Here is a 57671-nt window from a genome sequence, read left to right as displayed (position 1 = left end):
ATAGGCCACTTCGGAGTCGACAAAGCGAATATCCAGTGCCACTTCCGGGTGGCTGCGGGTGAATTCGCGCAGCACCGGCGGCAGGCGGTGTAGGCCGATGTGGTGGCTGGTCGCTAGGCTCAGACGGCCGCTGACGCTGCCACTTAAATTGGCCAGCGCGCGGCGGCTGTCGGCCAGCTCGGCGAGAATCCGGTAGGCGCGCGGCAGTAGCGCGCGGCCGGCTTCGGTGAGGCTGACTTCGCGGCCAATGCGGTCGAACAAGCGCGCGTTAAGCTGTTGTTCGAGGTTCGCCAAGCGCTTGCTGATAGCTGGCTGGGTGACGAACAGCTGCTCGGCGGCCAAAGAAAAACTGCCGGTTTCGGCAATCGCGACAAAAGCGTTGAGGTTGGCTAAGTCCATAGCGGGTTCCGGCGTTGGCGCAGGGTACGAGGGGCAAGTGTGCGCTGTTAGTGTATTCCTGTTTGGAATCGCCAAGATAAAAAATATGAATTTGTTTTATTGCAGGCCCGGCCGTAGCATTTCACCTGCGCCACAAGCGCCACGATAAAAGTACTGATGAGGAAAACACCCCATGGCCGGCAAAACCCTCTACGACAAGCTCTGGGATATGCACGAGGTCAAGCGTCGCGACGACGGCTCGTCCTTGATTTATATCGATCGCCAGATCCTCCACGAAGTGACCTCGCCACAAGCCTTTGAAGGTCTGCGTCTGGCTGGGCGTAAGCCGTGGCGCATCGACGCCAACATCGCTACCCCCGATCACAACGTGCCGACGACCAAGGCCGAGCGTCAGGGCGGCCTAGAGGCCATCGTTGACGAAGTGTCGCGTCTACAAGTGAAAACCTTGGACGAAAACTGCGACGACTTCGGCATCCTCGAATTCAAAATGAACGATACCCGGCAGGGCATCGTGCATGTGGTGGGCCCCGAGCAGGGCGCCACCTTGCCGGGCATGACCGTCGTGTGCGGCGACTCGCACACCTCCACCCACGGCGCCTTTGGCGCGCTGGCGCACGGTATCGGCACTTCCGAAGTCGAGCATGTGCTAGCCACCCAGTGCTTGGTGGCAAAAAAGATGAAAAACCTCAAGGTGGCCGTTGAAGGCACCTTGGGCAAAGGCGTGACGGCTAAAGACATCGTGCTGGCGATTATCGGCAAGATCGGCACCGCTGGCGGTAACGGCCATGCGCTGGAGTTCGCCGGTAGCGCGATCCGCGACTTGTCGATGGAAGGCCGCATGACCCTGTGCAACATGGCCATCGAAGCCGGTGCGCGTGTCGGCGTGGTGGCGGTAGACGAGAAAACCATCGCTTACGTGCAAGGTCGTCCGTTCGCACCGCAAGGCGCCGATTGGGACAAGGCCGTGGCGCAGTGGCAGGGCTTAGTGTCTGACGACGACGCTCACTTCGACAAAGTGGTCGAGCTGAAAGCCGAAGATATCAAGCCGCAAGTCAGCTGGGGCACCTCGCCGGAGATGGTGCTGGCCGTGGATCAAAACGTGCCAGACCCAGCCGCGGAGAAAGACGCGGTTAAGCGTGGCTCTATTGAGCGTGCCCTGAAGTACATGGGCTTGGCTGCCAACCAGCCGATCACCTCGATTAAGCTGGATCGCGTGTTTATCGGCTCGTGCACCAACTCGCGGATCGAAGACTTACGCGCCGCCGCCGAAGTGGCCAAAGGCCGCAAGGTAGCCGCCACGGTTAAGCAAGCGCTGGTGGTGCCGGGTTCGGGCTTGGTGAAAGCGCAAGCCGAGCAAGAAGGGCTGGACAAAATCTTTACCGAAGCTGGCTTCGAATGGCGCGAGCCAGGTTGCTCGATGTGCTTGGCGATGAACCCAGATCGCTTGGAAAACGGCGAGCACTGCGCGTCGACCTCCAACCGTAACTTCGAAGGCCGGCAAGGCGCCGGTGGGCGTACCCACTTGGTGAGCCCAGCGATGGCGGCAGCCGCTGCGGTGGCAGGTCACTTCGTTGATGTGCGTGAAATGCTGAACTAAGGAGCCGAGCATGAAACCTTTTGTTAGTCATACCGGCTTGGTTTGCCCGTTGGATCGCGCCAATGTCGATACCGACCAGATCATTCCTAAGCAGTTTTTGAAGTCCATCAAACGCACCGGCTTTGGCCCTAACTTGTTTGATGAGTGGCGTTATTTGGATATCGGTCAGCCCAATCAAGACTGCGCCGGTCGTCCGGTGAATCACGACTTCGTGCTCAACTTTCCGCGCTACAGCGGTGCCAGCGTGCTGTTGGCGCGGGAGAACTTCGGCTGCGGTTCATCCCGCGAGCACGCGCCATGGGCGTTGGATGAATACGGCTTCCGTGCTGTGATCGCGCCGAGCTTTGCCGACATCTTCTTCAATAACAGCTTTAAGAACGGCTTGCTGCCGATCGTGCTGAAGGATGAAGAGATGGACGTACTGTTTGCCCAGTGCGAAGCCAGCGAAGGCTATCAGCTGACCGTTGATTTGCAGGCGCAAACCGTCACCTGTCCAGACGGCACCCAGTTCAGCTTCGAGGTGGACGCCTTCCGTAAGCACTGCCTGCTCAACGGTTTGGACGACATCGGCTTGACCTTGCAAGACGCCGAAGCGATTAAGGCGTTTGAGGCTAAGCACCAAGTCGCCAGCCCATGGCTGTTCGGCGCGATTAAATAATTTTGCCAAGGCGGCGCGGCCGCCTTGTGGTTAACGAGGAATACCATGAGCAAACAAATTCTGATTCTGCCCGGTGACGGCATCGGCCCAGAAATCATGGCTGAAGCGGTCAAGGTGCTGAACTTGGCCAATGATAAGTTCCAGCTGGGTTTTGAGCTGGTTGAAGACGTGATCGGCGGCGCTGCTATCGATAAGCACGGCGTACCGCTGGCTGACGAAACTTTAGAGCGCGCTAAGGCCGCCGATGCTGTGTTGCTCGGTGCAGTAGGTGGCCCGAAGTGGGACAAGATCGAGCGTGATATTCGCCCTGAGCGTGGCCTGCTGAAAATTCGTGCCCAGCTGGGTCTGTTCGGCAACCTGCGTCCAGCGATTCTCTACCCGCAATTGGCCGAGGCTTCGAGCCTCAAGCCAGAAGTGGTCGCTGGGTTGGATATTCTGATCGTGCGCGAATTGACCGGCGGCATTTACTTCGGTCAGCCGCGCGAGCAACGTGTGCTGGAAAACGGCGAGCGTCAGGCCTATGACACCCTGCCGTACAGCGAAAGCGAAATCCGCCGTATCGCCCGTGTCGGTTTCGACATGGCCATGGTGCGTAACAAAAAGCTCTGCTCGGTGGATAAAGCCAACGTGTTGGCCTCCAGCCAGCTGTGGCGCGAAGTGGTTGAGGAAGTGGCTAAGGATTACCCCGAGGTCGAGCTGAGCCACATGTACGTGGATAACGCCGCCATGCAGCTGGTGCGCGCACCGAAGCAGTTCGACGTGATGGTCACCGACAACATGTTTGGCGACATTCTGTCGGATGAAGCGTCGATGCTCACTGGCTCCATCGGCATGCTGCCGTCGGCCTCGTTGGATGCCAACAACAAAGGCATGTACGAGCCCTGCCACGGCAGCGCGCCGGATATCGCCGGCCAAGGTATCGCCAATCCGCTGGCGACCATCCTGTCGGTGTCCATGATGCTGCGTTACACGTTTAACCAAAGCGCCGCCGCCGATGCGATTGAACAAGCGGTGAGCAAAGTGCTCGACCAAGGCCTGCGCACCGGCGATATTTTCTCGCCCGGTTGCACTAAGGTAGGCACCGCCGCCATGGGTGATGCAGTAGTCGCCGCGTTGGCAAGTCTGTAGTCTTAGGGGTTTCCCGGCCGGTGTATGCCGGCCTTTTATGCAAGGTGTAGTGACATGAAGCGAGTAGGTCTAATCGGTTGGCGTGGCATGGTCGGTTCCGTGCTGATGCAACGCATGCTCGAAGAAAAAGACTTCGATCTGATCGAGCCGGTGTTTTTCTCCACATCCAACGCAGGCGGCGAAGCCCCGGCGATTGGCAAAAGCGTTGCACCGCTGAAAGACGCCTACAGCATTGATGAACTCAAAGCCATGGAGGTGATTCTCACCTGCCAGGGCGGCGACTACACCAACGAGATCTACCCCAAGCTGCGCGAAGCTGGCTGGGACGGCTACTGGATCGACGCCGCCTCGGCGCTGCGTATGCAAGACAATGCCGTGATCGTGCTGGATCCGGTTAACCGCAAGGTGATCGACCAAGCGCTGGTGGATGGCGTGAAGGACTACATCGGTGGTAACTGCACCGTAAGCCTGATGCTGATGGCCTTGGGCGGCTTGTTCGAGGCCGGCATGGTCGAGTGGATGAGTGCCATGACTTATCAGGCCGCTTCCGGCGCTGGCGCACAAAACATGCGCGAGCTGATCAAGCAAATGGGCACCGTGCATGGCGCAGTGGCCGATGACTTGGCCAATCCGGCCAGCGCGATTTTGGATATCGACCGCAAAGTCGCCGAGACCATCCGTGGCGACAGCTTCCCGGTGGATAACTTCGGCGTGCCGCTGGCCGGCAGCCTAATCCCGTGGATCGACAAAGAACTGCCCAACGGCCAAAGCCGTGAAGAATGGAAAGGCCAAGCCGAGACCAACAAGATTCTCGGTCTGCGCAAGCAGCCGATCTTGATCGACGGTCTGTGCGTGCGCATCGGTGCCATGCGCTGCCACAGCCAAGCACTGACCATCAAGCTGAACAAAGACGTGCCGATGGCCGATATCGAAGGTCTGATCAGTCAGCACAACCCATGGGCTAAGCTAGTACCCAACAGCCGTGAAGCGAGCATGCGCGAGCTGACCCCGGCCGCCGTGACCGGCAAGCTGGAAGTGCCGGTGGGTCGCTTGCGTAAGCTCAACATGGGTTCGCAATACTTGGGCGCCTTCACTGTGGGTGACCAGCTGTTGTGGGGCGCAGCCGAACCGCTGCGCCGCATGCTGCGAATCTTGCTGGAGCGTTAATCAGCGCTTGAGTCCACAACAGAGGCTGGGTAGATTCCCGGCCTTTGTTTTTTTAGGAGTCGTCATGGCACATAGCGTAGCTTTGGTGGGTGCAACCAGTCTGGTTGGCGAGGCTGTACTGGATATGCTGTTAAGCGCCGAGGTGCCGTTTGAGCACTTGGTAGCGCTGGATGACGGCGTGGATGAAGCCGCTGTCGCCAGTTATGGCGAGCGCAACCTGCGTGTGCAAGAGATCAGTGCTGAGCGAATAGCCGGTGCGGAGATCGTCCTGCTTGCCGCCGATCAGCCCTTGGCGCCAGCGTTGTGCGCGATTTTGTCGGCGGCGCAGGTGCGTGTGCTGGACTTAACCGGTTGCTGGAGTGCTGAGTACAGCGCGACTGGCGTGGTGGATTGTGCTGTGCGTGGCCCCGGTATTTATCGGCAAAGCCAAAGCGTGACGAACCTGCTACGCCCGGTGCTACAGCCGCTGCTGGCTGACTACGGTATCGAGCAGGTGCATGTCACTGCGCTGTTAGCGGTTTCCGAGGCTGGGCAGGGCGGTGTGCGTGAGCTGGCGGCGCAAACCACTAGTCTGCTGAATGCTCGGGGTGCCGGCCCCAAGCGCTTTGGTAGTAAGCAATTGGCGTTTAACGTGCTGCCGGGTTACGCCGGGCTACAAAATAATCAGCCGCTACACTTGGAGCAGCAGAGCCAAGCTGAGTTGCAGGGCTTTGCTGGGCTGGAGCAGGCGGTGGTCAGCGTTCGTGCTTTGCTCGCGCCGGTGTTTTTTGGTCACGGCTTGCAGGTGGTTTTACAAACGGCAAGACCAGTCACGGCCGAGGCTGCACAAGCGTTGTGGGCGGGGCAGGCTGGGGTGGAATTGTTGGATGAACAAGAAGAGGGTTGGCCCACGGCAGTCACCGAATCGGCAGGGCAGGATGACCTGTTCGTCGGCCGTGTCAGCGGTGTGTCGGGAAGTGATCGACACCTCAATTTTTGGATTGTTTCCGATAATGTTCGCCGCGGTGTGGCCTATGACGCTGTGCAACAGACTTTGACTTTGATAAAACACCTTCTATAAAAGATACTTACTTCGTAATGTGAAGAAGTATTCTAGGTTTGGAGTCGCTCCAGCCTTAGGGGGCGGTCGGTTTTTGCGCATTTGACCCTGCTGCATGAGCCGCGTGGAAGTAAGCATTACACGCCAAGAAAAGTAGAAAAAATAAGGGATCACGTTATGGTTCGGCTTCGTAAACTGGCACTGGCAGTCGCAGCGGCAACCGCTTTGTCTTCAGGCACAGCACATGCCTTGGGCTTAGGGGAGATCACTCTCAAGTCTGGGCTTAATCAGCCGCTGAATGCAGAAATTGAGCTGGTCGAAGTTAAAGACCTCAATCAGAGCGAGGTCATTCCGAGCCTGGGCTCACCGGAAGATTTCAGCAAGGCAGGCGTTGATCGCGCTTACTTCCTGACCGGTCTTAAATTCACCCCGGTGGTGAATGCCAACGGTAAGAGCGTGATCCGTGTGACCTCGTCACAGCCGGTGCGTGAGCCGTACTTGAACTTCCTGATGGAAGTGCTGTGGCCCAACGGTCGCCTGCTGCGTGAATACACTGTGCTGCTTGATCCGCCACTGTATGCACCAACTCCGACCATCACCGCGACTGCGCCTGTTGCTGCTGCGCCTGCGGTAGTGCGTCCGGCGCCACAACCGATTGCGCGTGCTCCGCAAGCACCCGTCAGCGCTGCGCCGGTAGCGCGTCCTGCGCCAGTTCAGGCCGCTGCGCCTGCTGCGGCAACTGCACCGGTTGCTTCGGCGGGTAAGCTGGATGGCCAATATACCTCCAGCAAAAATGACACCCTGTGGGAAATCGCCCTGCGCGCTCGTCCCGCCGGTGCCAGCGTGCATCAAACCATGTTGGCGATTTACGACCTCAATACCAGTGCCTTCATTGACGGCAATATCAACCGTCTGAAGAGCGGCCAAGTGCTGCGTCTGCCCTCGGCTGAACAGGCTAAGAGCCGCACCAGCGATGAAGCTATTGCTGTGGTGGCAGAGCACAACAAAGCGTGGAAAGAAGGCCGCTCGGTGGCTGCCAGCAGTGCCCGTCAGTTGGATGCAACACGTCGCGATACCGCAGGCGCTGCACCAGCTACCAGCGACAAGAAAGATCGTCTGAGCTTAGTGTCTGGCCAAGAAGGTAAAGCACAAGGTTCTGACAAGGCTGCCGCTGCCGGTAATGCGGCACTGCAAAACAAGCTGGCGGTGACTCAGGAAACCTTAGATTCCAGCCGCCGCGAAAACACCGAGCTGAAAGATCGTCTTAAAGATTTGGATTCGCAGCTGGAAAAACTGCAGCGCCTGATCAAGCTCAAAGATGCTCAGTTGGCGAAAATGCAGGCTGAGCTGGCAGAGCAAGGCAAGGCCGCGCCGGTAGAAGCGACTCCCGAAGTAACCAAACCGGCTGAACCAGCGCCTGCAGCGAGTGCTCCGACCGAGCCGGCAGCGGCTGACCCTGCTGCCAAACCGGCTGAAACGGTGGACTATAACTACACCGAAGAGCCAGCCCCCGATAAACCTGTAGAGCAGGCGGCCACTCCGCCTGCTCCCGCAGCGCCGGTAGAGCCGGCGCCAGCGCCTGTCGTCGAAGCACCCAAGCCGGCCCCTCAGCCGGCTAAGCCCGTTCAACAGCCTGCTGCACCGCAGCCGGTAGCTCCGCAAGAAACCAGCTTTATCGATGACCTGCTGGCTGACCCGATGATGTTGGGTGTGGTTGGCGGTTCCGGTGTGCTGGTGCTGCTGCTGGGCTTGATGGCTATTTCACGCCGCAACGCGATGAAAGAAGCCAACCTGCAAGAGCAAGAGTTGGCCGCAGGCGACGATAGCCTGGACTTGGGTGGTGATTTAGACCTAGGTCAGGACGATGACTTCGCCAGCGATGAAGCCATGCCGCAAGCGGCTGACGGCAAAGGCGATGTACTGCACGAAGTGGACATGCTGATGGCTTATGGCCGCTTCAGTCAGGCCGCTGAGCAATTGAACAACGCAATTGATCAAGAGCCAGAGCGCGCTGATCTGCGCTTGAAGCTGATGGAAGTCTACGGCGAGATGGGTGATGCCGATGGCTTTGCTCGCCAAGAAAATGAGCTGGCCGATATCGGTGGTTCGCAAGCCCAAGTTGATCAGCTGAAAGCCAAATACGCCGCGCTGGCGGGTGGTCTGGCTGCTTCTGCCGCAGCACTGGCTGACGATAATTTCAGCTTGGACGACATGTCGCTGGACGATATCGCCGAGCCGGCTGCTGAAGTGGCTGAAAGCGCGGACGACAGCTTCGACCTGAGCTTGGATGACCTAGAAACTCAGCTGGAAAGTGATCTGGCTGATGCCGGTGATAGCTTGGACGAGCTGTCGCTGGACGAAGACTTCAGCCTTGATGCACTAGATAACCCTGCACCTGCTGCTGAAGCAGAGGCAGCCGATGATGATTTCGACCTGAGCCTGGATGATCTGTCTGCTGACTTGGGTTCTAGCGAAACGGCGGAAGCCGATGATTTAGACGCTGCGTTTGACCTGTCTCTGGATGACGAAGTGGCCGATGCACCGGCTGCCGCGCCTGCTGCTGAAGCGGCCTTGGAAGATGACTTCAGCTTCTCGTTGGACGACGAACCTGCCACTACTGAAGCCAGTGATGAGCTGTCGTTAGATGGCGATTTCGATTTGTCGCTGGATGAGACACCTGCGACTGCCGAAGCGGCTGATGGTGAGCTGGCTGACTTTGCACTGAGCTTGGAAGACGAAGCTCCGGTACAAACAGAAACTGCGGCTGCTGAGCTGTCGCTGGATGATCTGGAACTGCCTGCCGAGACCAGTGCTGAGCTGGAAGATGAGCTAAGTGCAGACTTGGGTGCCGACTTTGATCTGTCACTGGATGACGAAGCGCCGGCACTGAATCTGGATGAAGCGGGCGATGATTTCGCCGCGCAGCTGGATGAAGTCAGCAAAGACTTGGATGACCTGTCTGGTGATCTGGATTCCTTGGCAGATGACTTTACCGCGGATGTTGCTGAAGAGCCTGTGGCTGCCTTGGACGCTGCACCAGAAGCGCCTGAAGAAACTACTTTGGTGGATGAAGTGGCCAGCGCTGCGGCCACCGCCGATGATGATGACTTTGACTTCCTCGCCGGCACCGATGAAACCGCCACTAAGTTGGACTTGGCACGCGCTTACATCGATATGGGTGATAGTGAAGGCGCTCGCGATATCCTCAGCGAAGTGATGAATGAGGGTAACGATGGCCAGCAGCAGGAAGCTAAAGAGCTCATGGAAAAGCTTGGCTAAGCGCCGGTCGTAGTAAAACAAAGGCAGCCTCGGCTGCCTTTGTGCTTTTTAGATGCGCTAGCCCTGTATGATGCGCGGCGAACTGAGTTGAGGGTGATGGTTTGAGCGAGTTTTCCCCCGCGCCAGATGAAGTGGCTGCCGAAGGCGTAACGCGGATTGCCTTGGGTGTTGAGTACAAAGGCAGTCGCTATCACGGTTGGCAACGCCAAGAGAGCGGTGTGCTCTCGGTGCAAGAGTCCCTAGAGGAAGCATTGTCACAAGTGGCCGCCGAGCCTGTCGCTGTGATGTGCGCCGGGCGTACTGATGCTGGCGTGCATGCCAGTGCGCAAGTGGCGCACTTTGATACGCGTGTCGAGCGCCCCTTGAAGGCTTGGGTCATGGGCGGCAACGCCAACTTGCCGAAAGACATCAGCATTAGCTGGGCCAAAGTGATGCCGGCGGATTTTCATGCGCGCTTTTCGGCGGTGGCGCGGCGCTATCGTTATGTGATCTACAGCGATCCGATTCGCCCAGCGCATATGGGCGAAGAGTTAACGTGGAATTACCGCCCGCTGGATGTCGCGCGGATGCAGCAGGCCGGCCAAGCGTTTGTCGGTACCCACGATTTCAGCTCGTTCCGTGCCGTGCAGTGCCAAGCCAAGTCGCCGATCAAAACGCTGCATCACCTGCAGGTGGTGCAAGCCGGTAGCTTCATTGTGATCGACGTGTGCGCCAATGCGTTTTTACACCACATGGTGCGCAATATCGCCGGTGTGCTGATGGCCATTGGCGCGGGAGAGCGCCCGGTAGGCTGGGTCAATGAAGTGTTGGCCGCGCGTGATCGCCGTCAGGGCGGGGTGACGGCGCATCCGTACGGTTTGTACTTAGTCGATGTCACTTATCCCGCGCATTTTGCTTTGCCCGAGCGTTATCTTGGCCCACATTTTTTAACCGGGCTTAACGAGCAGTTACCGCCGCGCTTTAACGCGTGAGCCTGCTGCTTAATAAACTGATTTGCTAGACTTTGCGCTGTTTGGCGAGGAAATGAGCACGATCGTGAAGAGAACACGCGTCAAAATGTGTGGCATCACCCGTCTTGAGGATGCCTTGGCGGCCATCGAAGCAGGTGCCGATGCGTTGGGCTTTGTGTTTTACAAACCCAGCCCGCGTTATATCGAGCCCGTGAAGGCCCGCGACATCATTCGCCAGCTGCCGCCTTTTGTCGCGCGGGTGGGCTTGTTTGTCGATGCGCCGCGCTGCGAAGTGCTGGAAATCACCGAGCTACTGTCCTTGGACTTGCTGCAGTTCCACGGCGACGAAACGCCGGCTTACTGTCAGGGCTTCCATCAGCCCTACATGAAAGCTCTGCGGGTACGCACAGCTGATGAGGCGGCAGAGCAGGCGGCCTTGCACGCTAATGCTAGCGCCATCTTGCTGGATGCCTATGTGGAGGGTGTGCCCGGGGGTACAGGGCAGGCGTTTGATTGGCAGCAAATCCCCACGCTTAAACAGCCTCTGGTGCTGGCCGGTGGGCTGTCGGCCGCCAATGTGCAGCAGGCGATTCGCCAAGTACGGCCCTTCGCGGTGGACGTCAGTGGTGGCATCGAGGCCAGCAAAGGGATTAAAGACACCGGCAAAATGCAGGCCTTTATGCAGCAAGTGTTAGGCGCCTAAGCGTTAGGGTGTGACGGCGTGCTTGTGTTAGTCGTCAGTTAGCGAGTTGTGTGTTGGCTGCGTAGTGTTAGCCGGCACTTTAAGGATAAAGCGCGAAGCCATGCTTCGTTACCGATTCAAGTGTTATGGCGGCGCTGCCCCATAAGCTGGCCCGAAGAGAGGAAAACCATGAGCAACTGGCTGGTCGATAAACTGATTCCTTCGATTATGCGTTCGGAAACGCAGAAGAGTTCGGTGCCAGAAGGCCTGTGGCATAAGTGCCCGTCTTGCGATGCTGTGCTCTATCGTCCAGAGCTTGAAGCCAATTTGGATGTTTGTCCTAAGTGCTCGCACCACATGCGTATCGGTGCTCGTCAGCGTTTGGCAATTTTCTTGGACGAGGGCACCGGGGAAGAAATTGGCGCGGCGCTCGAGCCGGTCGATCGGCTTAAATTCCGTGACACGAAAAAGTACAAAGATCGTTTGGCCGCCGCGCAGAAAGGCACCGGCGAAAAAGACGCCTTGGTGGCGATGGAAGGCGCGCTCAAAGGTATGCCGATTTCGGCTTGTGCTTTTGAGTTTAATTTTTTGGGTGGCTCGATGGGCGCCATCGTCGGCGAGCGCTTTGTACAGGCGGCTAACGTAGCGCTGGAAAAGCGTATTCCGTTTATTTGCTTCTCCGCCTCCGGTGGCGCGCGCATGCAAGAAGCGCTGATTTCGCTGATGCAAATGGCCAAGACCTCTGCCGTGTTGGCGCGCTTGCGCGAAGAAGGCATTCCCTACATTTCGGTATTAACTGACCCGGTTTACGGCGGTGTATCGGCCAGCTTGGCCATGCTCGGCGATGTGATTGTTGCTGAGCCGCGCACTTTAGTGGGCTTTGCCGGCCCGCGCGTTATCGAGCAAACCGTGCGTGAAAAGCTGCCGGAAGGCTTTCAGCGCAGTGAGTTTTTGCTGGAGCACGGGCAGATCGACATGATTATTCCGCGTGGCGAGTTGCGCGACCGCTTGGCCAGCTTGCTGGCAATCATGACTCAGCAAAAAGCACCGGCAGCTTGATGGCTCAACTTGATGCACACAGCAGCCTTGCGCAGTGGCTGAGTTATCTGGAGCAGTTGCATCCTTCTAGTATCGACATGGGTTTGGCGCGTTTGCAGCAGGTGGCAGAGCGCCTCCAGCTGTCGCGTCCGGCCAAGCACGTCCTCACTGTTACCGGCACTAACGGTAAAGGTTCTACCTGTGCCTTTCTTAATGGGTTGTTGAGCGCTCAAGGCTTGCGTGCTGGGGTTTATACCTCGCCGCATCTGGAGCGTTACAACGAGCGCGTGCGCATTGCTGGGCAGTTGGCCAGTGATGCGCAATTGGTGGCGGCGTTCAGCCAGATTGAAGCGGCGCGTGGCGAGATTTCGCTGACCTATTTTGAGTTCGGCACGCTGGCAGCGTTCATGTTGTTTGCTGAGGCACAGCTGGATGTGGCTGTGCTGGAGGTCGGGTTAGGCGGCCGACTGGATGCCGTAAACCTCGTCGATGCCGATGTGGCGGTGATCACCAGTATTGGCTTGGATCATGCTGAGTATCTGGGTAATAGCCGCGAATCCGTAGCGTTCGAGAAGGCCGGCATCATGCGCGCCGGTAAGCCTGCGGTGTGCGGCGATCGTCTGCCGCCAGAGCCGTTGCTGAGCAAAGCAGCGGAGCTGGGCGCGCCGTTGCTGGTGCGCGATCAAGCGTTTTATCTGGCGTGGGCGGGGCAGGGCGAAACGCTCTGTTGGCACTGGCAAGGTCGCTCGGCGTCGGGTGAGTTACTCGAACTGCATGATTTGCCGCTATTAAGCTTGCCAGAAGATAACGCGGCGGTAGCGTTACAGGCCTACGCACTGTTGGGTTATCCGCTTGAGCGTGATGCGGTAATCCAGGCGCTTAGCGCCAGTCATGTGATGGGGCGTATGCAGCGTATTGAGCTGGCGGGGGCTTATGCCGGTCGCAGCTTGATTTTGGATGTTGGCCACAATCCGCATGCCATGCAGTTTGTGGCTGAGCGTTTGCAACGCTTGCCGTGTGCTGGGCGGCGTCTGGCCGTGTTTGGTTTGTTAGCCGATAAAGACTTAGTCGGAGTTGTCGAGGCGCTTAAGCCGCTGGTGGATAGCTGGGTGGTGGCCGATCTACCCACGCCAAGAGCACGGCCAAGTCGCGAGATAGTCCAGTGCCTTGCGGCTCAGTCGTTGCCTGCGCAGGCTTATCCGTGTGTTGCCGACGCGCTGCAGGCGCAGTTGCAGGCTTCACAGGCTGGCGATCAGATTCTTTTGCTGGGTTCCTTTTATACCGTGACAGAGGCGATACTCTGGCTGCGTCAGCAAGGTATCGCAGTGGAGTAAGGCATGGCATTGGAACAAGGGTTAAAGCAGCGCATCGTTGGCGCCGTGGTGTTGTTGGGGCTGGCGGTGATTTTTCTACCCATGCTGCTGTCCCGCCAAGACGACGTGCGTGAGGTGCGTGTCGAAGTGCCGCCAATGCCCAAACCAGCGGTATTGCCTGATATGACCCCAGAGCCAGTGCAAGAGCTACCCCCGGCGGAAGGCTCGCAAGCTGAATACGCGGATCAGCCCGTGCTGGACGAAGTGCCAGAGCCGATGCCGGTTGCTGAGCCTGTTAGCCCCCCAGAACCCATCGCAGAGGTTAAGCCTGCGGAACCACCAAAAGCCCCTGCCGCGCCTTTGGATAACAATGGCTTAAGTGATGGTTGGTCGGTGCAATTGGCGAGCCTGTCGAATAAAGCTAGTGCCGATGCGCTGGTCACCGACCTGCGTAGCAAGGGCTACAACGGTTACTCACGCACTCACGGGCAGATGCAGCGGGTGTTTGTGGGCCCCGTGATTGATAAAGCCGAAGCCGCCAAACTGCGCGATCAACTGCAAAAGCAGCGTGGTTTAAACGGTTTTGTGGTGCGTTTTGCCCCGTAATTGTCTGCATCTAAGTGCTGTGCGGCGGTTCAGCCGCCGCGCAAGCTTTGCTAGAATTCGCCGCCTGTAAAACCCTGTGGGTAGTCACGTGACCTTTACCTGGGTCGATTGGGCCATTGTTGCCATCATCATTGTCTCCAGCTTGATCAGCTTGAAGCGCGGCTTTGTCAAAGAAGCGCTGTCGTTGCTCACCTGGATTCTTGCCGGCGTGGTCGCTTGGATGTTCGGCGGCGCCTTGGCGCATTATTTCGCTCCCTATATTGATACGCCGTCAGCGCAGGTGATCGCCGCCTGCGTTACGCTGTTTGTGGTGACTTTGTTGCTCGGCGGTTTAGTGAATTTTTTGATCGGTGAGCTGATTCGCGTCACCGGTTTGTCGGGCACCGACAGAGTGCTGGGTATGGTTTTCGGTGCCGCACGCGGCGCTTTGCTAGTGGTGGTGCTGGTGGGCTTAGTCAGCCTTGCACCGGTGCAGCAAGACAGCTGGTGGCAAGAATCAAATTTGGTCCCGCATTTTTTACGCGTGGCCGATCAGTGGAAGGGTTGGGTGTTGCAGCTAGCGTCACAATGGTTGGCGCAGGCTAATGTTCCATCGCCCTTGCCGTAATGAAGAGCGCTTAGCGCCAAGCAAGAATTCCTGACGCGCGAGCGTCTTTTGCGTGATTTCGCCAAGTTAAGAGGTATAGGCAATGTGTGGCATCGCCGGCATCGTGGGCAAGAGCAACGTCAATCAGGCGTTGTACGACGCGCTTACCGTACTGCAACACCGTGGCCAGGACGCCGCCGGTATCGTGACCAGCCATGAAGGGCGTTTGTTCCTGCGTAAGGACAACGGCCTGGTGCGCGACGTCTTCCAGCAGCGCCACATGCAGCGCTTGGCCGGTCGCATGGGCATCGGCCATGTGCGTTACCCCACCGCGGGTAGCTCCAGCTCTGCCGAGGCGCAGCCGTTCTACGTTAACTCGCCGTACGGCATCACCTTGGCGCACAACGGTAACCTGACCAACGTCGAGCAGCTGTCGCGGGAGATTTACGAATCTGACCTGCGCCACGTCAACACCACTTCGGACTCCGAAGTGCTGCTCAACGTATTCGCTCACGAGCTGGCCAGTCGCGGCAAGTTGCGCCCGACTGAAGAAGACGTGTTTGCCGCCGTCAGCGGCGTGCATCAGCGCTGCATCGGCGGTTACGCCGTGGTGGCGATGATCACCGGCTACGGCATTGTCGGCTTCCGTGACCCGCATGGCATTCGCCCGATCGTGTTCGGTCAGCGTCACACCGATGAAGGCGGCGTGGAGTACATGATCGCCTCTGAATCAGTCGCTCTGGACGTGCTGGGCTTCACCTTGATTCGCGATCTGGAACCCGGCGAAGCAGTGTTTATCACCGAAGATGGCCGCCTGTTCACCCGCCAGTGCGCCGAGAACCCCAGCTACGCACCGTGCATTTTCGAGCACGTGTATCTGGCGCGTCCGGACTCCATCATGGATGGCGTGTCGGTGTACAAGGCGCGCATGCGCATGGGCCAGAAACTCGCCGAAAAGATCCAGCGCGAGTGGCCTGAGCATGATATCGACGTGGTGATCCCGATTCCTGACACCAGCCGCACTTCGGCGCTGGAAATGGCCCACCACTTGGGCGTGAAGTTCCGCGAAGGCTTTGTGAAGAACCGCTATATCGGGCGTACCTTCATCATGCCAGGGCAGAAAGAACGCAAGAAGTCGGTACGCCAGAAGCTTAACGCGATCGATCTGGAATTCCGTGGCAAGAACGTGATGCTGGTGGATGACTCCATCGTGCGCGGCACTACGTGTAAGCAGATCATTCAGATGGCCCGCGAAGCCGGTGCCAAGAAGGTCTACTTCTGCTCGGCAGCCCCGGCGGTGCGTTATCCCAACGTGTATGGCATCGATATGCCCAGCGCGCACGAGCTGATCGCTCATGGCCGCAGCACTGAAGAAGTGGCGCAGTTGATTGGTGCTGATCACCTGATCTACCAAGATCTGGACGACCTGATCGACGCCGTAGGCGAGAAGAGCAAGAAGCTGCAGCAGTTCGACTGCGCGGTGTTCGATGGCAAGTACATCACCGGCGATGTCAACGATGTGTACCTGCAGCGCATTGAAGCGGCGCGTAACGATGCCGCCAAAGGCATGTCGCCGGTTGCCTCGGCGGTGATCGACCTGCACAACGATTAAGGAGTCAGCATGAGCGAGCAGTGGACGCCAGGTTATCTGGACAGCGACCTCGACGGCGTGCATGCCGACACCTTTGCCGTGCGCGGTGGCCAGCGTCGTAGCCCCGAAGGGGAGCACAACGAAGCGCTGTACCTGACCTCCAGCTACGTGTTTGGCTCGGCGGCAGAAGCGGCGGCGACGTTTAGTGGTGAGCGTAGCGGCAACGTCTATTCGCGCTACACCAACCCCACCGTACGCACCTTTGAAGAACGCCTGGCGGCGCTTGAAGGGGCTGAGCAGGCAGTAGCCACCGCCTCGGGTATGTCGGCGATTCTCGCCACCATGATGAGCCTGTGCAAAGGCGGCGATCATGTGCTGGTGTCGCAAAGCGTGTTCGGCTCGACCATTGGCTTGTTCGACAAGTACTTAAAGCCCTTTGGGTTGGAAGTTGACTACGTACCGCTGGCCGATGCGGATGCCTGGCGTGCGGCGATGAAGCCCAACACACGCATGCTGTTTGTTGAGTCGCCGTCGAATCCGCTGTCTGAGCTGGCCGATATTCCGGCGCTGGCCGAAGTGGCCCACGCGAAAGGCGCCATGCTGGTGGTGGATAACTGCTTCTGCACGCCGATTTTGCAGCAGCCGTTAAAGCTCGGTGCCGATATCGTGATTCACTCGGCGACTAAGTTTATTGATGGCCAAGGTCGCTGCTTGGGCGGTGCCGTGTGCGGCCAAGCGGAGCAGATGAAAGAACTGGTGGGCTTTTTACGCACCTGCGGCCCGACCATGAGCCCGTTCAATGCATGGGTATTCTTGAAGGGTTTAGAAACCTTACGCTTGCGTATGCAAGCTCACTGCGCCAGTGCGCATAGCTTGGCGCTATGGCTGAGTGAGCAGCCGGGTGTTACTCGCGTGTATTACTCGGGCCTGCCAAGCCACCCGCAGCATGAACTGGCCAAAGCGCAAATGAGTGGCTTTGGTGCGGTGCTGAGCTTTGAAGTAGACGGCGGTAAAGAAGCCGCTTGGCGCTTTATTGATGCCACACGCATCTTCTCCATCACCGCTAACTTGGGCGATGCGAAGAGCACTATTACTCATCCGGCGACCACCACCCATGGTCGCTTAAGCCCAGAGGCGCGCGCCGCCGCCGGTATTGGCGATGGCCTGATTCGCTTGGCCATAGGCCTTGAAGATGTGCGCGACCTGCAAGCGGATTTAGCCAGCGGTTTAGCCGCGCTTTAATCAGCCTGCGTGTTACTTAGCCCGACCCATCGCTGGATGCGTCGGGCTTTTTCTTGCCAACTTAAGTTGTGCGTTGCGGGGCATCACCCAAAAGTGTGATGGGCACAGTGCCATCTGCGCGATTCGGCCATTAGCATGGCCGTAAATAACAACAAAAAAGCTTGCGAGAAAGCACGATGAGAACTGCATTGCGGCCCGCGGCCGAGCAGGCAGGGGTGTGTCGGCATGCCTTGTTGGCGCGCATGCACGCGGTGTCTGATAAGCCCCTGCTGTTGTTACTGGCGCCGCCGGGTGCCGGTAAAACCACACTGCTGCAACAATGGCTGGCCACGGCTTGGCCTAAGCCCCGTGTGCTACTGGCTTTAACCCCGTATGACGATCAGCCGCTGCGATTTTTTCGCCGCTTGCACACAGCGCTGCGCCAGCAACTTGGCGACAGTACGGGCACGTGGTTCGACCCGCTCGCGGCAGATCTGCATGAAGCCCCGGTAACACTGGCGCTGGCTTTATTCGAAGACCTAAACCGCCTGCCCAGCGGTGTGTGCTTAGTGCTGGATGATGCGCAGTGCCTGCAAGACCCTTATTTAGTGGCTGTGCTGCGGGTGTTGGCAGAGCTTGCCTCGGCAAACGTGCAGCTGGTGCTGGCCAGTCGACAGGCCTTGCCTTGGTTGCCGGCCTGTGGGCTGCTGGATGGACGTATCGCCTGCTTACAAGGCGCGGACTTTGCCTTCACAGACACAGAAATACAGGCCTTAGGCGCTTATTTAGGCGCGGCCGTCTTGCAGCCGCCGGCGTTGCAGGCGGTACAGGCGATGACGCAAGGTTGGGCAACCGGGGTGAAGGTGGCTTTGCTCAGCCATGCGCGCTTTGGCTTGCCGGCCTTGGCGCAGTTCAATGGCAGCCAGCCGCAAATTGTCGAGTATTTTGGCGATGTGGTTTTGCGTCAGTTGTCGGCCGAACGCCGCGACTTTTTCCTCGTCACCGCGTTGCTGGAAACTTTCGACGGCGCACTGTGCGACGCCGTGCTGCAGCGTCGTCACAGCGGCGTGCTGCTGGAACAGTTAGCCGCCCAGCACTTATTCATTCAGCCGCTGGCAGAGCGGCATGGTTGGTATCGCTACCATCCTTTGCTGCAGGACTATCTGCTCCATCGTGTGCAGTTAGAGCAGGCCGATAACTTGCCCGCGCTGCAACGTCGCGCCGCTTGCCATCTGGCTCGGCATGGGCAGACCGATTTCCACGATGATGAACGCGCTTTGCAGCATGCCCAAGCCAGCGGCGATCACGCCTTACATTGGCGTATGTTGCTGCAGACTAGCGATGCGTGGTTAAAGGCGGGGTACTTCTCGCGGGTGCTAAAGCATTTAATGGCGCTGGATACTGCCACCTTGCTGGCCCAGCCCAGTTTGTTGGGCGCATTGGTGGAAGCTTTAGTGCTGAGCCGCTGTTTTACCCAAGCCGACCATTATTTGCATTTGGCCGAGCAGCACGGCTTAGCGCAAGGCGACGACGGTGCCGGTTGGCTTTTGCTGCGTCTGTTATTGGGTACTTTTCGTGATGATGCGGCGAGCAGCTTGCCCAAAGTGGCGCAAGGCCTGCGGGCAGCGCAGGTGCCGATGGCCCTGCGTGCGCAAGCACAAACCCTGTTGGCCTATCACGAGATGATGGCCGGCGAGTTAAGCGCCGCCATCGACTATGCCAGCCAAGCACAAGCGCTGTTAGCGCACAGCGGGCATCACTTTCTGCAAAGTTACGCCGACCTGATCGTGGTGCTCAGTCGCCGTCACGCCGGGCAAAGTCTGGCTGCGCGTAATCAGGTGTATGCCGATTTCAGCGCTTGTCCGCGCACCAGCCCGGCGTGGTTAAACCGCGCCACCGCCATGTTGGTCACGCTCTATGAGCAGAACCAACTGGCTGAGGCGCAAGCCTTGGGTGAAGAGCTGATCACGGAAATCACCGCCTCATCGGCCAGTGAGGCGATTGTTACGGTGTACGTGACCTTGTCGCGGGTGCTGCACTGTCGCGCGTTGCCCGAGCGGGCTGCCCGTTTGCTTGAGAACCTTACCCGTGCGGTGGAATTGGGCCACTACCCGAGACTGTTCGGGCACGTGGCCCAAGAAGCGCTGCGCCAAGCCTTGCTCAGCGGCTCAAGCAGCGTATTAGAAGGCGTAGCCCGGCGCTTCCAGTTGCCACAACGCTGGGCAGCAGGGGAGTGGGAGTGCGCAGGGCCTTATTGCGAAGGCTGGGAGCGCAGCGCCATGGCTTGTGTGTATTGGCTCATCGGCACGGCGCAGCATGCGCAAGCGGCGCGCTTACTCAAAGTCTTGGCGCACGCGTTACAAGGCAGTCAGATGCGTGTGCGGCGGCTCACTGTACATATCAACCTGCTGTGCCTTAACCCCGAGCAGGATAGCCAGAGCCAGCAGGCGCAAACCCTGAAAAGCCTGATTGCCGAATACGGCATCGCCTGTTTTAGCCGTGGGGTGTTGGACGAGGCGCCCGGCGCCACGCGCTTGCTGCAGCAGGCCGTACAGCAAGGCGTATTGCCGGTACCGGATAAATACCGTCAGCACTACGCCACGTTTATCGGTCAGACCGTTGCACCGTTACGCCTGAGCCAGTTGGCGGAGTTAACCGATAAAGAGCGCGAGATCGTCGATGGCGCCCTACAAGGCCTGAGTAATGCGCAGTTGAGTGACAAGCTGGGCATCGCCGTTTCAACCACCAAGTGGCATCTAAAAAACATTTACGCCAAGTTAGGTGTGCGCAGCCGCACAGAATTGCTGGTGAATGTCGGTGGGGTGAATTAATCCGCTGTGCCCCCCCTCCGCAGAGGGGGGCGTTTAGTGGCGTCGCTTCTTACTCTTTGACGCTGCCTGAGCCCTCGGTCAGGCCGAACAACAACAAGAGTAGGAGAACGTGTGATGACGCCATGGGTAACCTGGCCTGCGCTCACTAAACTGGGCACGTTAGGCGTGATGGCTGGCTTGATTGTGCTGGCTGTAGAGCGGCAAGAGCTGTTCGAAAACAACCTCTTTGACCTAGAAAACTACGGCCCGTACAACGCTGACATTCAGTGTGACGAGCGCAGTTTGACGGCGCGTACCGAAGACGGCACCTGTAACATTCTCAGTAACCCCGCTGAGGGCTCGGTGTACCGCCGCTTTGGCCGTAACGTCGATCCAGCTGCCGGGCAGGGCGAAACCAGCACCTTGCTGAGCCCCAACCCCCGCGAAGTCAGTAACCAACTGATGGCCCGGCAAGAATTCAAGCCGGCCACCAGCGTTAACTTTATTGCCGCCGCGTGGATTCAGTTCATGACCCACGACTGGTTCGACCACGGCCCTAATGCCGAAGGCGACCCGATTCAAGTGCCGCTGCCGGCGGGCGATGTGCTGGGTTCTGGCTCGCTGAGCGTCAAGCGCACTCAGCCTGACCCAACCCGTACTGGTGCCGATGCGGGCAAGCCCAAAACCTTCCGTAACCACAACACCCACTGGTGGGATGGTTCGCAGCTGTATGGCAGCAGCAAAGCCGTCAGCGACAGCGTGCGTTCCTTTGAAGGCGGGCGCTTAAAGATCAACGCCAACGGCATGCTGCCGACCGAGCTGCTGTCCGGTAAGCCGGTCACCGGGTTTAGTAATAACTGGTGGATTGGTCTGTCGATGCTGCACCAGATGTTCACCAAAGAGCACAACGCGATTGCCGACATGCTGGCGCAGAAATACCCCGGCAAGAGCGATCAGTGGCTGTACGACAAAGCGCGTCTGATCAACTCGGCGCTGATGGCGAAAATTCACACCGTGGAATGGACCCCGGCGATCATCGCCAACCCAGTGACTGAGCGTGCTATGTACGCCAACTGGTGGGGTTTGCTCGGCCAAGGTGGCCCGCGTGATGACTACCAAGCCCAAGCGCGCAAGCTGCGTGAAGACTTGGCCAAGTCAGACTCCTTTGTGAAGGCCATTCTCGGTTTCGACCCTAACGCAGCCGATAGCGCCGGCAATAATGCCTTGTCGCATGCCTTGGGCGGTATTGTGGGCTCCACCGCGCCGAACAACTACGGTGTGCCGTTTACTCTCACCGAAGAGTTTGTCGCCGTGTACCGCATGCACCCGCTGATGCGTGACAACGTGCAGGTGTACGACATCGGCAGTAACACGCCGAAGAACGTTGTCGCCCTGCAAGACACCTTAGATAGCGACGCGGAAGCCATGCTGCAGCGTGAAGGCAGCGAGCGCCTGTGGTACTCCTTCGGTATCACCCACCCTGGTTCGCTGACGCTGAACAACTTCCCGGGCTTTCTGCGTAACTTGTCGATTCCGCTGGTAGGGCAGATCGACTTGGCGATGATCGACGTACTGCGTGACCGTGAGCGTGGCGTGCCGCGTTATAACGAGTTCCGCCGTCAGATTGGCTTAAAGCCGATCACCAAGTTCGAAGACCTGACCACCGAAACGGTAACCCTGAACAAGCTTAAGCAGCTGTACAGCAACGACATCGAGAAGATCGATACCTTGGTCGGTATGCTGGCCGAAACCGTGCGTCCTGAGGGCTTTGCCTTCGGCGAAACCGCCTTCCAGATCTTCATCATGAACGCCTCGCGTCGTTTGATGGCCGACCGCTTCTTCACCTCGGACTACCGTCCAGCGATCTACACCCAAGAAGGTTACGACTGGGTAGAGCACACCACCATGGTGGACGTGATCAAGCGCCACAATCCGCAACTGCTGGCTAGCCTGACTGGTATCGACAACGCCTTTAAACCGTGGGGCCTGAAGATTCCGGCCGATTACGAAACTTGGCCGGCCGCCGCTAAGCAAGAGCACCTGTGGGTTAACGGTGCCCTGCGCACGCAGTACAAGGCCGATGAAGTACCGGCGCTGAAAAAAGTGGATATCGGTGGGCTGATCAGCTCGGTGTTGTGGACCAAAGTCAAAGAGCGCACCGACGTGGCGCCTGTTGGCCACAGCAAGCCGATTCACCCCTATGGCGCCTTGGCTAAGGTGAAGTTCACCGCCGTGCCGGGCAACCCTTACACCGGCTTGTTCCAAGGCGCTGAGCACGGCCTGCTGCGCTTGTCGGTCACCGGTGACCCGGCTGATCGTGGCTTTGCACCGGGCTTGGCGTGGAAGGCGTTTGTCGATGGCAAGCCGTCAGAAAACGTCTCGGCGCTGTACACCCTGTCGGGCCAAGGCGGTAACTACAACTTCTTTGCCAACGAGCTGTCGCAGTACGTGCAGGTAGAAGCCAACGAAACACTGGGCACCACCACGCTGTTCTCGCTGGTGAGCAGCAAGCCCACGCAGCTGAACTTGGCAGATATGGCCGAAGTGACTGCACAAGGCCAAGCCGTAGCGCAAGCCAAAGTGCCGACACAGATCTACTTTGTGCCGCGTGCCGAAGTGAAGAACCGTTTCAGCAGCGCGGCGCACGACTTCCGTGCCGACCTGTTGCAGCTGCAAGCAGGCACTGTGGTGTATGACCTGTACGCCACCTCCGAGCCGATCAAAACCTCGATCTTCCCCTCGTTGACCAATCGTTACGCCAGCCAGCGCCGCAACAGTGCGGTGAAGGTCGGTGAGTTGAGCTTGAGTTCTGCCTTTAACCTGTCGGCCTTTGGCGACAGCGGCGTGTTCTTCAAGCACCAGCGCATGGAAGACCAATAAACCTATATCCCTGCCGGCATGGGCGGCAGGGGCGCGTGCAAACCGCGAGCTTTAGCCGGCCTTAGTGGCCGGCTTTTTTTATCCCGCTAACTGAGCAGTGCCGCTTCATCCACTGCATCGATCAGCGCTGCCGGCATGTACTGCTCGGCATAGCGGCGATACACGCCGGAGCGCACAAACAGGGCGAACAGTTCGGCGTCGATATGCTGCTCGTCGCGCATCTTGGCCATGATGCGCATAGCCACCGACAGCGGCTTGCCGGCTTTGTAAGGGCGGTCGATGGCGGTGAGGGCTTCGAAAATATCGGCAATCGCCATCATCCGTGCGGGAATGCTCATTTGTGCTTGGGTTAAGCCGCGTGGGTAGCCTTGGCCGTCCATTTTTTCGTGATGGCCGCCGGCAATCTCTGGCACTTCACGCAGGTGGCGGGGGAAGGGCAGGCGCTCGAGCATGATGATGGTTTGGATAATGTGCTCGTTGATCTTAAAGCGCTCTTCTTCGCTTAACGTGCCGCGCCGCACGCTTAAGTTGTACAGCTCGCCACGGTTATACAGCAGCGCCGGGGTTTGCAGGCTAAAGCCCCACGGGTTGTTGGCTGTGATCACGTCTTGCGCGCGGCGCTCGATGCTGTGTTCGGGCTTGTCGGCCAGTAACGGCTCGAGGGTCGGTAGTGGTGGCTCTGGGTGGGCTTGTTTGCGTTGTAGCTCTTCATGGCCAATGCCGAGCCGGTCAGACAGGGTGCGCAGCCAAGTTTGCCCGGCAATGCGCTCAAGGCGGGCAAGATCGCTGTCGGCCATAAACTCGCCGCCCACATTGCAGCGGGCGACAAAGGCAAAGTCGTCATCCAGTTGCGCGAGCTGTTCTTGCAGCTGCGCTTTTAGTTGCGCGCTATCGTTAGGCTCGCCTTCGGCGCGCGCTTGCCAATAGGCGATATGTGCGTCGCGCTTAAGCACTTCAAAACGCATGCGTACTTCGTGAATGCGGTCGTAGAGGGTTTCTAGCTTGGTGGCTTTATCCACCACGTATTCCGGTGTGGTGACTTTGCCGCAGTCATGTAGCCACGCGGCAATGTGCAAGGTTTCCCATTGCTCGGCGCTTAAGCTGAAGTCTTTAAATGGTCCGTTTTGCTCTGCGCAAGCGGCTTGGGCGAGGGCTTTGGCCAGCTCCGGCACGCGCTGACAGTGACCGCCGGTGTAGGGGCTTTTCGCATCGATGGCGCCGGCGAGCAGCTGGATAAAGGCTTCCAGCAGGGCTTTTTGTTCATCCAATAACCGTTGCGTGTTCAGGGCGACGGCAGCGGTGGTCGAGAGCGTCTGGGCAAAGGCCATTAGCTCGCGTGATAGCGGGTTCTGTGCTTCATCCACCAGCAGCGCCAAAATGCCTAAGGTGTCGCCTTTGCGATTGCGTAGCGGCAAGGCCCAGAGGGACAAGTCGTTGGTTGGTGTGGGCAGCGCACTAAAGTGTTGGCTGGCCTGTGCGCCGCTTAAACGCACTGGCTTGGCAAAGTGCAGCGCTTGCAGCAGCGGGTGGTGTTGCGCATCCAAGGCAATCGGTGCGCTGTGCTCGGTGGCCAACATCTGCCCGTGGTGGCGTAAGCAGGCCAGCTGCCACGGTGCTTCGGCGCTGTCTTGCAGGTAGATCAGTGCGGCATCGGCGTTGGTGACTTCCTGCATGTCTTTGATCAGCTGGGCAAGCAAGCGCTGAAAATCGGTCTCGGCTGAGAGCGCTAGCGAGAGATCAAGAAAGCGGTGGATGGTGGCTTTCATCTTGCCCATGGCGCGCGCTAGGTCGGCCACTTCGGCGATATTTGAGTCCACGGTGAGTGGTTCGTCGAAGTTAAAACGCTCGATTTTTTCCGCTTCACGGGTCAGGGTTTTTAAGGGGCGGGCCGCCCAGCGCGCAAACAGCAGCGCCAGGGCAATGCCCGGCACGATCAGCAGCATGCTGATCAGCATGGATTCATGACGCAGCACTTTGGCGGCGGCCAAGAGCTCGTCGTGGGGTGAGGCTAAAAGCAAATACAGCGGCATATCGCCGGCATCGGCCAGCAGCGCGACACGCGCCAATTGCCAGTCTTGTGCCTGCCAGCGGCCATGCTTAACGCTAATCGCCTGCTGGTCAGCAATGAGCTGTTGCGCTTGCACCAGAGGCTCGTTGTTCAGTTGGCTGAGCAAGGGCAGGCCGGAGTCGGGTTGCGTTGGCAGCGTGCGGTTTTCACTCCAGGTGACGATCTCGCCGGTGGCATTGATCACCGCCACTTGCGAGCTGGGGGTGGGTTTGTAGCTGCTGAGCAGCGCATCTAGGCTGCTCAGGGTGGTATCGAGCCCCAGCACGGCATGCCCCTCGGGGTGCGCTAAGGCCAAGGTAATGCCGGCTTCATCGGAGGTGAAAAATCGATACGGATTACTGCTGTACAGCCCACCCCGCGCTTGCGCCTGCTGATACCAGCGACGGCTGCGTGGGTCGAATGGGTAGTTGCTTCGCTCGTGGCGAGCGAGTTCTTTTAGCTCGGCATCTAGATAAAGAAACGTGCCGCCGGCTTGCTGGGCCGGTTGGCGACTTTGCACAACCCAGCGGGTGTGCAGGGGCGCTTCGGGGTAGAGCTTGTGCATCAATGGGCTGTCGGCCCAAGGGCGCAGCAGGAAAAAGTCGCCGTTGCTCCAGCCCACATAGGCCGCCGACAACTGTGGCTGGGCATGCAGCGCGGCGACTAAGGCGTCAACATGGCTTAAACGTGCTTCAAGACTGTTGGCGTGTACCAGCGGGGTATGCGCCAGCAGGTCAATGGCGGCTCGACTGGGGCGATACAGGGCATCCAGCGCGGCCTGAGCATGGTTGGCAATCAGCTGATAGCGGCTTTGCGCCTCCTGCATTAACAGGCGTTGGGTTTGCCAATACTGATAGCCCTGACTCACCAGCGCATAGCCCAGCAGCAGGCCAACAAACAGGTAAGCGATATGGATATACAGCGGTATCCGACGTGAAGGCATCGCGGGCGCTCCCTGAGGCTCGCCCTTCACTATAGATAATCTTGCCGGCGCTTTGCTTACAGCAGCGCGATGAGTAACTGCCCGGCCAGAATGATCAACATCACCAGCCCGCCAGCGAACAGATTACGCCGCAGTGGCACATAGTTGCTGTGTACATGCACCCAAGCATGTGCAGCGCGGCTGGCCACGTAAGCCCACGCGAGTACGAGGGTGAGCAGGTTGACGCTGGCGGTAATAAACAGCGTGAGCAGCAGCACGTAAAACAGCATGGGGCTGGCGAACTGATTGCTGATGCAGTTGTTTACTTGGCGCACAGGGTCGGGCCAAGCGTCGTCATCCAAGGGGGCGCGTTGCTCATCCACCAGACCCGCCGCGCGCGCAGCTTTTTTACGTTTTAGCAGCAGCGGATAGAGACTTAAGGTCAGCGCGATTTGCGCGAGCAAGGCGAACAACACGGCGGCATTCGTCATTTCAATAAGCTCCCTTTAAATGGGTACCACTTTGCTGCGTTGATTGGGCAAGTTGGCGGGCAGGTCGCGCTTGGCCAGTTCGGCCAGCTCGGCCTGCGGGTAGTCGCCGTAGAGCACGGTAAACCAGTCCTGCCCATTACGTTGGCTGCGCTTGAGGTGCAGCGGCTGCGTCGGGTGCTGTTTGATCAGCGCTTGCATATAGGCTTCGCCACGGCCTTCCACTAAGGCGATGCTGTAGCGCGTGCTGTCGATTTCGTGGCTGCTTTCGCTGTCGTCGCGGCTATTGGCGAGGCTGTCGCCACCTTGTCCGTGGCCGGCGTAAACCGGCTCGGGGGTTGGCACGGCTTGCGGTTGTGCAGCGGGGGTGTGCTGGCTTTGCGGCGCTTGGCTGGGCTGGCGCAGGTCGATACTCGGTACGTTATTGCGCCCGTCGAACAGCTGCTGCGGTTGGCTGGGCAGAATATTCGGCGCGCGCTCGCTGTTGCCTTGGTTGATGATCTGAATGTCGCGGTACTTTTTATCCGACAGCGCGGCAAGCCCGGCACCATCGCGCACTAAGCTCGGGCGTAGGAAGACCATCAGATTGCGCTTCACATGCTGGTCGCGGGTGGAGCGGAACAGGCGGCCAATAATCGGAATGTCGCCCAGCAGCGGCACTTTCGAGTCTGAGGTGACCACGTCATCTTGAATCAAACCGCCGAGCACGATCACTTGGCCGTCTTCAGCCAAAATGGTGGTCTTGATCGAGCGCTTGTTGGTGACCAAATCCACCGCTTGCGAGCTTAAGGTGGTGGTCGGTGCAATCGAGGAGATCTCTTGCTCCACTTCCAAACGCAGGGTGCGGCCTTCGTTCAAGTGTGGGGTGACCTTAAGGTTTACGCCGATATCTTTACGCTCGATGGTGGTGAACGGGTTGCTGGAACCCGCCGCATCGGTGGTGTACGAGCCGGTCTGGAAGGGCACGTTTTGGCCGACCAGAATCTCCGCCTTTTGGTTGTCCAGCGTCAGCAGGCTGGGGGTGGAGAGCAGGTTGCTCTTGCTATTGGCCGATAGCGCAGTGATTAGCGCGCCAAAGTTGTCGCTGCCAATGCCGACAATCGCGCCATCGGGCAGGCTTAGGTTGTCGGGAATCTTGTCGTTGGCAATCGCTGAAATCACCGTGCCGACCGAGATGCCGGTGTTGGCGAAGTTAACCCCGGCAGCGCCGCCCGTGCCGCCACGGGCATCGATGGCCCACTGCACGCCGAGGGCGTCGGTAATGTCGCCAGCGACTTCAACAATCGCTGCCTCGACCAGTACCTGCGCGCGCGGTACGTCGAGCTGACGCACGATATCTTCGATGGTGGCGACTAAGTCGGGCTCGGCCAAAATGATCAAGGCATTGAGGCTTTCATCGGCGCGCACCAGCAGTTTCTGCTGGTTGGAGCCTTCGCTGGAGCCCTGCTTCAGTTGTTCGGTGATATCGCCCAAGGTTTCGGCCAGTGCTTTGGCATCGTTATGGCGCAGGCGAATCACTCGGGTGTTGGCCGAGCGTGCGCTGGGGGTATCCAGCGAGCGGGCCAGCGCCGCGAGTTTGGCGCGGGCCTGATCGGGGCCGAGCAGAATCAAGCGGTTAGTGCGGCTGTCAGCAATCACCTGCACGTTGCTGGTGCCTTTGGCTTGGCCGCGATTGAGCGAGTTATTCAGTACTTCGGCGGCATCCATCACCCAAGCATGTTGCAGGGTGATCACGCTGTAATCGCGGGCGTTGCTTTGATCCACCTCGCGAATCAGCTGCTCAATGCGCGCAATGTTGGCGCGGCGGTCGCTGATGATGATGGCGTTGGCCGATACCACGGCGGCCAAGTGGCCGTATTGCGGTACTAGCGGGCGAATAATGGGGATCAGTTCGGCAGCGGCGTTGTGCTGCACCTGAATCAGCCGGGTTTCTAAGTTGTCTGGCGCGGCGCGACCAAAATTGCCCTCGGCTTTGGCTTCGCTGCTGGGCACGATGCGCGACTGTTCGTCTTGGGTGATCACGGTAAAGCCGTGGGTGTTCATCACCGACAAGAACAGCTGATACACCTCGCTCAAACTCAGCGGCGTTGAGGAAATCACCGATACTTGGCCTTTCACCCGCGGGTCGACGACAAAGGTCTCGCCGGTAATGCTGGCCACTTGCTCGACAAACTCGCGAATGTCGGCGTCTTTCATGGTGATGGTCCAGCGTTCTTCGCCGCTGGCTTGGCCCTGACTATGAATGCCGGCGGTGCTAGCGGCGAACACGGGCGCGGCCGTACCGGCTGCGACCGTCAGACTAATGGCCAGTGCGAGGGATGACAGCAGCGGGCGAGAAGAGGGCAAAGTCATGGGCTGGATTCGGTCTCGGTGGAGGTTTCGGTAATGCCGGCGGCGCTCATTTCTTGGCGCAAGCTTTCCATGCGTTCGCGCAGCAATTGATAGTTTTCGTCTTGCAGCTGTTCTAAGTCGGGCGTGACGTCGGCTTGTTCATAGACGGACGCGCTTTGGTAGCTGCTGATGCCGCTAGGTCGCTTAGTGGGGTAATACAAGCTTTCCCGGGCTAGGCCACGGCCCAGCACCACGTGGTCGGCGTGTACCTCGAGCAAGGTCACGCCGCTGGCAATCTCTTGATCAATTACATAGCGCTGCGCTTTGTTATTTTGATCGCGGATGATCGCGGCACTGCGGCGGCTGTCGGGGTGCACAAAGCTGGCTTCTAAGGTCAGCTGTAGGTTGGTCTCGGGCGTGGGAATGTTCGCCACCGGCGCGGCGCCAAACAGTTCATGCACGGGCACTTGGCCTGCGCTGCTGGTGCCTTGGCGGCTTTCGAGCAAGGTGGGGGCGCTAACGGGGCTACGTAGGTCACGCAGCAATTGCAGGGCTTGCCAGGTCAGCGACAAACTCATCAATACCACCAACGCCAAACAGGCGAGGGTGGGGGCAAGCGACTTGAGCCGGGTGAGGCGCGCAGGCGTCAAGGTTTCACTCCATCGAATTAGGCGTAGGCCTTGATTATTTTTATAGGTTGCCTTCATGGGCAGTCCCGCATCATAACAAGACTGCCGCATTGCGCTACAGCGGGATACCGCACAATTGAGTGGTGGTCAGCATTGGCCAAATATGCTCTAGTGCGCGGTAAGCGGCAGTCATTGCCATGACAATAAGCGGCGTCAAAACGCCCAGAAAGAACACCTTGCCTATGAATGCAATCGCCTCAGCCAGCGCAGGCCTTGTGGCCACCCGTTTACCGTATGCCTTTGCGCGCCGTCACGGCGTGTTATTGCGCACCAGTGATGGGCAATTACAGATTTGTCACAAGCCAGGGGTGGGCTTAAGCGTATTGGCGGAAGTCCAGCGTTTGGTTGGCCAAGCGTTACCGTGGCAGCCCCTCGAAGAAGCGGCTTTTAACGAAGCGCTCGGCGCTTTGTATCAACAGGATTCCTCCGGCGCCATGCAAGTGGCCGAAGGCCTAGGCGCTGACCTCGACTTGGCCAGCCTCGCTGAGCAAGTGCAAGAAACCGAAGACCTGCTGGAGCAGGAAGACGACGCGCCGATCATTCGCCTGATCAACGCCATCCTGAGCGAGGCGATTAAAGACAACGCCTCGGATATCCATATCGAAACCTTCGAGAAACGCTTAGTGGTGCGCTTTCGCATCGACGGCATTCTGCGTGAGGTACTGCAGCCACGCCGCGAGCTGGCCACCTTACTGGTCTCACGTATTAAGGTGATGGCGCGCTTGGATATCGCCGAGAAGCGCGTACCGCAGGATGGTCGTATCTCGCTGCGTTTGGCCGGGCGCGAGGTGGATATCCGTGTGTCTACCCTGCCGTCCAACCACGGCGAACGCGTGGTGCTGCGTCTGCTGGATAAACAAGCCGGGCGCCTGAGCCTGCCGCACTTGGGCATGAGCGCCCGCGACCGCGCGCTGATGCAAGACATCCTCGCCAAGCCGCACGGCATTATTCTGGTCACCGGCCCCACCGGCTCGGGGAAAACCACCACCTTGTACGCCAGCTTGGTCACCTTGAACGACCGCTCGCGCAACATTCTCACCGTCGAAGACCCGATCGAATACCACCTCGAAGGCATCGGCCAAACGCAGGTCAACAGCAAGGTGGACATGACCTTTGCCCGTGGCCTACGCGCCATTCTGCGCCAAGACCCGGACGTGGTGATGGTCGGTGAGATTCGCGATAAAGAAACCGCTGAAATCGCCGTGCAGGCCTCGCTGACCGGCCACTTAGTGCTCTCGACCCTGCACACTAACAGCGCCATCGGTGCAGTCACGCGCTTGGTGGATATGGGCGTGGAGCCGTTCTTGCTGTCGTCATCGTTGCTCGGCGTGCTCGCCCAGCGCTTGGTGCGCGTACTGTGCCCCAGCTGCAAGCAGGCTTATCAGGCCGATGAAGCCGAGTGCGCGGTACTCAACGTACCAGCCAGCAACCCGCCAACCCTTTACCGCGCCTGCGGTTGCGATGACTGCCGCCAATTGGGCTATCGCGGCCGAACCGGCATCTACGAGCTGGTGGTGTTTGACGACACCCTGCGCACGCAGATCCATGCCAACGCCAGCGAGCAAGACATGCTGCGCCACGCCCGCACCTTGGGCCCGAGCATCCGCGAAGATGGCCGGCGCAATGTATTGGCCGGCGTCACCACCCTCGAAGAAGTGCTGCGCGTTACCCGTGAGGAGTAAGCGCCCGCAGGGTTGCCTTTCTGTTATCACTATTTGCGCTAAGGAATCGCCCGGAGTGAACCGCTAAACCATGGCTGCCTTTGAATACATCGCCCTCGACAGCGCGGGCCGTCAGCGCAAGGGCGTGCTGGAGGCCGACAGCGCCCGTCAGGCGCGCCAGCAGCTGCGCGAGCAAAAACTCTCGCCGCTGGAGGTACAACCCGCGCGCAGCAAGTCGCAACCCGGTAGCCCGCGCTTGGGCTTTAGCCGTGGCCTGTCGGCGCGTGATTTGGCTCTGCTGACCCGCCAGCTGGCCACGCTGGTGCAGGCTGCGCTACCGATTGAAGAAGCCCTGCGCGCCGCCGCCGCGCAATCCACCACCGGCAAAGTCAAAAGCATGCTGCTGGCGGTACGTGGCCGCGTGTTGGAAGGCCACAGCTTGGCGGCGAGCTTGAAAGAATTCCCCAGCGCCTTTCCCGATTTGTACCGCGCCACCGTGGCCGCCGGTGAGCATTCTGGGCATTTGGGCTTAGTGCTAGAGCAGCTGGCCGACTACACCGAGCAGCGCTATCAGTCGCGGCAGAAAATTCAGCTGGCGCTGATGTATCCGGTGATTTTGATGATCGCCTCGCTGTCCATCGTCGGCTTTTTGCTCGGCTATGTGGTGCCGGATGTGGTCAAGGTATTCGTTAACACCGGGCAAGCATTGCCGGGGCTGACCCAAGGGCTGATCGCCGCCAGTGACTTTGTTAAAGGCTGGGGCTGGCTGGTGGTGCTACTCGCCATTGCAGGTGTGCTGGGCCTAAAACAACTGCTCAAGACCCCGGCGCTGCGCCTGCGTTGGGATGAGTTTTTATTGCGCTTGCCGCTGATTGGGCGCCTGTCACGCGCCGCGCACACCGCACGCTTTGCCTCTACCTTGGCGATTCTGAGCCGCAGCGGCGTGCCGTTGGTGGATGGCTTGGGCATTGCCGCCGCGGTGATCGGCAACATGGCGATTCGCGGGCGCGTCGAGCAAGCGGCGCAGAAAGTCCGTGAAGGCTCGAGCCTGACTCGCGCGCTGGAGGCTACTGACGACTTCCCGCCGATGCTCTTACACATGCTCGCCAGCGGCGAACGCTCCGGCGAGTTGGACAACATGCTCGGCCGTGCCGCGCGCACGCAAGAGAACGATCTATCGGCGCAAATCGCCCTGATGGTCGGTCTCTTCGAGCCTTTTATGCTGGTATTTATGGGCGCGGTGGTGCTGGTCATCGTGCTCGCGATTCTTTTACCGATTCTGTCGCTTAACCAACTGGTGGGGTAACGCATGCAACGCAAACAAGGCGGTTTTACGCTGATTGAAATCATGGTCGTGGTGGTCATCTTGGGTATTCTCGCCGCGCTGGTGGTGCCGCAAGTAATGAGCCGCCCCGATCAGGCCAAAGTCACCGTGGCCAAGAACGACATCAAAGCCATCGCCGCCGCGCTGGATATGTACAAGCTGGATAACCACAGCTACCCAAGCACCCAGCAGGGCCTTGAAGCGCTGGTGACTAAGCCTTCCGGCAACCCAGCGGCGAAAAACTGGAACAAAGACGGTTACCTGAAAAAGCTGCCCGTCGACCCCTGGGGCAACCCGTACCTGTACCTGCAGCCGGGCAGCAAAGGCGCGTTTGACCTGTACTCGCAAGGCGCCGACGGCAAAGAAGGCGGCAGCGACCTGAACGCCGACATCGGCAGCTGGGACATCTAAACCGCCATGCGCGCGGCACGCGGCTTCACCCTGATCGAGCTGCTGGTGGTGCTGGTCATCATCGGCACGCTGGTGAGCTTGGTGAGCTTTTCCAGCGGCTTGATCAGCCCGGAGCGCCGCTACGCGCAAGAAGCGCAGCGCAGTCAGCAGTTATTGCAGCTGCTACTCGATGAAGCGCTGTTGGCCGGGCGCGATTACGGGGTGCGGGTCGAGGCGCAGCGGCTAAGCCTTTGGCAATGGCAAGCCAGCCAGCAAGAATGGCAAGCCATGCCCCAGCTACCGGCCTTGCAACTGCCCGAGCCGCTGCGCTTTAGCTTGGAACTAGAAGGCCAGCCGTGGCAGCTCGCCGCGCCAACGGATGACGATGAACAAGCAAGCAGCACCGCAACCAGCGCCAACGCGCCACAGCTGTTGTTTCTCTCCAGCGGCGAATTTAGCCCGTTTCGCTTAACCCTGACCGCCAGCAAAGAGTCGCGCTGGTTGATTAGCGGTGATGGCTTCAACCTCGCCGAGTTGGAGCTGCTGAAGTGAAATCGCGCGGCTTTACCTTGCTCGAAGTGCTGGTGGCTTTGGCGGTGTTTGCCACCGTGGCGGCGGTGATCTTGGTCGCCAGCGGGCGCAGTGTGAGTAACGCGATTCGTTTAGAAGATAAGACCTTAGCCAGTTGGTTAGCCGATAACCGTCTGCAAGAACTGGCGTGGACGCCTAATGTGCAGCCAGGGCGAGAGCAAACCGAATTGGATTACGCCGGGCGCCGCTGGCAGCGCCTAGAGCTGATCGAAACCACCAGCGAGCCGGGCATGCTGCGCGTGACTGTGTGGGTGGCGGCTAAGCCCAACAAGGGCGGCAGCGAACCGATTGAAGAGCGCGCCGTGCAAAGCCTGATCGGCTTTATTGGGGCAGGCTCGTGAGGCGTAGTGCGGGCTTTACGCTGCTTGAGGTGATGATCGCCATCAGCATTTTTGCCCTCGTGGGGCTGGCGACCTACCGCATGATGGACACCGTGCTGACCAGCGATCAGCGCATCAAAGCGCAAGAGCAGCGCTTGCGCGAGTTAGTGCGTGCGCTGGAAGTGTTCGAGCGTGACTTACTGCAACTGCGCGCCCGTCCGGTGCGTGCCGCCTATGGCGACGAGTTGCCGGCCTTGGTACTGCAATCGGGCGATGGCCGGGTGCAGCTGGAGTGGACACGTGCCGGCTGGAGTAACCCGCTGGGGCGCCGCCGTAGTGATTTGCAGCGCGTACGCTGGCAATTCCAAACGGGCGAGCTAAGCCGCCAGTACTGGCAAGTACTCGACCAAGCGCAGGACTCGTTACCGCAAGTGCAGCGCGTACTCAGCGAGCTTCGCAGCGCGCAGATCGAGGTGCTGGATGAGCAAAATCAGTGGCACAGCCAATGGCCGGTTAATGATGTGCGCAGCGGCAGTGATCCCAGTCAGAGCGTGCCATCGTTGCCCAAAGCCCTGCGTTTTACCTTTGAGCACCCGCATTATGGTGAGCTAGTGCGCCAATGGCGCTTGCCCGATGGCACGCCGCCGACCTTGCCCGGCCAAGCGGGTGGCAATAGCAATGGCGGCGATAACGGGGCTGGGCAAAACCCGGCGAACGGCCAAGGGGCGCAGCCATGAAGCGTCAGGCGGGTGTCGCGCTGATTACCGTGCTGCTGATTGTGGCACTGGTGACTGTGGTGTGCGCGGCGATGATCAGCCGTCAGCAACTCACCATTCGCGCCGTCGGCGTGCCGCTTACCCAGCGCCAAGCCATGCATTACGCCTTGGGTGGCGAGCGCTTGGCACAAGCCATCTTGCAGCGCGATGCCAAAGCAGGAAATGCCAATCAGCCGCTCGATCACCTACAAGAAGCGTGGGCCAAACCGCTGCCGGATTATCCGGTCGATGGCGGTACGATCAGCGTGCATATTGAAGACCTGGCCGGGCGTTTTAACCTCAATAGCCTAGTGCGCGACAAGCAAGTCGACAGCATCGCCTTGGCGCGCTTCGAGCGCTTATTGCGCCGCTTAGAGATACAGGCCCCGTATGCACAGCGTTTGGTCGATTGGCTGGATGCCGATCAAGAAGTCAGCGGCGAAAACGGTGCCGAAGACGGCGCGTATTTGTTGGAGCAGCCGCCGTATCGGGCGGCTAATCGCTTGCTCAGCGATGCCAGCGAGTTACGCCTGCTGTTGGGCATGACCGAACTCGATTGGCGCAAGCTAAAGCCTTGGGTGGCGGCTTTGCCGGCCGATGCTGCATTGAATATCAATACCGCCAGCGCATTGCTATTAAGCACGCTGGCCGAGCCGTTAAGTGTTGATAGCGCTAAAGCGTTAGTGGCGGCACGCGGTGCGCAGGGCTATCCCGATGTGGCGGGTTTTTTAAGCCAGTCGGCGTTGGCGGGCATGGGGGTGCAGGCGCAAGGCTTAAGTGTTGGTAGTCAGTTTTTTCGTGTAAGCAGCCGTGTGCGCTTAGGCGATGGCGAACGCGTGTTGCAGTCGCTGTTACAGCGCGACGCGCAGGGCAAAGTGTATGTATTAGCGCGGGATTTCGCGCAGAGCTGGCCGCTGCCTGAAGCGCGGCCAACCAAGGAGTAAAGCAAGCCATGTGGCAATTAAGTGTGAGCCCCGAGTGGGCGCAAGGGGTGGCGTTGGCCGATTGCCAGTTGCGCTGGTGGCACGCGCAAGGCGCTGGCCAAGGCAACTGGCAGACTTGGCAAGCGGCGGTGGCCGAATGTGCCGAAGCGGCACTGACGCTGCGGCTGATTTTGCCGGTTGAGGCGGCCACCGTGCTGCATGTTGAGCTGCCCACGCGCAAACAGCGCTGGCTGCAACAGGCCTTGGCGTACGCCGTGGAAGAACAACTGGCCGAAGATATCGACAACCTGCACTTGGCCATCGGCGAAGCCAATAGCGCCGGTTTAACGCGCGTGGTGGCAGTGCGCAAAAACCTTTTGCAGGCAACTTTGACGGCTTTGCAGGGGCTGCCTTTTAAGGTGGCGGTGCAGAGCATTCAGCTGGATGCCGAGCAATTCCCCCTGCCTGATGAGGCAACAGCGGCGTGGTGTGTCAGCCACGGGCGTGCCGTGTGGCGTAACGCGCAAGGCGAAGTGATTGCCCTAACGGCCAGCATGTTGCGTCAGCAGCTAGCCGTGCAAGCGGCGCCGGGCTTTCGCTTTGCCGGTGAGGCGCCCAGTGATTGGCCAGAGGCCATTGAGCTGAGTGCTAACCAACCGCAGGCGGATGCTATTGAGCTGGCGCAGGGCCTGTTTACCCCGCAAAGCACTGTGCAGCCAGCACGGCGCTGGTTGCCGGTGGCCGCATTGGCAGCCTTGTGGGCGGTGCTGCAATGGGGCTTTAACTTGGGCCAAGGGATATATCTGCAACAGCAGGCCGACAGTTTGGCGGCGCAAAGCACGGCGCAATATCAGCAGCTATTTCCCGAGGACCGGCGCATCGTCAATTTAGAGGCGCAATTCCGTGAGCACCTGCGTCAAGGCGAGGGCAGCACCAGCAGCGGTTTCTTGGCTCAGCTACAGCAAGTGGGGGCTGGCTTATTGCAGCAAGGCAGTGGCGTGCGGGTCGTGCAGCTGGATTATCGGCGCAGCACCGATAGCTTAAGTTTTGAAGTTGAAGCCAGTGACTTTGCCGCCTTAGAGGCACTACGCCGGCAATTTACCGAACAAGGCTTGCCGGTGCAGGTGGGCTCGGCCTCGCGCGAAGGCGATCGCGTGGTGGCGCGGGTCAGCATTGGAGGTGAGGCATGAGTTGGCAAACCCAGCTGCAACAGTCCCCGTTGGCGCAGCGTTGGCAAGCGCTACCGGCGCGTGATCGTTTTGCTTTGGCGGCCTTGAGTGGCTTTTTGCTGTTGGTCTGTGTGTACGTGTTGGCTTGGTTGCCGGTGCAGCGTTATATGCACAGCGCCAGTGAAGACTTTCAGCGCCAGCGCACCTTGCACGCCTTGATCAGCCAGAATGCTCCGCAGTTGCAGGGGCGTTCAGTTACCAGCCCCGTGGTGCTGGCAGCCGATGAACTGCAAGGTTTACTCACCGCCAGCGCCCAGCAGCAAGGTTTACGTTTGCAGCGTTTGGATGTGCAGCAACCCGGCTGGATTGAAGTGCAGCTGGAAGCGGTCACCGTAACGGCGCTGCTGGCGTGGCTCGGCCAGCTGCAAGAGCGCGGCGTGGTGGTTGAAGAGGTGAATCTAACCCGTACCGAACCGGGTAAAGCCGACGCACGACTGGCTTTATCGGTGGGTGGTTTCTGAGCCAAGGCTAAGCAGCCGCTTGCGGCGTTTATCCGAGTAAATGACTCGGGCACTCTGCTTGTGATGGGTTTTTTCGTTACAATCGCGGCAATCCAACGAGTGCTTGCTTAATTCCCATGCAGGCCGTGTAAGCCGAGGTGAAGTGTGGACATTATTGAAACCATCAAAGATCAAATCGCGAACAACACCATTCTGCTCTACATGAAGGGTTCGCCGAATGCCCCTCAGTGTGGTTTTTCCGCGCGTGCCTCGCAGGCGGTGATGGCCTGTGGTGAGAAGTTCGCTTACGTGGATATTCTGCAGCACCCGGAAATTCGCGCTAATTTGCCGGCCTATGCCAACTGGCCGACCTTCCCGCAGCTGTGGGTAAAAGGCGAGCTGATCGGCGGTAGCGATATCGTGCTGGAAATGTTCGAGAAGGGTGAGCTGCAAACCCTGATCAAAGACGCTATGGCCGAGTAATTAGCCCAAGCGATAAAAAACCGAGGCCAGTGCCTCGGTTTTTTTATGCCAGTGAGCGCTTATTCGGCTCTTTGTGGGCTGGCTTTGGCCATCAACAGATAGCCGATCACCGCCGAGAACAGTGAGCCCACCAGAATGCCCAAGCGGTCCATGCCGGCGTAGGCGGAATCCGGCGCGAAGGCCAGCGAGCCAATGAACAAGCTCATGGTGAAGCCGATACCGCAGAGAATCGACACGGCAAGAATCTGCGTCCAATTGCTTTCCGCCGGCATATTGGCAATGCGGCACTTGATGGCCAGCCAGGTGAAGCCAAACACGCCAATGGTTTTGCCCACCAGCAGGCCGAGAATAATGCCTAAGGTGACCGGCTCAAGCACGCTGGCGAAGGTCATGCCTTTGAGTGAAACGCCCGCGTTGGCAAAGGCGAAAATCGGCATCACGGCGAAGGCAATCCACGGGTGCAGCGCATGCTCAGCGGTAAGCAACGGCGACGGGCTGCCGTCGGTGGTGCGTAGCGGAATGATAAAGGCCATAGCTACGCCGGCCAGTGTGGCGTGTACGCCGCTCTTGAGCACGCTGATCCACAAGAACAGACCGATGACCAAGTAGGGGCCGAGCTTGTTCACCCCTAAGCGGTTCATCAGCACCATGATGCCGAGGAAAATACTGGCAAACAGCAGCGAGGTGTTTGACAGCTCTGCGGAGTAGAACAGCGCAATGATCACAATGGCGCCCAAGTCATCGATGATCGCCAAGGTCATCAAGAACAGTTTTAGCGTGACCGGTACACGCGACCCCAGCAGGCCGAGAATACCCAGCGCAAAGGCGATATCGGTGGCCATGGGGATCGCCCAGCCTTTTAAGGCATCGGGCTCGTTCCAGTTCAGCCAGGCATAAATGGCCGCCGGCACTAACATGCCGCCAATCGCGGCCATGCCCGGCAGAACCACTTGCGAGGGGCGTGAGAGGTGCCCGTCGAGTAGCTCGCGTTTAACTTCTAGGCCAATCAGCAGAAAGAACAAGGCCATCAGGCCGTCGTTAATCCACAGCAGCAGGGGTTTGTTGATTTCCAGTGCGCCAACCTGCACCGCCACCGGCACTTCGAGGAACATGTCGTAGAGAAACGACAGCGGCGAATTGTTGATCAGCAAAGCAAGCACTGCGGCAATGATCAGCAGAATGCCGCCGGCTGCTTCCAGCTCAACAAACTGCTTTAGGCGTTGCCTGAGACGTACCACCATGAACAAAACTCCTTATAGATTCTCTAGCAATAAAAGCAGAGAAAAACGGGATCGTTTGACTTTATGGATTCTGGTTTAAAACGCCAAACTGCAACTGTGTGCAGATGTTTCGTTTCGCTGTGCCTAGCGGGAACGAGTATACATGACTAATTTTTAAGCGTTTTTTGTTAATTCGGAGGTCTTATGAGCAGGCACTGGGTGGCTCAAGCAGTCGCCATTATTGAGGCGGATTTTAATCGCAGCGCCGATACGCATTTGATCCCGCTGGGGCTGCCGGCTTTCCCCGGTATCACGGTGTATTTCAAAGATGAGTCGAGCCATCCAACCGGCAGCCTGAAACACCGCTTGGCGCGCTCGTTATTTTTATACGCCTTGTGTAATGGCAAGTTGCGTGAGGGTGCGCCGGTGATTGAGGCCTCCAGTGGTTCGACGGCGGTATCGGAGGCGTATTTCGCGCGTTTGCTGGGCTTGCCCTTTATTGCCGTGATGCCGGCCACGACCTCACAAGCCAAGATCGCGCAGATCAATTTTTATGGTGGGCAGTGCCACTTGGTGGACGATCCGCAAGCGATTTACAGCGAGTCGGCCCGTTTGGCTGCGGAGCTGGGCGGTTATTTTATGGATCAATTCACCTACGCCGAGCGGGCGACTGACTGGCGCGCCAACAACAACATTGCCGAATCGATCTTTCAGCAGATGAGCCGTGAGGCGCACCCAGTACCGGCGTGGATTGTTGCCAGCCCCGGCACCGGTGGCACCTTGGCGACCATTGGTCGTTATGTGCGATACCAACGCCATAACACTCAGGTGTTGGCCGTCGACCCTGAGCATTCGGTGTTTTATGACTTCTACCGCGATGGCGAAAGCGCAGTGACCTTAGCGCGCGGTTCGGGCATTGAAGGCATTGGCAGGCCCAAGGTGGAAGCTTCGTTTGTGCCGAGCGTGTTGGATGCCATGCTCAAGGTGCCGGATGCTTGGTCGCTGGCGGCGATGCATTATTTGGCCGAGCGCTTAGGGCGGCGCGTCGGGGCTTCAAGCGGCACTAACTTGTTGGGTGTGCTGGCTGCGGCTGAGCGTATGCAGGCGGCGGGGCAGCAAGGTGCCATCGTGACCTTGCTGTGCGATAGCGGCGAGCGTTATGCCAATACCTACTACCAAGAAGCGTGGTTAGAAAGCCAAGGTTATGCCTTGGCGCCCTTGCAGGCACAGGTGGCTGCCTGTGCCGAACAAGGGACTGGGTTGCCGGCGGCGCTTAGCGCGACGTGGTGTTAGTCGCGCGGGCGGCCGAGGATGATCGACACCAGCGCAGCCAATGCCAATAACCAGCAGTAATACACCGAGCTGACCAGTGCCAGCGGTGACAGACCCGCCAGCGAACCGGCGAGCAGAATCTGCGCGCCCCACGGGATCACGCCCTGCACCACGCAGGAGAAAATATCCAGCAAGCTGGCGCTGCGTTTGCGGTCGACATCTTCGGCATCGGCAATGTTCTTTGCCACTTCACCGCTTAAGATGATGGCCACGGTGTTATTGGCCACAAACAAGTTGGCGATACTCACCAGCAAGGCAATGGCGATTTCGCCGGCACGGCGCTGACCCACAGCGATAGCTTGGGTGATGCGGCTAATGCTGTTGTTCAGACATTGCAGGCCGCCTTGGCTTTTCATCAGTGCCGACAGACCGCCGATCAGCATCGACAGCAGCATGATTTCCAGCATGCCTTCGAAGCCGGCATAGATGTCGTTGCCGAGCTTTAACACGCCGTATTCCGGGGCGAGCAGGAGACCACTCACGCCGGAGAGCAGAATGCCGGCGAGCAGCACCAAAATCACATTCAGGCCGCTCACGGCTAGCGCCAATACCGCCACGTAGGGTAATACCAGCAGCCAGTTGCTGACTTCACGCGGCTCGCTGGCATCGGCACTGCTGCCCAGCCAAGCCAATAGCAAGAGGGTGGCGATGGCGGCGGGCAAGGCAATGCGCAGGTTCATCAAGAACTTGTCGCGCATGCCGACGTTTTGCGAGCGCGTGGCGGCAATGGTGGTGTCGGAAATAATCGACAAGTTATCGCCAAACATAGCGCCACCGATCACCGCGCCCATGGTCAGCGGCATGTCCAACCCGGTGGCTTGGGCAAAGCCCACGGCAATCGGGGCTAAGGCGCCGATGGTGCCCATGGAGGTGCCCATGGCCGTGGCCAAAAACGCCGCGACCACAAACAAGCCGGGCAGCACCAGCTGCTCGGGCAGAATGTTCAGGCCGGCGTTCACCGTGGCATCGACACCGCCAATGGCTTTGGTCACCGCAGCAAACGCGCCGGCTAAGAGGAAGACCAAGCACATCAACACAATGGTGTTATCGCCGACGCCAGCGATAAACGTATCGAGTTTTTTATTCAGGCTTTCACGGCCTAAACACAAGGCCACGACCAGTGCGACCAAAGCTGCGACGGGGGCTTTGAGTTGGTAGAAGGCGAAGTCGGTGCCAAGTTGGCTGTGATAGATGCCGCTGCCTAAGAACAGGGCGAGAAATACCAGTAACGGCAATAGCGGCCATGCGCGCGCATCGGCGTGGCGAGTCATAACAGTCTCCCGGATTGCGGTCGATAATCAGGATGCGCAGGCCGATAGGCCGCGCCAACGCCAGCAGCGGGGGTAACCGCTGTGGCAAGGGCGCGCATTGTACCGAGCTGTTAAGAACTGAATTAGATGTTTTTCTATTGTTAAGCTGTGTATTGGTTATAACTGGTGCCAGTGCTGCACCACATCCAGCATGCGGTGGGCAAAGCCCCACTCGTTGTCATACCACGCCATTAGCTTGATCAGATTGCCTTGTACGCGGGTTTGCCCGGCGTCTAAGGTGGCGGAGTGCGGATTGCCGTTGTAATCGATGGACACCAAGGGCAAGTCACTGACCGCCAGTACGCCCTTAGGCATGCTGTGGCTGGCGGCGCGGAAGGCTTGCTCCAGCGCAGATTTGTCCACGGGGTTACGGACCTGCGCGACTAAATCAACCAGCGACACATTGGGTGTCGGCACACGCACGGCCAAGCCATCCAGACGGCCATTGAGGTGCGGCAGCACTAAGCCAACGGCTTTGGCAGCGCCGGTTTTGCTGGGAATCATCGACAGTGCGGCCGCGCGGGCGCGGTACAGGTCGCTGTGGGTTTTATCCAGCAGGTTCTGGTCATTGGTGTAGGCGTGAATGGTGGTCACTAGGCCTTGTTCGATGCCGCAGAGCTGATCCAGCACTTGGGCAATCGGCGCCAAGCAGTTGGTGGTGCAGGAGGCGTTGGAGACGATCTGCATGGCAGACGTTAACTGCTGATGGTTAACGCCGTAGACCAAGGTGAGGTCGGCATCGTCCATCGGGTGCGAGACCAGCACGCGTTTGGCGCCAGCGTTTAAATGCGCGGCCGCTTGAGCGCGCTGTTTGAACTTGCCGCTGCATTCGAGCACCAGATCAACGCCTAGCGCTTGCCAAGGTAGGCGGCTGGGGTCTTTCTCGGCCAGTAGGCGAATGTGATGTTGGCCGGCTTGCCAGTGGTCTTGCTGCTCGATGAGTTCGCCCTGCAGCGGGCCAAAGGTGGAGTCGTAACGGGTGAGGTGGGCCAACGTGGCCGCATCGCCCAAATCATTGATGGCGACCAGCTCAATGCCTTGATAGGCGGGGTTTTGCAGCAAAATGCGTAACAGCGCGCGGCCAATACGGCCGTAACCATTGATGGCAACTTTCACACTCATAACAGGCTCCTTGCACAGTAATGGTCTGAGCTTGGCATGCCTGAAAAAGCAAAAGCTTGATGCAGGGCATGCCGATACTGATCAGCATAGCCCTGCTGGGCGGTTATTCGTCGTGCTGTGGCGCGGCCGGGGTTTCTAAGGCGCCGGGGTAGGCGCAGCCTTGCTGCACGGTGTCGCCAATGGTCAGGCGTGCCTGCCAGTTACTGAAGTTACCGCTCATGCTGTCGCGACACTCGCCGGGCGACAGGCTCAGCTCAATGCTTTGCCCATTGGCTTCGCTGCTGTAGCTGGTCACGCCGCCGGGTACGGCCTCCACAATGTAGGGCAGGGCGAGGGCCGGAAAGCCGATGCGCTCAAGCTGCATGCCACGGCGGCCAACACGCATGTTCCAGCTCGGCTCGTTGCCGCTGGCGCGCCACAGGGTAGCGATAAAGTTCAGGTCTTCACAGCCGTGGCCTTCGCCACTGACACGGTGCACTTGGCTAACGCTAAACAAGCCATCGCTACGCATGCCTTCGCCTTGGCGCGGTTTGGCTTTTAGCTCGCCGCTTAAATCCGCAAACACTTGCATGCCGCTGCCGGGGGCGAGGCTCCAGAACGCTTGTTCCAACTGCTGGCTGCCATCTTCCACCCAGAAGGTGCGGCCTTCTTTGCAGGGGGTGAAGGTGTGCTGCTGGTTGGTCCAGGTGAGGTGGCCTTGTAGGCGGCTACTGGGTTTGGTGGCGACCGGTTCTTCGGTGCTAAACAGTGAGCAGCCGGCCAATAAGGTGCTGGCCGACAGGGCAATCAGGGTGCGAAATGGGGCAGACATGCGAGGGTCCTTGCGCGGTCAAGTTGCCAAGGCTACGGAAGCGCCTTCTTGCGGGCAAGTGCAGGCGCTGGCGTGCTTGGGTTACTTAGTCGGGGCGCACTTGGGCTTTTTGGCTAAATGGTGCTCGCCGGGGTGGATCAGCACATTGAACTGCTCCAAGCCTTCACGGCCAATCAGCAGTGGATACAGAAAGCGGCCACGGTCAACCAAGTTCACTGGAATGGTTTCTAAGTGGTTGCCAATACAAATGGGCAGCAGCACCACGGGGCGGCGGCTGTAGCTTTTTTCATGCTCTTCGGTGAGGTCGTCGCTACGTCGCTTGATGCGGCTGTGTTTTTCCAGCGGGCGTTCGACGCTGAGCATTTTTTTGCCTGTACCGGTGCGAAAACGTACCCACTCTTCGCCATCGCGTTCGAAGACTTCGATATCCAGCGCATGCAGGCTGGCGGTGAGGGCGCCGGTATCCAGCTTGGCTTGCACGCTATGATTAAGCTCCGGCAGTAACGCACGCTCTTGATAGCCCCACACATCACGCTCGCCAGCGTGGGCTAACAGGCTGAAGGTGCACAACGCAGCAACACACAAACGGATCATGCCAACCTCGCAGGCATAGGAAAGTTGCTTTCAGCGTAGCGAATGAATGCAGTGGCACACCACTCCCCAGATGCTGACATCGTTGTCGCCGGCGATGGCGATGGGCGGATAATCAGGGTGATGCGACTTTAAATAGTGCAGACCGTCTTGCTGAATTAGCTCTTTGACCAAGGCCTCATCGTTGATGGCGGCGACCACGATATCGCCGGGGCGGGCGATCAGGCTGCGGTCGACCACCAGCAAATCGCCAGAGAAAATCCCCACGCCTTGCATCGAGTTGCCCTGTACTTGCACGCAGAAGCACTGCTCTTCACGGCGGATCAGCAGCTCGTTGAAGTCAATCCGTTGGTCGCTGAAATCATCCGCTGCGCTGGGGAAGCCAGCCGGCACACGGCTGACATACAAAGGCAGGCTGAGTTGGCTGTCGGGGCAGGCGCGGGCATGGAAGCGGGCAAAGGCAGGCATGCGATAACTCTTTATCTGTATTTATATACAGTATTCTTCAGCGCCGCGCTGGCGTCAATGCTGTGGGCTTTTATAGATTTTGCATGTCCCGTTTAACGATAGTTTTCACCACGTAATGACTCGCTATGCCGAGTAAGCCTTGGCCATGCATGTGTTCGGCGAGCACTTTAGGAAATGGCGTGAGCTGTGCGCTGTGCGCCGCTGACGGCGCGCGCCACAGGCCGCTTTGTTCGATAGCGGGCTCTTGCCAGAGGCGCCAGTGAATATCGCGTAAGACAAGCCCCAGCTTGGGCTGCACACCGTGCTCAATGCTGCTACGCAATAAGGCAGGCTCGGCGGATAGCCGCGCTTCGGCATCAATGGCGCAGAGCCACGCGTGCCCGGGAATAAACAGCAATAAAGACGCGCGCTGGGTTTGCAAAATATTGCGCAGGCTTTTGGCCACTTTATTGCCGGCTCGCTCGGGTAGAAACAGGCTGCCATCGGCTTGCGCAAAAACTTGCCCGCCGCGCGGCGATAGATCGGTATGTCCTTGGGCGTCTTCACTTTTCAGAATTAGATAAGGCGAGCGTTGCAGAACTGCCTCTAGCGTGTCGGCGGCTAAGGCATTTTCGCTGTGTTCAGGCGTCCACAACTGCGCTCGGGTGGCCGCTCTGGCGCAGTGAAAGTAGGCCTGCTCAACAGCGACGGTCAGCCGCTCGTGCTGCCAGCGTGCGCGGCCATTGACGCGCAATACATGGCCGATACCGGCCACTAAGAAGATTAAACTGGCCGCCTTGCTGTCAGGCGCGTGGTCAGTTGGCGCGCTACTGAGGCTAAAGCAAAGGCTGTTGGTCTGTGCGCTAAGGTTGTCTTGGCAGCTCAGCAAGGTGAAGTCGTTTTGCGTGCCGGCACTACAGAACACGGCGACTTGGCTGCAGCGGATAAAGTCCAAACAGTGCCGGTCTAGGTTGGGCAGAATGCGTCTATCTAAGACGCTGGGGTAGTTGGGGATAATTGTTCTTAACGCTTGCTCAGTGCGCAGATCGCCAGTCATCGGTTTGCTCCTCTGGTTTGCATGCAGCATGAGTCTTGCTGGCGAAACGGCTTTGTTGTTTGGTGTCATGCACGTGGAAAATGGTTGCAACTTATAGGAGCAGTGCCGTCGCTATGTCTGTAACGAGTGTCTCGGCCATCGCCGTATTGGATTTGGCGCACGAGCTCATCGTGCGTCGGGTTATTGCCGTCGATGAGCTCGCGCTCTGCTCGGTGGACTTACAGCAGCGCTATCTCGCTTGGCGGCGTGGCGAACCTGCGACCCCACCGGTGCAGGAGCAGCGTTTGGCTGAGCGTTATCTGCTCTGGTTGTGGCAAACACTGGAGCAACGCGAGTCTGGCGAGATTGCCGCGCAGCATGCCTTGGCGATAGGCAGCGTTGTGCATGCCGACAGCATTGGTGTGTTGGCTAATTGGCTTAGCCACTGCGCCACCTTAGGTGATGCGCTGGATACCTTTACGAGCAATAGCGCGCTGCTGAACCCCTCAGAGCGCTGGCAGGTGTCGTTAGAAAAAGACGCGTTGTTGATCCACCTGCAATTGGCGGGTGCACAGGCTTATCCGGCTGTGGCGCTGCTGCGTAGCGCCTCGGCATTATCGTGCTGGGTTAAGCATTTGTCGGGGCTGGCGATTAAACCGCGCTGTTTGAGGGTTTCGTCGGCTTATGCGCCGTATGTGGCGCTGCTGAAAGATCACTTTGCTTGTGACATCCAGCAGGGCAGCGGTTTTAGCGTGTGTTTTGCGCCAGAGATACTGACTTACCCGGTAGGCGCGGCTAATGCCTACATGCGTCAACTGTTGGCCGGCAAAGCAAAAGCCTTGGCCAGCGAGGGATTAACCGCGCAGACGCTAACCGCCCGGTTGCAGCACTTACTGCGTGCCGACCTTGCCCATTACGCGCGAATTGACGCTTGCTGCGCAGCACTGCACATGAGCCGCTCGACCCTGTTTAGACGGCTTAAGCGGGAAGGCGCCACCTACAGTGAGCTGCTTAGGCAGGTAAGGTTAGAGCAGTATCACGCGTTACTCGCGGGGGCTAAACCGGTTGCGGATATGCATGAACAGCTCGGTTTTGCCGAGCCCAGTTCGTTTTATAAGTTTGTTAAAAGCTACGCCACGGCGAAGGCTTAAGCGTTGTGCTGTGCGGCAATCGGGCTTGTGCTGAGTTTGCCAGGCGTATCAGGTAAGCTATCCGCCCCATCTTGCCGCTTTAGCCGTTTGGCTGACGTTGGACATTTTCATATGAGTGAATCGCCTCCCAGCCCAGATGCGCTTAAGCAGCTTGCTCCCGAGCAGCTGGTGATTTGCCATGAGTGCGATCTGCTGATGGCGAAGATGCATTTGGCCGATGGCGAGAAAGCCCAGTGCCCGCGCTGTGGTTTTGAGCTGTATCACCACCAAGCCAATATGCTCACGCGCAGCTTGGCGCTGGTGTTGGCGGCCTTGCTGCTGTTTGTGCCGGCTAACTTTATGCCCATCATGAGCTTGGGTTTATTGGGGCAGCACAATAACGAAACGGTGTGGAGCGCGGTGCTGGCGCTGTACCAAAGCGAGATGGCGCTGGTGGCGCTGATCGTTTTTCTCTCCAGCATGTTGATTCCGCTGCTCAAGTTGCTGTGTCAGGGCTGGGTGCTGTTGACCCTGCAATTAAAGCTGCCCGCAGGTTTTGCCTTGTGGCTGTACCGCATTTATCACCAAATGCGTGAGTGGGGCATGCTTGAGGTGTACATGTTTGGCGTGCTGGTCAGCATCGTGAAGATGGTGGATCTGGGCGACCTCAGCATGGGCGTGGGTTTGGTGTGCTTTATTGGTCTATTGGTTTGCCAAATCTGGCTGGAAGCCACCATGAGTGAGCACCAAGTGTGGGAAATGCTCGATGAGCTGCGTACTGAGCAACAGGTCGATGAGGTGATGGATGAAGCGTGCGATTGATGCTGGCTTCATGCTTTGTCTAGAGTGCCACGCGGTTAACCGGCAAGACCCGGATAACCCCGAGGCCGGGCAGATTTGCACGCGTTGCCATGCGCCGGTTTATCCGCGGCGCCCGGGCAGTTTGGCGCGCACGTGGGCGCTGTTGATCACCGCCGCGATTTTGTACATCCCGGCCAATCTGCTGCCGATCATGGTGGTCAGCTCGTTTGGCAAAGGCAGCGGCGACACCATCATGTCGGGGGTCATTGCATTGATTCATTACGACATGGTGCCAATCGCCATTGTGGTTTTCGTGGCCAGTATTTTGGTGCCCACGTTCAAGTTGGTCGGCATGGGCTTGCTGCTGTATTCGGTGCAGCGCCATCAGCCGTTATCGGCCCGGCAACGCGGGGTGATGTATCGCTTTATTGAGTGGATTGGTCGCTGGTCCATGCTGGATGTGTTCGTCATCGCCATCTTGGTGGCCTTGGTGAACTTCGGCAGCATCGCGCAGATCACCGCCGGCATGGGCGCCGTGGCCTTTGCCTTGGTGGTGATTTTGACCATGTTGGCGGCCATCTCGTTTGATCCACGGTTAATTTGGGATAACACCGAGTCTGAGGAAGACCATGACGAATAACTTGCCGCAACCGCAAAAACGCAAAGCGTCGACGTGGTCTGCCATCTGGGTGCTGCCACTGATTGCCTTGGGCATTGGCCTGTGGCTGGTTTGGCGCGCTTACAGCACGGCCGGCATCATGGTCACCATCGACTTCACCAGTGGCGAAGGTATTCAGGTTGGCAAAACCGAGCTGATCTACAAAGGCATGGTGCTGGGCAAGGTTAAAGACTTACGCCTTAACCCCAAGCAAAAGGGCGTGCGCGCCACGCTAGAGGTAGAGCGCCAGGCAGAAAACTTCTTGCTTGAAGACACGCGCTTTTGGCTGGTTAAGCCGCGTGTCTCACTGGCCGGCGTGACGGGGCTAGAAACCTTGGTCAGCGGTAACTACATCACCTTCGAGCCGGGCAAGGGCCAGTTTGAAGACAAGTTCACCGCGCTGGCCGAGCCGCCGCCGCTGTTAGATCACCTGCCGGGCTTACACCTAACCTTGCGTACCCCGCGCTTGGGTTCGCTCGAAGAGGGCGCCCCGGTTTATTACAAGCAAATCCAAGTCGGCCAAGTGAAGGGCTACGAGCTGGATGAGGACGAGCAAAACATTCTGGTGGGCATTGTTATCAAGCCGGAATATGCCCATCTGGTGCGCAAACACACGCGGTTTTGGAATGCCAGTGGGGTTGAGGTTGAAGCTGGTTTGAGTGGCGTTAAAGTCACCACCGAATCTTTGATGAGCGTGCTGGCCGGTGGTATTGCCTTTGCCACGCCCGATCACCGCAAAGACAGCCCCGCAGCAGATCCGAGCAAAGTGTATTCGCTGTATGACGACTTCAGCGCGGCGCAAGTAGGTATCCGCATCAAGCTGCATGTGACTGAGTTTGCTGGGGTAGAGCCAGGCGTGACGCCAATTCGCTGGCAGGGCGTACAGGTCGGTTTGGTTAAGTCGGTGGATGTGGATGACGACCTGCAAGGCGCCATGTTGGAGCTGAACATGAACCCGCGTACCGAAGACTACATGGTCGAGGGTACGCAGTTCTGGATGGTACGGCCGTCGATCTCGCTGACCGGTGTGAGTGGTCTGGAGGCCTTGTTCAAAGGTAACTATCTGGTCGTCCGCCCCGGCAATAAAGGTGATAAACCGCAGCGTGAGTTCGAAGCCTTGCGTAAGCCGCCGCCGTTGGATGTGCGCACACCGGGGCTGCATTTGATTGTGACCACCGACAAAGTGGGCTCGTTGTCTGCCGGTAGCCCGGTGCTCTATCGCCAGTTGCAGGTGGGTACAGTGAACAGCGTGCAGCTGGGGTCACGACAGCAAAAAGTCGTCGTCGGCGTGCATATCGAGCCGGAATACGCCGGCTTGGTGAACAAGTCATCGCGGTTCTGGAATGCCAGCGGGGTTACCCTCAAGGGCGGCTTAAGCGGCATTGAGCTTAAGGCTGAATCCTTGCAGAGCTTGTTGGCGGGGGGCATTGCTTTCGATACCCCCGATGACGATGCCGGACGGGTTGGCAACGGCACGCGCTTTGATTTGCACGCCAGTGCGGATCAGGCCCTGCTTGAAGGCATGCTGCTGGAACTGACCGCCGAGCGTGGCGATGGTCTGAGTGTTGGCATGCCGGTGCGTTATCTGGGGCTGAATATTGGCAGCGTCGAAGACGTGCAACTGAGCGATAACTTTAAGTCGGTACGCCTGACGCTGCGCATGATTGAAAACCCGGAGCGTTTTGCTCAGCAAGGCACACAATTTTGGCTGGTAAGCCCCAAGCTAGGGTTGGTGCGCACCGCACACTTGGAAACCTTAGTTGGCGGCAATTACATCGAAGTTAGCCCGCCCGCTAAGCCCGGTGCGCGTGAACAGCAGTTCAAGCTGCTGGCCGAAGCGCCCGGAGTGACCGCGCGTGAAGCGGGCCTACGCATCACCATCAGCACCGCCCGGCGTGCATCGCTCAAAGAAGGCGTGCCAGTCACTTATCGCGAAGTACAAGTGGGTAAGGTGACAGGGGTAAAACTGGCGCCCAATGCCGATCGTGTGCTGATCGACGTGTTGGTACAGCCCAAATATGCCGCCTTGGTAACGCGGGGCAGTAAGTTCTGGAATGTCAGCGGTATCGGCGTCGATTTCAGCTTATTCCGCGGCACTAAGATTCGTGCCGAGTCGCTGGAAACCTTAGTGGAAGGCGGTATCGCTTTTGCCACCCCAGAGGGTGCCGAGCAAAAGGGCCCCGCGCGTGAAGGTGAAGTGTTTATTCTCCACGACGAATACCAAGACGCTTGGCTGAAATGGCAGCCGCGGATTGCCATCAAGCCATAACGGCGAATTACCGGGGCGCTCATCGAGCGCCCCGTTGGTTTTAAGCGCAGGCGGGTTGTGGCAGTGTGGCGCAGATAAAACGCTGTACCCGTTCGATGATGTGCTCATCGCGCAACAAACGTGAATGGCCCAAGCCTTGGGTGACTAACAGCTCGGCGTGCGGCCAAGCCTCAGCGAGGCGTTGCCCTTCGCTGATGGGCACGACTTGATCCTCTTGATCATGAATCAATAGCGCCGGCACACGCAGCCGTGGTGCTAGCAAGGCGCCGCGTAGCTCGCTGAAGGGCACAGCGTAACGCGCCTCGATACGCCGTTGGCAGGCCCAGATCGCCCGTTGGGTGAAACCCAGCCAGCGGCCGATCTGCTGCAAATAGCCTTGCAGGTCTTCTGGCGCTGCCAATAGCACAGTGCGCGCGCAGTCCAGGCCGCGACTGAGTGCCAGCGTGGTGGCCGCCGCGCCGTTGGAGTGGGCAATGCAGGCGTGTAACGGGCCAAGCCGCGCACCGACATGCAAAAGCGCGTCGGCGAACTCCGGCAGCGATGTTTGCACACCGTCTGACTCGCCATGCGCCGGCGCATCAAAGGCCAGCACCTGAAAGCCCTTCGCCACCAACGGCGCGGCGTAGCAAGCCAACTGGCTGGCACGCCCAGAAAAGCCATGCATCAGCAGCACCTTAGGACCCGTATTGCCCCAGCGGTAGAGGGTGAGTTGCTGCGCATCACGCCAAGTGATGCGCTCACTCACGGCGCCTTGCAGCCACTGTTGCTCACGCTCGGGTCTGCTGGTGCGCTGTGGGGTGAGAAATAACCACTCCAGCTGGCGGGCAGCCATTTGCGGCGCAGCGATTGAGCTCAGGCGATGCTTGCTGAGCACTATAAAACGAACGATCGTGCTATTTGTGAGCATAAAAAACTCCTCAGTACGGGATGTGGCTTTGTGGGGGGTTAGGGCGTGGCCTGAAAGCGCTTAAGCAGAGCGCTGAAAGCGGTACGTGCGAGCGCTTGCGCGTCTTCAGCGGCAAGCAGGCGTTGGTGTTGGTGCAGGGTCAGGATGATGCCCCAATACTCGAAGGCAAACTGTTTGCTGCAATGCTCTGCGCTGAGTGCGTTGCAGGCCATTGCGCTGTCGGCAATGCGGGCAACGCTGGCCAACATCTTGCCCAATTGCTCGCGCAGTGCGTCGCGCACGGGGCCGGGGCGATCATCGTATTCAAACCCGCCGGCGGCAAACAGGCAGCCACCGCTAAACAAACCGCCCCAACGCATCCACTGCTCAAATAGGGTGTTGAGCCGCGCTAGACCCGCTGGTTGAGCCAATGCGGGGAGCAAAACCTGTTCGCTAAACCGCGTAGCAGCAGCTTGCAGTACGGCGCATTGCAGCGCTTCTTTGCTGGCAAAGTGAGCGTACAGACCGCTTTTTGACATGCCCACTTGGCTAGCGAGGCTGCCGATGGTCAACCCTTCCAGCCCCAGCTCGCTGCTGAGGTTAAGCGCATGCTCGACAATTGCGGTGTAGGTTTCGGCGCCTTTGCTCATAACGCACTCTGCCGTGTGGGGTGGTTTTGCAGAAAATAGAACGATCGGTCGTTAATCGCAAGTAAAAAGTACAGAGTGCAGAGTGTGCTCTGGGCATAAAAAACGCCGCTGGCTCATCCTGAGCACAGCGGCGTTAGTACACCGAAAAGGTTTCGCAGCTTAGCGAATCGCTTTGATGGTGCCCTTGTTACCGGTCACTTTAACGTTCACGGTTTTGTACAGCATGTAGTCCTGCACGCTCACTTCGTAGCGCGGCGCAACGATCAGGTCGGCACCCGAGGACTTAACAGCCTTGTACGCAGCAGCCGACTTAGCCGCAGCCACTGGGTCCAGACCCAGAGCGAAGCCGCCGTCACCGCCGCCGTAAGTTACGCCGTCAGCAAACTGAGTGTCGCCGCCGAGCTTGAACACGCCGAACAGAATGTTCACCGAAGACTCGCCATTGATGGCTTCGCCTACGGCAACGTCAGCTTTCAGGTTGGTTTTAACGTCGCCATTGAGCGGCGCGCTCGGCTGGCTGTAGTTCTGGCTGGCACAGCCAGTCAGCAGGGCGATAGAGGATAACGCTGCAGCGTAGATAAACGGTTTCATGCAATGCTCCTTTGCATTCTTGCGATTCCTAAACCCCTGACGGGGCGAGGTGCCTGATCAGGCGGGGCGCATCCTAGCAAGCGTCATCTAATGGTCATATTGGCAATGCGGCGAACTGTGCAGTGCCGCTTAGAACGGGCAACTGTGCTTGAAATGACAGGGTTGTCGGGGCGTTTAAAAATGGCTGCGCAGTGCCTTGCACACGGCGCAGCTAAACCTTAGGCCGCCGCTGGTTGGGCGAGGGCGCGTAAGCGCTCGCCACTCACTGGGTCAAAAAACAGCGCTTGGCTGGCATCCAGCATCAGCGGCAGTTTGGCGCCGGCCTGTGGGTTGGCTTGCGGCGCTACGCGGGCGGTGACTTCTGCGCCATTAATACGCAGCAGGGTGAGGGTGTCTGGGCCGGTGGGTTCGGTCATTTCCACCAGAAACTCGCCTTGTTGCACCTGTGCTTGGCTGAGCTTGTGTGGCTGCACTTCGCTAAAGGCTTCGGGGCGTAAGCCGAGCACCAGCTGTTGATCGGTTTTGACGGCTAAGCCGGCCGGCAGGGCGAGCTGCAAGCAGGTGCCGGATTGGTCTTTCAGCTCGACAAACCGCCCTTGCGCGGTGTGCTGCACGGTGACGGGGATAAAGTTCATCGCCGGCGAGCCAATAAAGCTGGCCACAAACAGGTTGTTGGGCTGCTGGTAGATTTCCTGCGGGGTGCCCAGTTGCTGGATCACGCCGTCTTTCATCACCGCAATGCGATCGGCCAAGGTCATGGCTTCGATCTGGTCGTGGGTGACGTAGACGATGGTGGTGCCCAAGCGCTGGTGAAGTTTTTTCACTTCGGTGCGCATCTCCACACGCAATTTGGCGTCGAGGTTAGACAGCGGCTCGTCGAACAAATACACCTTAGGCCGGCGAGCTAGGGCACGGCCCATGGCCACGCGCTGTTGCTGGCCGCCAGACAGCTGCGCGGGTTTGCGCTTGAGCAGGTGGTCGATCTGCAGCAACTTGGCCACGCGCTGCACTTCGGCGTCGATCTCGTCTTTCGGCCATTTGCGAATCTGCAGGCCGAAGGCGATGTTGTCGTACACGTTCATGTTGGGGTACAGCGCGTAGGACTGAAACACCATGGCGATATCCCGCTGCGACGGCGCGGCATGGGTGATGTCCTGCTGGTTAAGCAGAATCTGTCCGCTGGAGACGCTCTCCAGCCCTGCGATCATGTTCATCAGGGTGGATTTACCGCAGCCGGACGGGCCAACCAGAATCAGAAACTCACCGGAGCGAATCTCCAAGTTGATGTTTTCCAGCGTGGTGGCGCCTTTTTGGTATTGCTTGCCGACGTTGCAAATAGACAGCGATGTCATAACGAGTCCTCTTAACCTTTGATGGCGCCGGCGGTTAGCCCACGCACGAAATATTTACCGGCCACCGCATACACCAGCAGGGTGGGCAGGGCGGCGAGCACGGCGGCGGCCATGTCGACGTTGTATTCCTTCACCCCGGCGGTGGTGTTGACCAAGTTGTTCAGCGCCACGGTCATCGGCTGGTTGTCACCGGCGGAGAACACCACGCCAAACAGGAAGTCGTTCCAGATCGCGGTGAATTGCCAGATCAGCGTGACCATAGTGATCGGCCCGGAGAGCGGCAGCACAATGCGCCAGAAGATGGTGAAGAAGCCCGCGCCATCTAAGCGCGCGGCCTTGATGATTTCCTGCGGCAGCGCCTGATAGAAGTTGCGGTAGAACAAGGTGGTAAAGCACAGGCCGTAGATCACATGCACCAACACCAAGCCGGCAGTGCTGTTGGCTAAGCCCAGCCAGCCGAGGGTTTGCGCCATAGGCAGCAAAATCACCTGAAAGGGAATAAAGCAGCCAAACAGCAGCAGGCCGAACAGCAGCTCCGAGCCTTTAAAGCGCCACAGCGACAGCACATAGCCATTCAGCGCACCGAGTAAGGTGCTGAGTGCCACGGCGGGCAGCACCATGACGGTGGAGTTCACAAAGTAGCCGCGTATGCCATCGCAGCTCACCCCAGTGCAGGCAGTGCCCCAGGCTTTAATCCAGCCTTCGAGCACCCATACATCCGGCAGGCTCAGTAGGTTGCCGCTACGAATATCGGCACTGGTTTTAAAGCTGGTCAGCAGCACCACCCACAGGGGTATCAGGTACAGCGCGGCAACGGCGATTAACGTGGCGTAGATAAACAGGCGGCCAAGGCGTGGCTGCCAGCTCAGTAGGGCGGCATTACGCATGGCGCTTACCTCGTAGTTCGGAATACAAATACGGCACTAAAATCGCCAGCACACCGGCGAGCATCATCATCGCCGAGGCAGCGCCAAGGCCCATCTGGCCACGGGTAAAGGCATGGGCGTACATAAACAGCGCCGGCAGGTCGGTGCTGTAACCGGGGCCGCCAGCGGTGAGAGCGGTGACTAAGTCGAAGCTCTTAATGGCGATGTGCGAGAGCACCATCACCGCGCTGAAAAACACCGGCCGCAGGCACGGCAGCACAATGCGCCAATAAATGCGTGGCAGGCTGGCGCCATCCAGTTGCGCCGCTTTGATAATGCTCGAATCAATGCCGCGCAAACCGGCGAGAAACATCGCCATCACAAAGCCCGAGGACTGCCACACCGCCGCCATCACTAAGGTGTAAATGGCCTTGTCGGGGTCGGTCAGCCAGCTGAACTCAAAGCTCGTGAAGCCAAAGTCGTGTACCAGTTTTTCTAGCCCCAAGCTGGGGTTAAGAATCCACTTCCACGCCGTGCCGGTGACGATAAACGAGATCGCCATGGGGTACAGGTAGATAGTGCGCAGCGCGCCTTCGGCACGAATGCGCTGGTCGAGCAGAATCGCCAGCAGTACCCCCACCAGCAGGCACGCGCCAATGAATAGGCCGCCGAACAGGGCGAGGTTGAAGCACGCCACGCGCCAGCGGTCGTTCTCCAGCAGGCGCTGGTATTGCTCAAAGCCGGACAGCTCGTACATCGGCAAAAAGCTCGATGGCGTGAGCGAGATATAGCCCGTCCAGGCCATGTAGCCGTAAATGCACACCAAGGCCAGCACCAGCGAGGGGGCCAATACCAGTTTCGGCAAGACGTGCTCAAGGGTCAGCCCGAGGCGCACTGGGCGCCGGGCCGTTTGGGTTTGGGCGAGAATCATGGGATTTCCTCACACCCTGCTCGGTGCACCGAGCAGGGGACTTACGGGGGAGTTACTGCGCGGATTGCACCGCACGCGCCATTAAGTCTGCAGTGGCCACTGCATCGGCTTTTTTGTCGTTAAAGAACTTGGTTAGCACGTCGTACAGCGCGCCCTGCACTTGGCTGGTGGTGGCCAAGCCGTGCGACCAACTGGGGATCAGCGTGCCTTTCTCGTTGGCGCTCTTGAAGGTTGCCATGCTGTCTTGCGCGCAGCTGTCGAACTTGCTCATGTCGCTGTCTAAACGCACCGGAATCGAACCTTTGTTGAGGTTGAACACCTCTTGGAACTCGGGGGTCAGAATGGTCGATGCCAGCGCCTGCTGGGCGGCTTTGTCGGTATCGTTTTTCAGCTTAAAGAAGGCAAAGCTGTCGATGTTGAAGGTAAAGCTGCCCTCAGTGCCCGGGGTGGCTACGCAGAGAATGTCTTTGCCCGGGGTGAGGCCTGCGGCGCTGATTTCGCCTTTGGCCCAGTCACCCATGATCTGCATACCCGCTTCGCCGCGCAGCAGCATGCCGGTGGCGAGGTTCCAGTCGCGGCCCGCGCTGTCTTTATCAATAAAGCGCCGTACCTCGGCAAAACGCTCAAGCGCCTCGACCATCTTGGCGCCTTTTAAGGTGGCGGCATCGTGCTGCACAAAGGCTTTGCGGTAGTCCTCAACGCCTAACACTTCCAGCGCGATAGCCTCAAACACAGTGGCGTCTTGCCACGGCTGACCGCCGTGGGCCAGCGGCACGATGCCAGCGGCTTGCAGTTTTTCCGCCGCAGCAACGAACTCGGTCCAGTTTTTGGGGATTTGCGCACCGGCTTTCTCGAACGCCTTGGGGTTGATCCACAGCCAGTTAACGCGGTGCACGTTCACCGGCACGGCCACGTAATGGCCGTTGTACTTCATCACCTGAGTCACCACGCCGGGCAGGGTGGTGTCCCAGTTTTCTTCTGCGGCAACGCTGTCTAGCTCAGTCAAAAAGCCCAGCTTGGCCCACTCTTGAATGTCTAAACCCTTAATCTGCGCGGCGGCTGGCGGGGTGCCTGCTACGGCACGGGTTTTCAGCACGGTCATGGCGCTTTCACCGCCGCCACCGGCCACGGCAAAGTCTTTCCAACCATGCCCACGGGCTTTCAGCATGTCGGCCAGCACCGCGGCGGATTTCGCCTCACCACCGGAGGTCCACCAGTGCAGCACTTCCACTTCACCAGCGTGTGCCTGCGCGGCAACGCTGCAACCAATCAGGCCGGCCAAGGCCAGGGTTAGGCGGGTCTTATGCATCTCGATTGTCCTTGCTGTTGTTTTTGTTGTGAGCCGCAACGGTGTGCGGGCAGTGAGAGTCTAGGGGCAAGACTGCAAGGCGTGGGTAACAAAGCGCTATGGGTTTGTAACGGGGTGGATACTTTGGGGGCTTTTAATGTGGCAGTGTTGGTGGTTGTGGTGCAGGGTTTTGTTTTGTGGAGGCATGGCCTAGAGTTGGTGATCTTGGTTGGATAATGGCTTGAGGGTAGGGGGCGCCATACGGTAGTTATGGAGTAAAAATACTGCGCTTATGTCGTCTGTTTGTTGTTAGAGGGAAGCACTATGAAGAAACACCAAATAGTGGCGATCGTTGTAGGGTTGTCTCTATCGGTAGTATCGTTCTTGCCCGTGTTTATCACGGCTTCATCTGGGTTCGCGCTGGGTCATCCAAGCGTTGTAAAGGTGTTTTTTTATCCCACCATAGGGGTGGCGGTGTCGGCTATTCTAGTCTTCGTCGCCTTCTTCATGGGCTCTAAAGGCGAATGAGCTGATGCTTTATGATGAAAAATGATTGGCGAGTATGATCATGAAAATTATTCGCTGATGGGGTGGTGGTTGTTTATGGAAACATCTCTCCGCAGATATACCGAGCTTCCATGTTTGATTGATTATCTACAGACTAAAGAGCTTGCTCTTCTGAATCCCGCTCTGTGGGATGACAGAAATGACTCCTACTATATTGAGATGTATGCTCAAGCCAACAGTCTGCTAAGGAAACGCTGATTTATTCCTCAGCAGCTCTCTTGGCTGGCACAATCGCGGGAAGCCCATCGCCTGAGTCAGCCGCATGCAAAAAACCTT

50 protein-coding genes (1 of these 50 running past the window's edge) are annotated in these 57671 nt (G+C 58.7%); 31 read left to right on the top strand and 19 right to left on the bottom strand.

All coding sequences use genetic code 11. From position 1 onward, the window contains the following. Positions 1–399: the 5' end (the start) of a LysR family transcriptional regulator gene (locus BMX80_RS14710; protein WP_071870494.1), read on the bottom strand. Its footprint begins 501 nt before the window's first position; only the first 399 of its 900 coding nucleotides appear in the window; the start codon lies at positions 397–399; its stop codon lies beyond the left edge, outside the window. A gap of 172 nt (positions 400–571) precedes the next feature. Between BMX80_RS14710 and leuC the strand changes: the two genes are divergently transcribed. The 16 genes from leuC (at position 572) to BMX80_RS14630 (ending at position 22944) form a co-directional block, all read left to right on the top strand. Next, positions 572–1996 (top strand): 3-isopropylmalate dehydratase large subunit, encoded by a 1425-nt coding sequence (leuC, locus tag BMX80_RS14705; RefSeq protein ID WP_071870493.1) that lies wholly within the window; start codon positions 572–574, stop codon positions 1994–1996. A 10-nt stretch (positions 1997–2006) separates the two neighbouring features. Continuing rightward, positions 2007–2654: a 3-isopropylmalate dehydratase small subunit gene (gene leuD / locus BMX80_RS14700; RefSeq protein WP_074869923.1), complete on the top strand. Its 648-nt coding sequence runs from the start codon at positions 2007–2009 to the stop codon at positions 2652–2654. A gap of 45 nt (positions 2655–2699) precedes the next feature. After that, positions 2700–3782 (top strand): 3-isopropylmalate dehydrogenase, encoded by a 1083-nt coding sequence (gene leuB / locus BMX80_RS14695; protein ID WP_071870491.1) that lies wholly within the window; start codon positions 2700–2702, stop codon positions 3780–3782. A 54-nt stretch (positions 3783–3836) separates the two neighbouring features. Next, a complete protein-coding gene (gene asd, locus BMX80_RS14690) occupies positions 3837–4949 on the top strand; it encodes an aspartate-semialdehyde dehydrogenase (RefSeq protein ID WP_074869920.1) in 1113 nt (370 codons plus the stop codon). Between the two features lie 64 nt (positions 4950–5013). Beyond that, on the top strand, positions 5014–6009 hold the full coding sequence (locus BMX80_RS14685) for an Asd/ArgC dimerization domain-containing protein (RefSeq protein WP_074869916.1): 996 nt from the start codon (positions 5014–5016) through the stop codon (positions 6007–6009). Between the two features lie 156 nt (positions 6010–6165). Next, on the top strand, positions 6166–9267 hold the full coding sequence (locus tag BMX80_RS14680; RefSeq protein ID WP_074869913.1) for a motility hub landmark protein FimV: 3102 nt from the start codon (positions 6166–6168) through the stop codon (positions 9265–9267). A 101-nt stretch (positions 9268–9368) separates the two neighbouring features. Further along, entirely contained in the window at positions 9369–10238 is an 870-nt protein-coding gene (gene truA / locus BMX80_RS14675; RefSeq protein ID WP_175474915.1) for a tRNA pseudouridine(38-40) synthase TruA, read from the top strand. A gap of 64 nt (positions 10239–10302) precedes the next feature. After that, positions 10303–10920 (top strand): phosphoribosylanthranilate isomerase, encoded by a 618-nt coding sequence (locus tag BMX80_RS14670; protein ID WP_139214159.1) that lies wholly within the window; start codon positions 10303–10305, stop codon positions 10918–10920. A gap of 168 nt (positions 10921–11088) precedes the next feature. Then, complete coding sequence (gene accD / locus BMX80_RS14665; RefSeq protein ID WP_071870486.1) at positions 11089–11958, top strand: acetyl-CoA carboxylase, carboxyltransferase subunit beta; 870 nt, start codon at positions 11089–11091, stop codon at positions 11956–11958. Further along, the gene (folC, locus tag BMX80_RS14660; protein ID WP_074869908.1) at positions 11958–13271 is read left to right on the top strand and encodes a bifunctional tetrahydrofolate synthase/dihydrofolate synthase; all 1314 of its coding nucleotides are present in this window, start codon (positions 11958–11960) and stop codon (positions 13269–13271) included. Before accD ends, folC begins: the two co-directional genes overlap by 1 nt. 3 nt (positions 13272–13274) lie before the next feature. Further along, positions 13275–13856, top strand: coding sequence for an SPOR domain-containing protein (locus tag BMX80_RS14655; RefSeq protein WP_074869907.1), 582 nt, complete (start codon positions 13275–13277; stop codon positions 13854–13856). A gap of 88 nt (positions 13857–13944) precedes the next feature. After that, the gene (locus tag BMX80_RS14650) at positions 13945–14463 is read left to right on the top strand and encodes a CvpA family protein (protein ID WP_071870483.1); all 519 of its coding nucleotides are present in this window, start codon (positions 13945–13947) and stop codon (positions 14461–14463) included. A gap of 82 nt (positions 14464–14545) precedes the next feature. Then, complete coding sequence (gene purF, locus BMX80_RS14645; protein WP_071870482.1) at positions 14546–16054, top strand: amidophosphoribosyltransferase; 1509 nt, start codon at positions 14546–14548, stop codon at positions 16052–16054. A 9-nt stretch (positions 16055–16063) separates the two neighbouring features. Next, entirely contained in the window at positions 16064–17275 is a 1212-nt protein-coding gene (locus BMX80_RS14640; protein ID WP_074869906.1) for an O-succinylhomoserine sulfhydrylase, read from the top strand. Positions 17276–17451: 176 nt separating this feature from the next. After that, the gene (locus BMX80_RS14635) at positions 17452–20085 is read left to right on the top strand and encodes a LuxR C-terminal-related transcriptional regulator (protein WP_083394338.1); all 2634 of its coding nucleotides are present in this window, start codon (positions 17452–17454) and stop codon (positions 20083–20085) included. Positions 20086–20199: 114 nt separating this feature from the next. Further along, the gene (locus BMX80_RS14630) at positions 20200–22944 is read left to right on the top strand and encodes a peroxidase family protein (RefSeq protein WP_074869901.1); all 2745 of its coding nucleotides are present in this window, start codon (positions 20200–20202) and stop codon (positions 22942–22944) included. Between the two features lie 86 nt (positions 22945–23030). On the opposite strand, the gene BMX80_RS14625 is transcribed toward BMX80_RS14630, so the two are convergent. Genes BMX80_RS14625 through BMX80_RS14610 form a run of 4 tightly spaced genes read right to left on the bottom strand, consistent with a single transcriptional unit; the run spans position 23031 to position 29382 of the window. Continuing rightward, complete coding sequence (locus BMX80_RS14625) at positions 23031–25934, bottom strand: HD domain-containing phosphohydrolase (RefSeq protein WP_074869899.1); 2904 nt, start codon at positions 25932–25934, stop codon at positions 23031–23033. A gap of 56 nt (positions 25935–25990) precedes the next feature. Continuing rightward, the gene (locus BMX80_RS14620) at positions 25991–26404 is read right to left on the bottom strand and encodes an MAPEG family protein (protein WP_074869896.1); all 414 of its coding nucleotides are present in this window, start codon (positions 26402–26404) and stop codon (positions 25991–25993) included. A 15-nt stretch (positions 26405–26419) separates the two neighbouring features. After that, complete coding sequence (gene gspD / locus BMX80_RS14615) at positions 26420–28753, bottom strand: type II secretion system secretin GspD (RefSeq protein WP_083394337.1); 2334 nt, start codon at positions 28751–28753, stop codon at positions 26420–26422. Next, positions 28750–29382: a type II secretion system protein N gene (locus tag BMX80_RS14610; protein ID WP_071870475.1), complete on the bottom strand. Its 633-nt coding sequence runs from the start codon at positions 29380–29382 to the stop codon at positions 28750–28752. The genes gspD and BMX80_RS14610 overlap by 4 nt, the downstream gene beginning before the upstream one ends. A 221-nt stretch (positions 29383–29603) precedes the next feature. Between BMX80_RS14610 and gspE the strand changes: the two genes are divergently transcribed. The 10 genes from gspE (at position 29604) to grxD (ending at position 37537) form a co-directional block, all read left to right on the top strand. Continuing rightward, the gene (gene gspE, locus BMX80_RS14605) at positions 29604–31103 is read left to right on the top strand and encodes a type II secretion system ATPase GspE (RefSeq protein ID WP_074869895.1); all 1500 of its coding nucleotides are present in this window, start codon (positions 29604–29606) and stop codon (positions 31101–31103) included. Positions 31104–31173: 70 nt separating this feature from the next. Beyond that, positions 31174–32388: a GspF family T2SS innner membrane protein variant XcpS gene (xcpS, locus tag BMX80_RS14600; protein WP_074869893.1), complete on the top strand. Its 1215-nt coding sequence runs from the start codon at positions 31174–31176 to the stop codon at positions 32386–32388. 3 nt (positions 32389–32391) lie between these two features. Beyond that, positions 32392–32817: a type II secretion system major pseudopilin GspG gene (gene gspG, locus BMX80_RS17860; RefSeq protein ID WP_071870472.1), complete on the top strand. Its 426-nt coding sequence runs from the start codon at positions 32392–32394 to the stop codon at positions 32815–32817. Positions 32818–32823: 6 nt separating this feature from the next. Continuing rightward, the gene (gene gspH / locus BMX80_RS14590; RefSeq protein WP_074869890.1) at positions 32824–33348 is read left to right on the top strand and encodes a type II secretion system minor pseudopilin GspH; all 525 of its coding nucleotides are present in this window, start codon (positions 32824–32826) and stop codon (positions 33346–33348) included. Then, entirely contained in the window at positions 33345–33728 is a 384-nt protein-coding gene (gene gspI, locus BMX80_RS14585; RefSeq protein WP_074869887.1) for a type II secretion system minor pseudopilin GspI, read from the top strand. The genes gspH and gspI overlap by 4 nt, the downstream gene beginning before the upstream one ends. Further along, positions 33725–34444: a type II secretion system minor pseudopilin GspJ gene (gspJ, locus tag BMX80_RS14580; RefSeq protein ID WP_074869885.1), complete on the top strand. Its 720-nt coding sequence runs from the start codon at positions 33725–33727 to the stop codon at positions 34442–34444. The genes gspI and gspJ overlap by 4 nt, the downstream gene beginning before the upstream one ends. Beyond that, positions 34441–35406, top strand: a complete 966-nt coding sequence (gene gspK / locus BMX80_RS14575) for a type II secretion system minor pseudopilin GspK (RefSeq protein ID WP_074869884.1) — start codon at positions 34441–34443, stop codon at positions 35404–35406. The genes gspJ and gspK overlap by 4 nt, the downstream gene beginning before the upstream one ends. Positions 35407–35414: 8 nt before the next feature. Then, positions 35415–36575 carry a type II secretion system protein GspL gene (gspL, locus tag BMX80_RS14570; RefSeq protein WP_074869881.1) on the top strand — a complete coding sequence of 387 codons (1161 nt, stop codon included), beginning with the start codon at positions 35415–35417 and terminating at the stop codon, positions 36573–36575. Further along, the gene (locus BMX80_RS14565; RefSeq protein WP_074869878.1) at positions 36572–37075 is read left to right on the top strand and encodes a type II secretion system protein M; all 504 of its coding nucleotides are present in this window, start codon (positions 36572–36574) and stop codon (positions 37073–37075) included. Before gspL ends, BMX80_RS14565 begins: the two co-directional genes overlap by 4 nt. A gap of 144 nt (positions 37076–37219) precedes the next feature. Beyond that, positions 37220–37537 (top strand): Grx4 family monothiol glutaredoxin, encoded by a 318-nt coding sequence (gene grxD / locus BMX80_RS14560; protein WP_071870465.1) that lies wholly within the window; start codon positions 37220–37222, stop codon positions 37535–37537. Between the two features lie 59 nt (positions 37538–37596). Here grxD and nhaA read toward each other — a convergent pair whose 3' ends face one another. Next, a complete protein-coding gene (gene nhaA / locus BMX80_RS14555) occupies positions 37597–38778 on the bottom strand; it encodes a Na+/H+ antiporter NhaA (RefSeq protein WP_074869876.1) in 1182 nt (393 codons plus the stop codon). Positions 38779–38961: 183 nt separating this feature from the next. Between nhaA and BMX80_RS14550 the strand changes: the two genes are divergently transcribed. Beyond that, the gene (locus BMX80_RS14550; RefSeq protein WP_074869873.1) at positions 38962–40050 is read left to right on the top strand and encodes a PLP-dependent cysteine synthase family protein; all 1089 of its coding nucleotides are present in this window, start codon (positions 38962–38964) and stop codon (positions 40048–40050) included. On the opposite strand, the gene BMX80_RS14545 is transcribed toward BMX80_RS14550, so the two are convergent. The 6 genes from BMX80_RS14545 to BMX80_RS14520 form a co-directional block, all read right to left on the bottom strand. Continuing rightward, positions 40047–41360, bottom strand: a complete 1314-nt coding sequence (locus tag BMX80_RS14545) for a Na+/H+ antiporter NhaC family protein (protein WP_074869870.1) — start codon at positions 41358–41360, stop codon at positions 40047–40049. The two genes, BMX80_RS14550 and BMX80_RS14545, sit on opposite strands and share 4 nt — an antisense overlap. A 156-nt stretch (positions 41361–41516) precedes the next feature. Beyond that, complete coding sequence (gene gap, locus BMX80_RS14540; RefSeq protein ID WP_074869868.1) at positions 41517–42521, bottom strand: type I glyceraldehyde-3-phosphate dehydrogenase; 1005 nt, start codon at positions 42519–42521, stop codon at positions 41517–41519. A gap of 103 nt (positions 42522–42624) precedes the next feature. Continuing rightward, on the bottom strand, positions 42625–43332 hold the full coding sequence (locus tag BMX80_RS14535; protein WP_074869865.1) for a COG3650 family protein: 708 nt from the start codon (positions 43330–43332) through the stop codon (positions 42625–42627). A gap of 81 nt (positions 43333–43413) precedes the next feature. Next, the gene (locus BMX80_RS14530) at positions 43414–43926 is read right to left on the bottom strand and encodes an ATP-dependent zinc protease family protein (protein WP_074869864.1); all 513 of its coding nucleotides are present in this window, start codon (positions 43924–43926) and stop codon (positions 43414–43416) included. A 30-nt stretch (positions 43927–43956) separates the two neighbouring features. Beyond that, on the bottom strand, positions 43957–44391 hold the full coding sequence (locus BMX80_RS14525; protein ID WP_074869861.1) for a LexA family protein: 435 nt from the start codon (positions 44389–44391) through the stop codon (positions 43957–43959). Positions 44392–44461: 70 nt separating this feature from the next. Beyond that, positions 44462–45427: a PNPOx family protein gene (locus BMX80_RS14520; RefSeq protein WP_074869858.1), complete on the bottom strand. Its 966-nt coding sequence runs from the start codon at positions 45425–45427 to the stop codon at positions 44462–44464. A gap of 113 nt (positions 45428–45540) precedes the next feature. Between BMX80_RS14520 and BMX80_RS14515 the strand changes: the two genes are divergently transcribed. From BMX80_RS14515 to BMX80_RS14500, 4 genes are all read left to right on the top strand, one after another. After that, the gene (locus tag BMX80_RS14515) at positions 45541–46557 is read left to right on the top strand and encodes a helix-turn-helix transcriptional regulator (RefSeq protein WP_074869854.1); all 1017 of its coding nucleotides are present in this window, start codon (positions 45541–45543) and stop codon (positions 46555–46557) included. Between the two features lie 111 nt (positions 46558–46668). Then, a complete protein-coding gene (locus BMX80_RS14510) occupies positions 46669–47358 on the top strand; it encodes a paraquat-inducible protein A (protein WP_074869848.1) in 690 nt (229 codons plus the stop codon). Next, positions 47342–47977, top strand: coding sequence for a paraquat-inducible protein A (locus BMX80_RS14505; protein WP_071870454.1), 636 nt, complete (start codon positions 47342–47344; stop codon positions 47975–47977). Before BMX80_RS14510 ends, BMX80_RS14505 begins: the two co-directional genes overlap by 17 nt. Beyond that, positions 47967–50264 (top strand): PqiB family protein, encoded by a 2298-nt coding sequence (locus tag BMX80_RS14500; RefSeq protein ID WP_074869845.1) that lies wholly within the window; start codon positions 47967–47969, stop codon positions 50262–50264. The genes BMX80_RS14505 and BMX80_RS14500 overlap by 11 nt, the downstream gene beginning before the upstream one ends. 40 nt (positions 50265–50304) lie before the next feature. Here the strand turns inward: BMX80_RS14500 and BMX80_RS14495 are convergent, their stop codons facing one another. The 7 genes from BMX80_RS14495 to BMX80_RS14465 form a co-directional block, all read right to left on the bottom strand. After that, positions 50305–51096, bottom strand: coding sequence for an alpha/beta hydrolase (locus tag BMX80_RS14495; RefSeq protein ID WP_074869998.1), 792 nt, complete (start codon positions 51094–51096; stop codon positions 50305–50307). A gap of 113 nt (positions 51097–51209) precedes the next feature. Beyond that, positions 51210–51800, bottom strand: coding sequence for a TetR/AcrR family transcriptional regulator (locus BMX80_RS14490; RefSeq protein WP_074869841.1), 591 nt, complete (start codon positions 51798–51800; stop codon positions 51210–51212). Positions 51801–51959: 159 nt separating this feature from the next. Next, positions 51960–52391, bottom strand: coding sequence for a hypothetical protein (locus BMX80_RS14485; protein WP_071870450.1), 432 nt, complete (start codon positions 52389–52391; stop codon positions 51960–51962). Positions 52392–52609: 218 nt separating this feature from the next. Beyond that, positions 52610–53743: an ABC transporter ATP-binding protein gene (locus BMX80_RS14480; RefSeq protein ID WP_074869838.1), complete on the bottom strand. Its 1134-nt coding sequence runs from the start codon at positions 53741–53743 to the stop codon at positions 52610–52612. 11 nt (positions 53744–53754) lie between these two features. Continuing rightward, positions 53755–54630: a carbohydrate ABC transporter permease gene (locus BMX80_RS14475; RefSeq protein ID WP_074869837.1), complete on the bottom strand. Its 876-nt coding sequence runs from the start codon at positions 54628–54630 to the stop codon at positions 53755–53757. Beyond that, positions 54623–55540, bottom strand: a complete 918-nt coding sequence (locus BMX80_RS14470) for a carbohydrate ABC transporter permease (RefSeq protein ID WP_074869833.1) — start codon at positions 55538–55540, stop codon at positions 54623–54625. Before BMX80_RS14470 ends, BMX80_RS14475 begins: the two co-directional genes overlap by 8 nt. 52 nt (positions 55541–55592) lie before the next feature. Continuing rightward, positions 55593–56849 carry an ABC transporter substrate-binding protein gene (locus BMX80_RS14465; RefSeq protein ID WP_217641980.1) on the bottom strand — a complete coding sequence of 419 codons (1257 nt, stop codon included), beginning with the start codon at positions 56847–56849 and terminating at the stop codon, positions 55593–55595. Between the last annotated feature and the right edge of the window lie 822 nt (positions 56850–57671).

This window comes from Atopomonas hussainii, from assembly GCF_900109735.1.
In the GTDB taxonomy this organism is placed as follows: domain Bacteria; phylum Pseudomonadota; class Gammaproteobacteria; order Pseudomonadales; family Pseudomonadaceae; genus Atopomonas; species Atopomonas hussainii.
The sequence above is the reverse complement of the archived record's forward strand: the minus strand, read 5'-3'. Positions and strand labels throughout refer to the sequence as shown.

What these genes read in the sequence shown, in the direction of transcription:
- leuC (WP_071870493.1), top strand. Translation starts at nt 572, where the DNA reads ATGGCCGGCAAAACCCTCTACGACAAGCTCTGGGATATGCACGAGGTC.
- leuD (WP_074869923.1), top strand. Translation starts at nt 2,007, where the DNA reads ATGAAACCTTTTGTTAGTCATACCGGCTTGGTTTGCCCGTTGGATCGC.
- leuB (WP_071870491.1), top strand. Translation starts at nt 2,700, where the DNA reads ATGAGCAAACAAATTCTGATTCTGCCCGGTGACGGCATCGGCCCAGAA.
- asd (WP_074869920.1), top strand. Translation starts at nt 3,837, where the DNA reads ATGAAGCGAGTAGGTCTAATCGGTTGGCGTGGCATGGTCGGTTCCGTG.
- BMX80_RS14685 (WP_074869916.1), top strand. Translation starts at nt 5,014, where the DNA reads ATGGCACATAGCGTAGCTTTGGTGGGTGCAACCAGTCTGGTTGGCGAG.
- BMX80_RS14680 (WP_074869913.1), top strand. Translation starts at nt 6,166, where the DNA reads ATGGTTCGGCTTCGTAAACTGGCACTGGCAGTCGCAGCGGCAACCGCT.
- accD (WP_071870486.1), top strand. Translation starts at nt 11,089, where the DNA reads ATGAGCAACTGGCTGGTCGATAAACTGATTCCTTCGATTATGCGTTCG.
- folC (WP_074869908.1), top strand. Translation starts at nt 11,958, where the DNA reads ATGGCTCAACTTGATGCACACAGCAGCCTTGCGCAGTGGCTGAGTTAT.
- BMX80_RS14655 (WP_074869907.1), top strand. Translation starts at nt 13,275, where the DNA reads ATGGCATTGGAACAAGGGTTAAAGCAGCGCATCGTTGGCGCCGTGGTG.
- purF (WP_071870482.1), top strand. Translation starts at nt 14,546, where the DNA reads ATGTGTGGCATCGCCGGCATCGTGGGCAAGAGCAACGTCAATCAGGCG.
- BMX80_RS14640 (WP_074869906.1), top strand. Translation starts at nt 16,064, where the DNA reads ATGAGCGAGCAGTGGACGCCAGGTTATCTGGACAGCGACCTCGACGGC.
- BMX80_RS14635 (WP_083394338.1), top strand. Translation starts at nt 17,452, where the DNA reads ATGAGAACTGCATTGCGGCCCGCGGCCGAGCAGGCAGGGGTGTGTCGG.
- BMX80_RS14630 (WP_074869901.1), top strand. Translation starts at nt 20,200, where the DNA reads ATGACGCCATGGGTAACCTGGCCTGCGCTCACTAAACTGGGCACGTTA.
- BMX80_RS14625 (WP_074869899.1), bottom strand. Translation starts at nt 25,934, where the DNA reads ATGCCTTCACGTCGGATACCGCTGTATATCCATATCGCTTACCTGTTT.
- BMX80_RS14620 (WP_074869896.1), bottom strand. Translation starts at nt 26,404, where the DNA reads ATGACGAATGCCGCCGTGTTGTTCGCCTTGCTCGCGCAAATCGCGCTG.
- gspD (WP_083394337.1), bottom strand. Translation starts at nt 28,753, where the DNA reads ATGACTTTGCCCTCTTCTCGCCCGCTGCTGTCATCCCTCGCACTGGCC.
- gspE (WP_074869895.1), top strand. Translation starts at nt 29,604, where the DNA reads ATGAATGCAATCGCCTCAGCCAGCGCAGGCCTTGTGGCCACCCGTTTA.
- xcpS (WP_074869893.1), top strand. Translation starts at nt 31,174, where the DNA reads ATGGCTGCCTTTGAATACATCGCCCTCGACAGCGCGGGCCGTCAGCGC.
- gspG (WP_071870472.1), top strand. Translation starts at nt 32,392, where the DNA reads ATGCAACGCAAACAAGGCGGTTTTACGCTGATTGAAATCATGGTCGTG.
- gspH (WP_074869890.1), top strand. Translation starts at nt 32,824, where the DNA reads ATGCGCGCGGCACGCGGCTTCACCCTGATCGAGCTGCTGGTGGTGCTG.
- gspK (WP_074869884.1), top strand. Translation starts at nt 34,441, where the DNA reads ATGAAGCGTCAGGCGGGTGTCGCGCTGATTACCGTGCTGCTGATTGTG.
- gspL (WP_074869881.1), top strand. Translation starts at nt 35,415, where the DNA reads ATGTGGCAATTAAGTGTGAGCCCCGAGTGGGCGCAAGGGGTGGCGTTG.
- BMX80_RS14565 (WP_074869878.1), top strand. Translation starts at nt 36,572, where the DNA reads ATGAGTTGGCAAACCCAGCTGCAACAGTCCCCGTTGGCGCAGCGTTGG.
- nhaA (WP_074869876.1), bottom strand. Translation starts at nt 38,778, where the DNA reads ATGGTGGTACGTCTCAGGCAACGCCTAAAGCAGTTTGTTGAGCTGGAA.
- BMX80_RS14550 (WP_074869873.1), top strand. Translation starts at nt 38,962, where the DNA reads ATGAGCAGGCACTGGGTGGCTCAAGCAGTCGCCATTATTGAGGCGGAT.
- BMX80_RS14545 (WP_074869870.1), bottom strand. Translation starts at nt 41,360, where the DNA reads ATGACTCGCCACGCCGATGCGCGCGCATGGCCGCTATTGCCGTTACTG.
- gap (WP_074869868.1), bottom strand. Translation starts at nt 42,521, where the DNA reads ATGAGTGTGAAAGTTGCCATCAATGGTTACGGCCGTATTGGCCGCGCG.
- BMX80_RS14535 (WP_074869865.1), bottom strand. Translation starts at nt 43,332, where the DNA reads ATGTCTGCCCCATTTCGCACCCTGATTGCCCTGTCGGCCAGCACCTTA.
- BMX80_RS14530 (WP_074869864.1), bottom strand. Translation starts at nt 43,926, where the DNA reads ATGATCCGTTTGTGTGTTGCTGCGTTGTGCACCTTCAGCCTGTTAGCC.
- BMX80_RS14525 (WP_074869861.1), bottom strand. Translation starts at nt 44,391, where the DNA reads ATGCCTGCCTTTGCCCGCTTCCATGCCCGCGCCTGCCCCGACAGCCAA.
- BMX80_RS14520 (WP_074869858.1), bottom strand. Translation starts at nt 45,427, where the DNA reads ATGACTGGCGATCTGCGCACTGAGCAAGCGTTAAGAACAATTATCCCC.
- BMX80_RS14515 (WP_074869854.1), top strand. Translation starts at nt 45,541, where the DNA reads ATGTCTGTAACGAGTGTCTCGGCCATCGCCGTATTGGATTTGGCGCAC.
- BMX80_RS14510 (WP_074869848.1), top strand. Translation starts at nt 46,669, where the DNA reads ATGAGTGAATCGCCTCCCAGCCCAGATGCGCTTAAGCAGCTTGCTCCC.
- BMX80_RS14505 (WP_071870454.1), top strand. Translation starts at nt 47,342, where the DNA reads ATGAAGCGTGCGATTGATGCTGGCTTCATGCTTTGTCTAGAGTGCCAC.
- BMX80_RS14500 (WP_074869845.1), top strand. Translation starts at nt 47,967, where the DNA reads ATGACGAATAACTTGCCGCAACCGCAAAAACGCAAAGCGTCGACGTGG.
- BMX80_RS14495 (WP_074869998.1), bottom strand. Translation starts at nt 51,096, where the DNA reads ATGGCTGCCCGCCAGCTGGAGTGGTTATTTCTCACCCCACAGCGCACC.
- BMX80_RS14490 (WP_074869841.1), bottom strand. Translation starts at nt 51,800, where the DNA reads ATGAGCAAAGGCGCCGAAACCTACACCGCAATTGTCGAGCATGCGCTT.
- BMX80_RS14485 (WP_071870450.1), bottom strand. Translation starts at nt 52,391, where the DNA reads ATGAAACCGTTTATCTACGCTGCAGCGTTATCCTCTATCGCCCTGCTG.
- BMX80_RS14480 (WP_074869838.1), bottom strand. Translation starts at nt 53,743, where the DNA reads ATGACATCGCTGTCTATTTGCAACGTCGGCAAGCAATACCAAAAAGGC.
- BMX80_RS14475 (WP_074869837.1), bottom strand. Translation starts at nt 54,630, where the DNA reads ATGCGTAATGCCGCCCTACTGAGCTGGCAGCCACGCCTTGGCCGCCTG.
- BMX80_RS14470 (WP_074869833.1), bottom strand. Translation starts at nt 55,540, where the DNA reads ATGATTCTCGCCCAAACCCAAACGGCCCGGCGCCCAGTGCGCCTCGGG.
- BMX80_RS14465 (WP_217641980.1), bottom strand. Translation starts at nt 56,849, where the DNA reads ATGCATAAGACCCGCCTAACCCTGGCCTTGGCCGGCCTGATTGGTTGC.